General features: G+C 45.6%; 42 protein-coding genes, 1 tRNA gene and 1 pseudogene. 27 read left to right on the top strand and 17 right to left on the bottom strand.

What is annotated here, in order from left to right; translation table 11 throughout:
• On the top strand, positions 1-1,090 hold a 1,090-nt coding region (locus tag AC06MN_RS02480), incomplete at its 5' end, for a PD-(D/E)XK nuclease domain-containing protein (protein WP_475670767.1).
• A gap of 53 nt (positions 1,091-1,143) precedes the next feature.
• Entirely contained in the window at positions 1,144-2,295 is a 1,152-nt protein-coding gene (locus AC06MN_RS02475) for a hypothetical protein (RefSeq protein ID WP_475670766.1), read from the top strand.
• Positions 2,296-2,347: 52 nt separating this feature from the next.
• Here AC06MN_RS02475 and AC06MN_RS02470 read toward each other — a convergent pair.
• The 4 genes from AC06MN_RS02470 to AC06MN_RS02455 all read right to left on the bottom strand — a co-directional run bounded on the left by AC06MN_RS02470 (position 2,348) and on the right by AC06MN_RS02455 (position 5,175).
• Positions 2,348-2,418: transfer RNA gene (locus AC06MN_RS02470), tRNA-Gln, on the bottom strand.
• Between the two features lie 129 nt (positions 2,419-2,547).
• Positions 2,548-4,281, bottom strand: a complete 1,734-nt coding sequence (locus AC06MN_RS02465) for a glutamine--tRNA ligase/YqeY domain fusion protein (protein WP_475670765.1) — start codon at positions 4,279-4,281, stop codon at positions 2,548-2,550.
• A gap of 221 nt (positions 4,282-4,502) precedes the next feature.
• Positions 4,503-4,934: a type II toxin-antitoxin system VapC family toxin gene (locus AC06MN_RS02460; protein WP_475670764.1), complete on the bottom strand. Its 432-nt coding sequence runs from the start codon at positions 4,932-4,934 to the stop codon at positions 4,503-4,505.
• Entirely contained in the window at positions 4,927-5,175 is a 249-nt protein-coding gene (locus AC06MN_RS02455) for a hypothetical protein (RefSeq protein WP_475670763.1), read from the bottom strand. The genes AC06MN_RS02460 and AC06MN_RS02455 overlap by 8 nt, the downstream gene beginning before the upstream one ends.
• A gap of 191 nt (positions 5,176-5,366) precedes the next feature.
• Between AC06MN_RS02455 and AC06MN_RS02450 the strand changes: the two genes are divergently transcribed.
• From AC06MN_RS02450 to AC06MN_RS02435, 4 genes are all read left to right on the top strand, one after another.
• Positions 5,367-6,005, top strand: a complete 639-nt coding sequence (locus tag AC06MN_RS02450; protein WP_475670762.1) for a nitroreductase — start codon at positions 5,367-5,369, stop codon at positions 6,003-6,005.
• Between the two features lie 311 nt (positions 6,006-6,316).
• Positions 6,317-6,808 (top strand): RNA polymerase sigma factor, encoded by a 492-nt coding sequence (locus AC06MN_RS02445; RefSeq protein ID WP_475670761.1) that lies wholly within the window; start codon positions 6,317-6,319, stop codon positions 6,806-6,808.
• Positions 6,809-6,819: 11 nt separating this feature from the next.
• Positions 6,820-7,392: a hypothetical protein gene (locus tag AC06MN_RS02440; protein WP_475670760.1), complete on the top strand. Its 573-nt coding sequence runs from the start codon at positions 6,820-6,822 to the stop codon at positions 7,390-7,392.
• Between the two features lie 165 nt (positions 7,393-7,557).
• A complete protein-coding gene (locus tag AC06MN_RS02435; RefSeq protein ID WP_475670759.1) occupies positions 7,558-8,823 on the top strand; it encodes an ATP-binding protein in 1,266 nt (421 codons plus the stop codon).
• On the opposite strand, the gene AC06MN_RS02430 is transcribed toward AC06MN_RS02435, so the two are convergent.
• Positions 8,824-9,279, bottom strand: a complete 456-nt coding sequence (locus AC06MN_RS02430; protein ID WP_475670758.1) for a low molecular weight protein-tyrosine-phosphatase — start codon at positions 9,277-9,279, stop codon at positions 8,824-8,826.
• 66 nt (positions 9,280-9,345) lie between these two features.
• On the opposite strand from AC06MN_RS02430, the gene AC06MN_RS02425 reads away from it, so the two are divergent.
• Complete coding sequence (locus AC06MN_RS02425) at positions 9,346-9,921, top strand: hypothetical protein (RefSeq protein WP_475670757.1); 576 nt, start codon at positions 9,346-9,348, stop codon at positions 9,919-9,921.
• 39 nt (positions 9,922-9,960) lie between these two features.
• Positions 9,961-10,533, top strand: a complete 573-nt coding sequence (locus AC06MN_RS02420; protein ID WP_475670756.1) for a hypothetical protein — start codon at positions 9,961-9,963, stop codon at positions 10,531-10,533.
• A 52-nt stretch (positions 10,534-10,585) separates the two neighbouring features.
• On the opposite strand, the gene AC06MN_RS02415 is transcribed toward AC06MN_RS02420, so the two are convergent.
• Positions 10,586-11,749: a n-acyl-d-glucosamine 2-epimerase gene (locus AC06MN_RS02415; protein ID WP_475670755.1), complete on the bottom strand. Its 1,164-nt coding sequence runs from the start codon at positions 11,747-11,749 to the stop codon at positions 10,586-10,588.
• A 294-nt stretch (positions 11,750-12,043) separates the two neighbouring features.
• Here AC06MN_RS02415 and AC06MN_RS02410 point away from each other — a divergent pair, with 294 nt between their 5' ends.
• The 13 genes from AC06MN_RS02410 (at position 12,044) to rfaE2 (ending at position 26,118) form a co-directional block, all read left to right on the top strand.
• Entirely contained in the window at positions 12,044-13,528 is a 1,485-nt protein-coding gene (locus AC06MN_RS02410) for a T9SS type A sorting domain-containing protein (protein WP_475670754.1), read from the top strand.
• A 357-nt stretch (positions 13,529-13,885) separates the two neighbouring features.
• Positions 13,886-16,354 (top strand): phenylalanine--tRNA ligase subunit beta, encoded by a 2,469-nt coding sequence (pheT, locus tag AC06MN_RS02405; protein ID WP_475670753.1) that lies wholly within the window; start codon positions 13,886-13,888, stop codon positions 16,352-16,354.
• A gap of 22 nt (positions 16,355-16,376) precedes the next feature.
• Positions 16,377-17,603, top strand: a complete 1,227-nt coding sequence (locus AC06MN_RS02400; protein ID WP_475670752.1) for a sigma-54 interaction domain-containing protein — start codon at positions 16,377-16,379, stop codon at positions 17,601-17,603.
• A gap of 224 nt (positions 17,604-17,827) precedes the next feature.
• On the top strand, positions 17,828-18,307 hold the full coding sequence (locus AC06MN_RS02395) for a T9SS type A sorting domain-containing protein (protein WP_475670751.1): 480 nt from the start codon (positions 17,828-17,830) through the stop codon (positions 18,305-18,307).
• A 6-nt stretch (positions 18,308-18,313) separates the two neighbouring features.
• On the top strand, positions 18,314-19,432 hold the full coding sequence (locus AC06MN_RS02390; protein WP_475670750.1) for a fibrobacter succinogenes major paralogous domain-containing protein: 1,119 nt from the start codon (positions 18,314-18,316) through the stop codon (positions 19,430-19,432).
• Positions 19,433-19,636: 204 nt separating this feature from the next.
• Positions 19,637-21,034, top strand: a complete 1,398-nt coding sequence (locus tag AC06MN_RS02385) for a thioredoxin-like domain-containing protein (RefSeq protein WP_475670749.1) — start codon at positions 19,637-19,639, stop codon at positions 21,032-21,034.
• 77 nt (positions 21,035-21,111) lie between these two features.
• A complete protein-coding gene (locus AC06MN_RS02380; RefSeq protein ID WP_475670748.1) occupies positions 21,112-21,621 on the top strand; it encodes an LptE family protein in 510 nt (169 codons plus the stop codon).
• 122 nt (positions 21,622-21,743) lie between these two features.
• A complete protein-coding gene (locus tag AC06MN_RS02375; protein WP_475670747.1) occupies positions 21,744-22,559 on the top strand; it encodes a hypothetical protein in 816 nt (271 codons plus the stop codon).
• Between the two features lie 10 nt (positions 22,560-22,569).
• Complete coding sequence (secG, locus tag AC06MN_RS02370; RefSeq protein ID WP_475670746.1) at positions 22,570-22,929, top strand: preprotein translocase subunit SecG; 360 nt, start codon at positions 22,570-22,572, stop codon at positions 22,927-22,929.
• 67 nt (positions 22,930-22,996) lie between these two features.
• Positions 22,997-24,049, top strand: coding sequence for a diphosphomevalonate decarboxylase (gene mvaD, locus AC06MN_RS02365; protein WP_475670745.1), 1,053 nt, complete (start codon positions 22,997-22,999; stop codon positions 24,047-24,049).
• A gap of 150 nt (positions 24,050-24,199) precedes the next feature.
• Entirely contained in the window at positions 24,200-25,081 is an 882-nt protein-coding gene (locus AC06MN_RS02360) for a mevalonate kinase family protein (RefSeq protein WP_475670744.1), read from the top strand.
• A 19-nt stretch (positions 25,082-25,100) separates the two neighbouring features.
• On the top strand, positions 25,101-25,664 hold the full coding sequence (locus AC06MN_RS02355) for a GtrA family protein (protein ID WP_475670743.1): 564 nt from the start codon (positions 25,101-25,103) through the stop codon (positions 25,662-25,664).
• Complete coding sequence (gene rfaE2, locus AC06MN_RS02350) at positions 25,636-26,118, top strand: D-glycero-beta-D-manno-heptose 1-phosphate adenylyltransferase (RefSeq protein WP_475670742.1); 483 nt, start codon at positions 25,636-25,638, stop codon at positions 26,116-26,118. Before AC06MN_RS02355 ends, rfaE2 begins: the two co-directional genes overlap by 29 nt.
• A gap of 72 nt (positions 26,119-26,190) precedes the next feature.
• On the opposite strand, the gene AC06MN_RS02345 is transcribed toward rfaE2, so the two are convergent.
• Positions 26,191-26,916 (bottom strand): tRNA threonylcarbamoyladenosine dehydratase, encoded by a 726-nt coding sequence (locus AC06MN_RS02345; RefSeq protein ID WP_475670741.1) that lies wholly within the window; start codon positions 26,914-26,916, stop codon positions 26,191-26,193.
• A complete protein-coding gene (locus tag AC06MN_RS02340) occupies positions 26,891-27,571 on the bottom strand; it encodes a TatD family hydrolase (RefSeq protein ID WP_475670740.1) in 681 nt (226 codons plus the stop codon). The genes AC06MN_RS02345 and AC06MN_RS02340 overlap by 26 nt, the downstream gene beginning before the upstream one ends.
• A 50-nt stretch (positions 27,572-27,621) precedes the next feature.
• On the opposite strand from AC06MN_RS02340, the gene AC06MN_RS02335 reads away from it, so the two are divergent.
• Positions 27,622-28,044 carry a hypothetical protein gene (locus tag AC06MN_RS02335; protein ID WP_475670739.1) on the top strand — a complete coding sequence of 141 codons (423 nt, stop codon included), beginning with the start codon at positions 27,622-27,624 and terminating at the stop codon, positions 28,042-28,044.
• On the opposite strand, the gene AC06MN_RS02330 is transcribed toward AC06MN_RS02335, so the two are convergent.
• Entirely contained in the window at positions 28,039-28,428 is a 390-nt protein-coding gene (locus tag AC06MN_RS02330) for a NifB/NifX family molybdenum-iron cluster-binding protein (RefSeq protein ID WP_475670738.1), read from the bottom strand. The two genes, AC06MN_RS02335 and AC06MN_RS02330, sit on opposite strands and share 6 nt — an antisense overlap.
• A gap of 96 nt (positions 28,429-28,524) precedes the next feature.
• Between AC06MN_RS02330 and AC06MN_RS02325 the strand changes: the two genes are divergently transcribed.
• The gene (locus AC06MN_RS02325; RefSeq protein ID WP_475670737.1) at positions 28,525-30,555 is read left to right on the top strand and encodes a T9SS type A sorting domain-containing protein; all 2,031 of its coding nucleotides are present in this window, start codon (positions 28,525-28,527) and stop codon (positions 30,553-30,555) included.
• Between the two features lie 72 nt (positions 30,556-30,627).
• Here the strand turns inward: AC06MN_RS02325 and pheS are convergent, their stop codons facing one another.
• From pheS to AC06MN_RS02305, 4 genes are all read right to left on the bottom strand, one after another.
• Complete coding sequence (gene pheS, locus AC06MN_RS02320; protein ID WP_475670736.1) at positions 30,628-31,641, bottom strand: phenylalanine--tRNA ligase subunit alpha; 1,014 nt, start codon at positions 31,639-31,641, stop codon at positions 30,628-30,630.
• A 167-nt stretch (positions 31,642-31,808) separates the two neighbouring features.
• Complete coding sequence (locus AC06MN_RS02315; RefSeq protein WP_475670735.1) at positions 31,809-32,441, bottom strand: peptidylprolyl isomerase; 633 nt, start codon at positions 32,439-32,441, stop codon at positions 31,809-31,811.
• 38 nt (positions 32,442-32,479) lie between these two features.
• A complete protein-coding gene (locus AC06MN_RS02310; protein WP_475670734.1) occupies positions 32,480-33,826 on the bottom strand; it encodes a DUF4270 domain-containing protein in 1,347 nt (448 codons plus the stop codon).
• A 58-nt stretch (positions 33,827-33,884) separates the two neighbouring features.
• Complete coding sequence (locus AC06MN_RS02305) at positions 33,885-34,709, bottom strand: glycogen/starch synthase (RefSeq protein WP_475670733.1); 825 nt, start codon at positions 34,707-34,709, stop codon at positions 33,885-33,887.
• Between the two features lie 154 nt (positions 34,710-34,863).
• On the opposite strand from AC06MN_RS02305, the gene meaB reads away from it, so the two are divergent.
• The gene (gene meaB, locus AC06MN_RS02300; protein WP_475670768.1) at positions 34,864-35,973 is read left to right on the top strand and encodes a methylmalonyl Co-A mutase-associated GTPase MeaB; all 1,110 of its coding nucleotides are present in this window, start codon (positions 34,864-34,866) and stop codon (positions 35,971-35,973) included.
• A 218-nt stretch (positions 35,974-36,191) separates the two neighbouring features.
• Here meaB and AC06MN_RS02295 read toward each other — a convergent pair whose 3' ends face one another.
• Complete coding sequence (locus AC06MN_RS02295; protein WP_475670732.1) at positions 36,192-36,458, bottom strand: hypothetical protein; 267 nt, start codon at positions 36,456-36,458, stop codon at positions 36,192-36,194.
• 6 nt (positions 36,459-36,464) lie between these two features.
• Positions 36,465-37,223 (bottom strand): hypothetical protein, encoded by a 759-nt coding sequence (locus tag AC06MN_RS02290; protein WP_475670731.1) that lies wholly within the window; start codon positions 37,221-37,223, stop codon positions 36,465-36,467.
• A 529-nt stretch (positions 37,224-37,752) separates the two neighbouring features.
• Between AC06MN_RS02290 and AC06MN_RS02285 the strand changes: the two genes are divergently transcribed.
• Together AC06MN_RS02285 and AC06MN_RS02280 are read left to right on the top strand one after the other, a co-directional pair.
• Positions 37,753-39,264, top strand: a complete 1,512-nt coding sequence (locus AC06MN_RS02285) for a glutamine synthetase family protein (protein ID WP_475670730.1) — start codon at positions 37,753-37,755, stop codon at positions 39,262-39,264.
• A 93-nt stretch (positions 39,265-39,357) separates the two neighbouring features.
• The gene (locus tag AC06MN_RS02280) at positions 39,358-41,046 is read left to right on the top strand and encodes an ArnT family glycosyltransferase (RefSeq protein WP_475670729.1); all 1,689 of its coding nucleotides are present in this window, start codon (positions 39,358-39,360) and stop codon (positions 41,044-41,046) included.
• Positions 41,047-41,109: 63 nt separating this feature from the next.
• On the opposite strand, the gene hcp is transcribed toward AC06MN_RS02280, so the two are convergent.
• Both hcp and AC06MN_RS02270 read right to left on the bottom strand, forming a co-directional pair.
• The gene (hcp, locus tag AC06MN_RS02275; protein ID WP_475670728.1) at positions 41,110-42,735 is read right to left on the bottom strand and encodes a hydroxylamine reductase; all 1,626 of its coding nucleotides are present in this window, start codon (positions 42,733-42,735) and stop codon (positions 41,110-41,112) included.
• 182 nt (positions 42,736-42,917) lie between these two features.
• A complete protein-coding gene (locus AC06MN_RS02270) occupies positions 42,918-43,541 on the bottom strand; it encodes a superoxide dismutase (protein ID WP_475670727.1) in 624 nt (207 codons plus the stop codon).
• 241 nt (positions 43,542-43,782) lie between these two features.
• On the opposite strand from AC06MN_RS02270, the pseudogene AC06MN_RS02265 reads away from it, so the two are divergent.
• Positions 43,783-44,085, top strand: a pseudogene (locus tag AC06MN_RS02265) (IS1380 family transposase); the annotation flags it as partial.

The following is a 44,085-nucleotide window of genomic DNA, read 5'->3' as shown; positions in this document are numbered from 1 at the left end:
GCTGCAGGCCATCGGCAACACGGAATTGCAGGAGGCTTACCGCGCCACGCTGAAAGGTTTCTACGGTGCCTTGAAGTCGATGGACGGATGCATCCGCTTCGCGTTTCTCACGGGTGTGACCAAATTCGGCAAGGTGAGCGTCTTCAGCGACCTGAATAATCTGAACGACATTTCCATGGATGCCGCATTCCATGACATTTGCGGCATTTCGGAGCAGGAACTTCGCGCGAATTTCGGAGTGGAAGTGGCCGAACTCGCCGAGAAATTAGGAAAGTCGGTAGATGAGACATACGCTGCACTCCGCGAAAATTACGACGGCTATCACTTCTGTGAGGAGCAACTTCCAGGAGTATATAATCCTTTCAGCCTGATCAACGCCTTTTACAAGGGAAACATAGGTGCCTACTGGTTCGAGACCGGCACACCGACCTACCTTGTGGAACTGCTGAAACAGCACCAATACAACCTATCAGGCATTGAGAAGGAAGAAGTCGTGAGTGACGTGCTGAACAGCGTTGACATTGCCTCAACCAATCCCTTGCCGGTGATTTACCAGAGCGGCTACCTTACGATAAAAGGCTATGACGAGGAATTCGGCTTGTACAAACTGGGCTTCCCGAACAAGGAGGTGCGCCAGGGGTTCGTGCGTTTCCTCATCCCGAGCTACACCAACGTGGATGCTGTTGGATCAGGCTTCGAAATCAGCCGCTTTGTGCGCTCGCTACGCGAGGGCGACATCGAGGGCTTTATGGAACGTTTGCAGTCGTTTTTGAGTGCTTGCCCTTACGAGCTGGAGCCTCAGCAGGAGCGGCATTTCCAGAGCGTGATGTTCATCCTCACGGCACTTTGCGGCTATCACGTTGAGATAGAGAACCACACCAACAAGGGCCGCATGGATATGACCGTGAAAACGAAGGATTACATCTACATCTTCGAATTCAAGTTCAACAAGTCGGCGGAAGAGGCTTTGGCGCAGATTGATGAGAAAGGCTATGCCGAACCATTCAAGAGCGATGGACGCCAGATTGTGAAGGTTGGCGTGAACTTCAGCACGGCCAGCCGCAATATCGACCGGTGGGTGGTGGAATGAGGTGTTCTATATAAAGGACAAATTGCATTTGTTGCCAGATGAAACCTCGAAAAATGAAAGTCTTGCTAATTGTTCTTTTGGTCATTCTTGCCTTTATTGTGGTAAAAGCCGTTTGGGTTGGCATTGCCACAAGGCATCACGGTGGTTTTGCCAGCGAGAAAGAAGACATCCTTTCATGGCGTGATTTCCTGCTCGAAAAGGTGATGACAAGTCCGCAGCAACTCATCGACGAGATGCCGCGTCTCGTCGGGCCGCAGTTTCAAGGCGAATGGGCCTTGTACAGTTGCTCCATGTTGTCGGCGGCATTGGTAAACACCACATTGATTTACGGCGAAGAACGCGAAGAAAACATTGCCCGTATCGATAGCTTGATCAAAATTGTGATGTCGCCCGAACTGCGGGCATACGACCGCGAGCGCTGGGACGAAGACCCATTGGAGACGCTTGACGGCGACAAAAGCCATGTCTCTTATCTGAGTCACCTGGCTTGGATGATAGGAGGCTACAAGCAAATCGGTGGCGATGGCAAATACGACGATCTTTACCGCAGGCTTTGCGAGACCATGCACCGCAGGCTCCTTGACACGCCTAACATGAACCTGCCGACTTATCCCGACGAGGGCGTCTATGTGCCCGATATGCTCGTAGCCATAGTCGCTTTGTCGCTGTATTCCCAGCAGAACGACGGCGAGTACAGAGCGACCGTACAAAACTGGATAGAGCAAGCGAAGCAGCAGTGGCTCGACCCTGAAACCCAATTGATCTCGTCGTTTTTGCCTGACGAAACAATGGGCATGTACAAAAATGCGCCCATAAAAGGCTCCTATACGGCTTTGAGTTGCTATTACCTGACTTTTGTTGACAAGGATTTTGCTCGTGACCAATACGAAAAATTGAAAGTCCATTTCCTGCAAAGGAAACTGATGACGGGTTTCAAGGAATACTACGACAGGCGTTGCTGGCTCGGGATGGACATTGATGCTGGTCCTATCATCTGCAACCTTAATCCTACGGGGACGGCCTTTGGAGTTGGAAGCGTCACCTTTTTCGAAGACTGGGACTTGCGGAAAAGCATGTTGAAAACGGGCGAGATAGCCGGTACGACATGGCACAGCCAAGGCAAAAGCCATTATCTGTTAGCCGACATGGCTTTGGTAGGCGAAGCCATCATGCTGGCTATGAGGACTGCAACGGAGTGGAAGTGATGAAAATCCAAACAAAAAAACCGCTGCAACTCAAGTTACAGCGGTCGTTTTGTTGCCCAACCAGGATTCGAACCTAGACTGACTGATCCAGAGTCAGGAGTGCTGCCATTACACCATTGGGCACTGAAATCGGCTGCAAAAATACTATTTTTTCTAATAGCGCAAGGAAAAAAACGAATTTTTTTTCCTCATACAAAAACGATGACTCCCCTAATGACAGGGAAGTCATCGCTGAAATTGGTAATTAGCTGATTATTGTGCCTTTGCCCAAGTGTCTTTCAGACCAACGGTCTTGTTGAACACAAGATGATCGGCTGTGCTGTCCTTGTCGACGGTGAAGTAGCCGATTCTCTGGAACTGGAAATGGTCGAGTGGCTTGACATCGGCGAGATATTTCTCCACATAGCACACTGGACGGATTTCCAAAGAATTTGGATTCATCATTTCCTTCATCGCTTCGAGTGGTGTGAGGCCGCTGTCCTGCAAGCGTGCGAGTTCGTCGCGCGGATTTTCAACCTTCCAAAGACGGTCGTACATGCGCACTTCGGCTTCCAGACAATGGTTGCAGCTGACCCAGTGGATGGTGCCTTTCACCTTGCGGTTGGCGCCTGGCAGACCGCTTCTCGATTCGGGATCACATTCAGCATAGACTTCGACGACTTCGCCGTTTTCGTCTTTCTTGCAACCTGTGCATTTCACGATGTAGGCGTTCTTCAGACGGACTTCGTTGCCAGGGGTCATGCGGAAATATTTCTTCGGAGCATCTTCCATGAAGTCTTCCTTTTCAATCCAAAGCTCGCGGCTGAACTCAATCTTGTGGCTGCCGGCGGTTTCGTCCTCAGGATTGTTGATGGCTTCCATTTCCTCGACCTGACCTTCAGGATAGTTAGTGATAATCAGTTTCACCGGATTGACGACTGCAGCCACGCGGGTTGCCGTTGCGTTGAGGTCTTCGCGGATGGCGCTTTCCATCAAGGCGAAATCGTTCAAAGCATCGTAAGTGGTGTAGCCAATCTTGTCGATGAACTTGTGAATGGCCGATGGCGTGTAGCCACGGCGGCGGAAACCGCAAATCGTGGGCATGCGCGGGTCATCCCAACCGCTGACCAAACCCTCGTTGACCAAGACGAGCAAATTGCGTTTGCTCAACAGAATATAATTGAGATTCAGTTTGTTAAACTCGGTCTGGCGTGGACGGTTGTCATCCAAATCCTTGCCTTCTTTCAGTTCATCAACGAAATAATCGTACAACGGGCGGTGAACCACAAATTCCAAAGTGCAGAGCGAGTGGGTGACGCCTTCGAAGAAGTCGCTTTGTCCGTGGGCGAAGTCGTACATCGGGTAAGCGTTCCACTTGGTGCCTGTGCGGTGATGTGGCGTTTTCACAACACGGTAGATGATAGGATCGCGGAAGTGCATGTTCGGGTTGGCCATGTCGATTTTGGCACGCAACACCATCTTGCCTTCTTCAATCTCACCGTTATTCATTTTGTTGAACAGGTCCAGAGACTCTTCAACAGGGCGGTTGCGGTAAGGGCTTTCGGTGCCAGGCTGTGTAGGCGTGCCTTTTTGTGCCGCAATCTCTTCCGAACTCTGTTCGTCGATATAGGCCTTTCCTTCCTTAATCAATCTGATGGCGAAATCCCAGAGTTGCTGAAAATAATCGGAAGCATAGTATTCGTTACCCCACTGGTAGCCAAGCCATTGAATATCCTCTTTGATGGCATCGACATACTCCATGTTTTCCTTGGTAGGGTTGGTGTCGTCGAAGCGCAAATTGCACACGCCGCCGTGTTTGGCAGCAATGCCGAAGTCGAGGCAGATAGCCTTGGCATGACCGATGTGAAGATAACCGTTAGGCTCTGGGGGAAAGCGGGTCTGTACGCGTCCGCCGTTCTTGCCGTTTCTGAGGTCTTCTTCAACCATCGCTTCAATGAAATTCAGCGATTTCTTTTCTGTTCCGTTTTCTTCAACTGGATTTGTCATAAGTCTAAAAAGTTAATACGAGGTGCAAAAGTAAGACAAAATCATTTATTTGGATTCGGCTGCACCGAGAAATCTTTCAAAATTTCTTATAGTTTCCTATTAATGTTGGCTTCCTTAATCCGTAAGAAATGATTTTGATTGGTTCTCATTTCAGGACGCAACGAATTTGAGACGCGATTCATCGCGTCTCTTATGGGTTTCCGACAAGACGCATGTCTGTGCTATACGGATTTACGGTCAAAAATCGCCAAATATTCCATTGGTTCGTAAACCGGAATATGTGAATTCTTGAAATCCTTCTTGTTCCGTGTGATAATCATGTCTGCGCCCCATTCCTTTGCAGAAAAATATTGCATGGCATCTTCAAAATCCAAAAATTCGGAAGACAAAGCCTGAGTAACGACATTCCTGTCGACATTTGCCAACTCGCAAATGCTGATCATATCGGATATTTTTCTGAGCACTTCAGTATGGTCTATTTTGCTCCTTTCCATAAGGTAACTTGCGGTTGCAAGTGTTAGCGTTGAGCAACATAGATTGACTTCCTTATTGTAGCCCTTGACCATTAGCCAGGCTGCGGGTTTATAGAAATTGTCGCTACGCTCACAAAGGAAATCTATAACGACATTTGCATCAAGGAACAGCTTATCCATGCTTTTCCTCCCAATGTTTGTACATGAGTTCCTTCACATCTTCATCACCAGTCATGCCTGTACTGACACTCATGTTGCGAATGAACTCCGGAATTCCATCTTTGTCCACTTCCTGAACGGTTTCTTTCTTGGAATCCATCAGCAGGCTTTTGATGAAAGCTGTCAATTGGGCTAACATCGACTCGTCATCGATGGCATCAATTTCCTTAAATAAGGAATACTTCATTTCTATTGCTGTCATGATTATCTTCTTTATTACGCTGCAAACTTACATAAAAAATTCCACATTCACTATACAAGTTGAAGATTGCTTATATTGATTCAAGATGTAAGGAGTTCTTCTCGCCTTTCTTTTCATAAATTTCTGACGGGAGTTCCGCTCAATCGAAAAGAATAATTCATATTTTTGCCCCGTTAATAATCACATTTACTATGAAAACACATTCACTTATCATCGCTTTGGCACTCGCCATCATCGCTTTGCCGTCGTGCTGTAACAAGACGGAAGAATCGGAAGCAACCGAAACAAACACAACACCAATCACAATGAATACTACAATGGACGACTTGCTGACGCGCCGCAGCGTGCGCAGCTACACCGAAGAAATGCCTCCACGCGAGGTGATTGAAGAAATTTGCCAGGCCGGCACTTACGCCCCTACGGGCATGAACCGCCAAAGCCCAATCATCATTGCCGTCACCAACCGCGAAATGCGCGACCAGCTGAGCCGCCTCAACGCCGCCGTCATGGGTAGCGACAGCGACCCGTTCTATGGCGCTCCTGTCGTGTTGGTCGTTTTGGCCGACAGCACCGCTGCCATGACTTGGAAGGAAGACGGCAGTCTGGTCATGGGCAACCTGCTCAACGCAGCCCACGCCAAAGGCTTAGGCTCCTGCTGGATTCACCGCGCCAAGGAAGTCTTCGAGACAGAAGAAGGCAAGGCCATCCTCGCCAATTTGGGCATTGAAGGCAATTTTGTCGGCATCGGCAACTGCATTCTCGGCTACACCAACGGCGACGAACCCGAAGCCCGCCCGCGCAAGGAAAATTATGTTTATTGGATTGAGTAAATGGAGCTGTTAGCTATTAACCTTTAGCCATTAGCTAACAGATACATTAATTCAAAATATTGGCTTTTGATAACGCTTGCATCTTTGATTTAGGTGCGAGCGTTATTTGTTTGCATTTCAATGCTTTAAAAAATCCATTTGGCGAATCGGCGGTTTTTCATTTGGCGAGTTGGCGATATTCCTTATAGCTTTTAGCTGCGTTTGTGCAAAGTTAATGGCTAATGGCTAAAAGCTAATGGCAAAAAATCTCACTTTTTTTGTAGTTTTACGGCGGATTTTGCGTCTAAGGGTTGTTCTTTAATTCACCAATCATGGAAAACAAAAAGCAAAAAGAAAAGGATTTCGCGCAAATGGTCAAAGGGAACAAGAACACGATTTACACCGTGTGCTATATGTTCTCGAAAGACCAGGACGAAGTCAGCGACCTGTTTCAGGAAACGCTCATCAACTTGTGGAATGGCTTCGACTCGTTCCGTGGCGAATGTGACGTGCGGAGCTGGGTGTGGCGCGTGACGCTCAACACCTGCATCTCGGCCGAGCGGAAGAAAAAGAAATCGGAAACCATACCGCTCTCGATGGAAATCAACCTTTTCACCGACACCGACAGCGACACGAAACAAATCCAGCAGCTTTACAGCCGGATCAACCGCCTCGGCATGGTCGACCGCGCCATTGTGCTGCTGTGGCTTGAAAACATGAGTTACGAAGAAATCGGGCAGATTATCGGCATCTCAACGAAAAACGTTTCCGTGAAATTGGTCAGGATTAAGGAACAGCTCAAAAACATGTCAGACGAACAATAAAAAACAAAGCTATGGAACACAACGAATTAGAAGAAATGCGCGAACAGATGGCGCTCCTCAACCAGAAACTCGACAAGGAAGAAATCGTCAGCGATGAAGCCATCAGCGAAATGACACAAAAGAGAATTGTAAAAATTCAAAGACGGCTTATAGCCAAAATGATTATCACGCCAATTATTTTTTTCATTTTACTTGGTATTATCGGATTAGTATTAGGAATCTTTTGCGACACCTTATACTATTGTATTTATCAGACCACAAATGAACTGAAATCAGCCAATCGCAATCTTATGCGGAACACCATCCGCATTAAAAGAGCACTGAAATACAATAAGATTACAAGAATCAGCGCGGCAATTGTGTTTTTATGTATTCCAATTACTGCCATAGTTTCTTTTATTTATATTGGCTCAAAATCGCTACCAGACGAACAGATGATTTTTACTGTCTTTTATGTTTTAATGGTAATCATTCCAATTACGATAACTATCTATCTTCTCATTGATGTCATTCGCAAGACTATAATGACCGATAAAGTTGAAAACGTCCTTTCGCAAGTATTGGAAGAACTAGAAAAAGAATGAACCTTACACAGCTGTAGATGTATCAACGGCAAAACGAGCTGAAAATTCAACTGTAATTTTCCCAAAAATTGAAAATCTTGGGAATTAAAAGTTGAAAATTATGGGAATTTTGTATTGAAAATCTTGGGAATTTTGTATTTTTGCAGCGTAAAAACCTCAAGATAGATGTATTACGAAAGACTTGTTGAGAAAGAAATTGCACTGAAATTGCGCACTTCGGGGGCGGTTTTGGTGGCTGGACCGAAATTTTGCGGAAAGACGACGACTTGCCTACGCTATCAGAAAAGTTTTGTGAAGCTGAACACGAAACAGGCTATCGAACTGGCAAGGCTGAATCCGAAGGCGGTTTTGGAAGGCGAAACTCCCCGACTGATAGACGAATGGCAAACTGTCCCCGATTTGTGGAATCAGGTGAAAGACAATTTGGATTTTAATTATGAGTTTGGAAAATTCATTCTGACAGGCAGCTCCACACCTGCCGACAAAACCGAAGTCCATCATTCAGGAGCAGGACGCATTACGCCCATGAAAATGAAGACAATGTCGCTTTTTGAGTCAAACGAATCGGAAGGCATTGTGTCGCTGGCAGAACTATTCGACGGAGCAAGCGACATCAAAATCAATGGAAACGAGTCGTTTACCATCGATGACGTGGCTTTTTTGATGTGCCGTGGCGGCTGGCCTATTTCCGTTTTAGCCGACAAGGAAATCGCTTTGGAAATCACGAAAAACTATTATAACGGTCTGTTCCTTTTTGAGGACAGCGACAACGAGCGTTTCCGCAACAAAAATCCTGAAGTGATGCGGATGATTTTGCGCAGTTATGCCCGCCACATTTCTACAGAAGCCGCCGCCTCAACCATCATAGAGGATGTCAAGCAAAGCAACGAAAGGTCGATGGACCCCAAGACTTTCGATGATTATATGGAAGCCTTGCGCGACATTTTCATCATCGATGACCTTCAAGCCTGGAATCCAAATATCAGATCGAAGACTTCGATAAGGACAACTCCAACACGACATTTCGTTGACACTTCGATTGCCTGCCGAGCCATGTCGATAGGCCCCGATGACCTGAAACGCGACCTCAACAGTTTCGGACTTTTCTTTGAAGATTTTGCCGTGAGAGACTTATCTGTTTATGCCGCCACACTACACGGTGAAGTGCGCCATTACCGCGACAATGCAGGTTTAGAATGTGATGCTGTAGTCCATTTGGAAGATGGACGTTGGGGAGCTGTAGAAATCAAGATTGGCGGTGAAAAACTGATTGAAGAAGGTGCCGCCTCACTGAAAACGCTCCGAAAGAAAATCGTTGAAAAAAGCGATGAAAACGCACCTTCATTTTTAATGGTGCTTACCGCCGTCGGGCCTTCCTACCGAAGAAAAGACGGCGTGTTTGTCGTGCCTATCAATCTGCTGAAGCCTTGATTAAGATTTCATAACATTTTTCAGCAGCCCTTCGCAGCCATCCCAAACATTGCGCCATGTGGTCTCAAAATCGCCCGTGTACCAAGGGTCGGCCACATCGCCCGGGCGGTGCGTATAATCCATCAAAAGGCTGATTTTGTGCTGGGTATCTTCGCCAAACATGCGTTTCAAGTTGCGAAGGTTATTGCGGTCCATGGCAATGATTTGGTCGAAATAATCATAATCCTGCCGCGTCATCTGGCGAGCCGTTTTGCCTGCGCAACCTATGCCGTGTTCGGCAAGTATGCGGCGTGCCGGAGGATAGACGGGATTGCCGATTTCCTCGGTTGAAGTGGCGGCTGAAGCAATCTCGAACTGCGCTTCACGGCCAGCGTCTTTCACCATTTTTTTCATCACAAATTCCGCCATCGGACTGCGGCAAATGTTACCGTGACAAACGAAAAGTATCTTGTACATTTTTATCTGTTTATGAGGCAAAAATAAACAAAAAAGTTTTCTTAACTTTGCAAAAAATTCATCGCTATGGAAATGGAAATATTACAGAATCTTGAATCACCGAAATGGAAAAAGATTCTTACTGTTGAAATCATTGTTTTTTTGATTCTCGTTGCAGGTTCGATTCTATTAGAAAAATACAGCAATGAGATGGAGTTTGGACTGCTTTTTAACATGGAAATCTTTACGATTCTTGGAGTCTCTTCTCTTATTTTCAGCAGCAAAACCACAGCAAGATATCTTGCCATTGACGACAACAACTTGATATTCAAACGTATGCTTGGAACCACATTGTTGCCTTTGGCGGAAATTGCCAGCATAGGAAAAGCTGATGACCAACTTTACGGACGCAACAAGGACAAGTTGGCGGATCCCAACGGAGAAGCAAGAAAAATCTATGGTCAGGCGAAAGACGAAAGCAAAAGCCGTTTCGACAAAAAACTCGCCTACGCCGGCTGGTGCAAGCGCGGAACGGAACACAAGTATTACTTATTCAGCGCACAACGCGACAATCACGCGCTTATCACTACAAAAGACGGAAAACTCTATGTAGTTGATTACGAGAATGCTGAAGCGATAAAACGGAAAGCAGGACTTATTTGATTTTCAATAAATTTACTTTTACTTCAAAAATTACTACCTATGGAAATATTACAGGATTTTGAATCGGTAAAATGGAGAAGGCTGTTTGTTATGTACATTTGTATGCTCGTCATTTGCCTTGCGGCAATAATCTTCGTTATTGTTTACGACAAGGCATCGTTGTGGGGTGGTTCAGCAGCTATCGCTTTGATGATTACTATCCCGCTTTCCTTCGTCAGCAGCAGCAAATGTATAGCCAGAAACCTTGCCATTGATGATGACAACTTGTATTTCAATTATATGATTGGATCAATTTTGTTGCCTTTGTCCGAAATCGTCAGCATCGAAAAAGCCGACGACCAGCTTTATGGCCGTGGCAGAGGTAAACTAATGAACTCTGGCACAAATGCTGAAAGGGTCTATGGCCTGAATGATAAGAAAAGCGAAAGAAAAAAACTTTCCAACCGACAAATGACTTACGGCGGTTGGTGCAAGCGCGGAACGGAACACATATACTATTTATTCAGCGCACAACGCGACAATCACGCGCTCATCACCACGAAAAGCGGTAAGCTCTATGTGATTGATTACGAGAATATTGAAGCGATAAAAAGAAGAACAGGACTTGAATAAAAAACATTTGTAGAGACGTTTTGCAAAACGTCTCTACAAATTATAGTTGGGTTTATGACAATTTTTCCAGTATCTGCCAGCATTGGAACAGGCCTCTCGGCACATGGAAACAGCCTTTCCATTTGCCGCCTTTCAAAGGCAGCAGCACCTCGCCCTGGCGGTTCAGATAGCCGTACCATTCGGGATATTCAGGGTCGGTGAAATGCGTCCAGACATAATCGTTGACCTTTTCAAACCAATCCAAACATTCTTGATTTCCAGTCAGTTGATAGCCTTTCAGCATCGTGATGAGGGTTTCGATATGCACCCACCACAGTTTCTGATCCCATTCTAATTTCTCGGGCGGATAGCCTTTTCTGTCGAGGAAATAAAAGATGCCGCCGTTTTCCTTGTCCCAGCCGTAATTCACTTCGCTGAGGGCGATTTTCACAGCCTTTTCAATCAAATCCTTACGGTTCAGGCGCACGCCTAAATCCATGATGAACCACATCGCTTCGATGGCGTGGCCCGGATTGAGCAGACGGCCATTGAAGTTGTCCATCAGTTCGCCATCAACGCCGACATGCTCGACGATGAGTCCCAATTCGGGGCGATAGAAGACATCCAAAACCTCGTGCAGACAGGTGTCGATGGTCTTTTGAAGGAACTCAGGTTCAAGCAGCGACTCAATTTCCAAGGCCACGTTGCAGAGAATCATCGGCAGGTCGAAACTCTTCATCGGACGGGTGCCCGGCACGGTCTTGTTCCATTTTCCTTTCGGGTTATCGACTTTTGAAAGCACGATGTCGAAAGTCTTTTTGGCGATGTCGGCATATTCCTTGTTGCCCGTGGCGATACTCAGTTGGCCAAAAGCCAAAACCGCAAAGGTGTAGGAGAAAATGTTGTAAGGCTCAACCAACGGGTTGCCTTGGCGGTCGAGGGCAAAATACCAGTTGTAATGGCCATCGTGACCATATTTCTTCAGAAACTCAGCCCCCTGAATGGCGCAATCCAGCCACTCCTGACGTTTTTCCACTTTATTGTAAAGGACGGAAAACATCCAGACTTCGCGGCCTTGCAGCCAAACGAATTTATCAGTATCAAAAACAGAACCATCGCGGTTGAGGCAGGTGAAATAGCCGCCAAACTCCTTGTCCTGCGATTTTTCAAGCCAAAATGGAACCACTTTATCGAGCAGTTCGTGCTTGTAACGTTGTGCTAATTGTTTGAAATCCATAGTGTTATTTTATCATTACCGTTAAATAACCAGCCTTCTTGTGAAGACACTGTATTTATGCAAAATTACGAGGTTTTTTCAATTGAAAAACAAAATTCCGAACTTTTTGACGATTTCACTCCGAACTTTGTAACGATTTCACTCCGAACTTTTAGTCAAGCAAATCACATTTTTCTTCATAAAAAGTGAAAGCCTGTTTCATTGAAATGCTGGCTGAACGAAAAAAAACTCCGCCTAAATTCTTGCTTTTTCCAAAATTCACTATATTTGCCCCAAAATAAAAACATTTGAGCCATGAAACGATTTGTTGCAATTGCATTATTACTTTTAGGAAGTTTTTCTCTTTTTGCCCAGCAGTGGGATGTGAGCCTTGAATGTCCAGGAGCCAATCTTCTTCAAGGCTGCAAGGATGGCGAGGAGAACTGCTTGTTTGTTGGCAAGGACAATTCGGATGCTTGGGTCATGCGTTTCCATGAAGACGGAACTTACGAAAGCCGTACATACGGCAGTGCGGGCCGCTCGTATTGCCTGCTTAATGTCTTGGCTTTGCCTAATGGAAAATACTTTGCGACCGGCTCGTCAACAGACATTGCATCTTCAACTGACTCTGTCTTAGTCATGGTATTCGACAACAATTTGGATGTACTGACTGAGCGTCTTTATCCTTTGGATTCCGGCTATTGGGCTGTTCCTTACAGTCAGATGATACTTGATGACGACGGTTCGGTCTTGGCTTTCATCACCCAAAAAAAAGAATTGGACTCTAAGATATGGGATTTCAGAGGCTCTTTCTGGCGGTTCGACGAAGATGGCGAATGTCTTGCATACAGGCTCTGTTATTCTGATTATCCTGATCCGGAAAACTGGCTGCATACCATGATGACCCAGCAACTTTTGAAATCTCCAAAAGGTGATAGATACATTGTCCTTGCGGGAGGTGGAAAACATGGAAATGTTTCAAGTCTGGACCATTTCGACAACAATTTTCATTTCGTATATGATTACAACATCATAGTGAACAATTGGGGCGTAATGCAGTATTATTCTGATCACTGGCTTAACGACAGCGTGTTGCTGTTGACAGGCAGCTGTTGTTGTGATAATCCGCATAGCAATCAAATGAATCTTTTTGTTGCTAAAGTCGACTTGGAAGGCAACATACTTCAGAAGGTTGAGATTAACAAGAAAGACACGATTATGTATTCAGGCTACTGTAGTAACAACATGGCCTATTGTAACGATAGCACAATCTATTTCTTAGGGAATTGCGGTCCGGGAATGTATTATGACCCATTTTATCCGGAAATATATATGACAAATGTGGATTTGGAGATTTTGGGCAAAATTACTTTTCCAGATGAAATGAAAAAAATTTCAGTGGCGGTTCTTCCCATGTCTGACCAAGGTTGTATTGTTCTTACGCAGAGACATGTCCTTCATGGTGGTCCGGAACACATTCGCGTCAGGAGGTTTTCCAGAGAGGATTTCAACCCGATACCTTGTGGCGTGAGCAAAATACCCAAGGAGCAATTAGAAGCCTTGGCTTTTCCTAATCCAGCCAGCGATGAAATTCATTTCGACATTTCAGGTCTGCCGACAGGCAAGGAACACCGCATCAGCATCAGCGATGCCATGGGGCGCACGGTCATGAGCCGCATCATCCGTGGCGAGGGCAATGTGCTCAGTGTGGGCGTGTCATCTTTGCCATCCGGCATTTATGCCTATCGAATCTATAACGCTGAAAATGAGATTGTGAGTGGAAAATTCGTGAAGGAATAACTTGGGGTAAATGTGAAATTCCACGAATGAATCATTAATCAAGACAGTGTGGTAGTATCGTAATGGAATTGTGAATCAATAATTTGTTTTCGAGAGGGCATTCCCATGTGGGCGTTCCAATAAGCTCAGGGGATGCCTGCCTGCGCAGGCATGACGCTTCGCCGTATGAGCATGGTTTTATGATAAAGCGAGATAGACTTAACACTTCGCTGCGTGTCATGCGAAGCAAAACATTAATGGCTGATTAATGGTGATTTGTGTTCCCGTAGACATTATTTTTCCAAAAAAGGTGACATTTTGGCAGAATTTCGTATTTTTGCCATTTTGTAGAAAAGCAAATAATTAAAACATAATACAATGAAAATTTCTTATAACTGGCTGAAACAGTACATCAATTGCGAATATTCGGCAGAAAAGGTCAGCGAAGTGCTGACATCAACAGGCTTGGAAGTTGAAGACCTCACCCCGTTCGAATCCGTCAAGGGTTCGCTGAAAGGCGTCGTGGTGGGCAAGGTGCTCACTTGCGTTGAGCATCCCAATTCCGACCATTTGCACATCACCACAGTCGATTGTGGCGGCGACGAACCGCTGCACATCGTGTGCGGTGCGCCTAATGTGGCTGCCGGACAGAAAGTTTTAGTGGCAACCATCGGCTGTGAACTTTGGAAAGGTGACGAGAGCTTCACCATCAAGAAAGGCAAAATCCGTGGCGAAGTCTCCGAAGGCATGATTTGCGCCGAAGACGAATTGCAGCTTGGCAGTTCGCACGATGGCATCATGGTGCTGCCTGATGATTATGAAGTTGGCAAGCCAGCCGCTTTCTATTTCCCTGTCGAACAGGATTATACCATCGAAATCGGCCTCACCGCCAACCGTTCCGATGCCACCTCACACATTGGTTCGGCCCGCGACCTCGTGGCTGCCCTCAACCAACGCGAAAAGACTACGCAATATCACCTTGTCATCCCTTCAGTTGATGATTTCAAGGTTGAAAACAACAATAACAATATTGAAGTCGAGGTTGAAAACACGGCTGCTTGCCCGCGTTATTCAGGCTTGACCATCAGCGGCGTGAAGGTTGCCGAATCGCCGGCTTGGCTGAAAAACCGCCTTGCTGCCGTTGGCATCCGCAGCATCAACAACATTGTCGATATCACCAACTACGTTTTGATGGAAGTCGGACAGCCGATGCACGCTTTCGATGCCGACAAAGTCGCTGGCAAGAAAATCGTCGTGAAATGTATGCCGAAAGATACGCCTTTCGTCACTTTGGACGGCATTGAGCGCAAACTCACCGATACGAACCTGATGATTTGCAATGCCGAGGAACCCATGTGCATCGCTGGTGTGTTCGGCGGCGAAAAATCGGGTGTCACGATGGAAACCACCAACGTCTTCTTGGAAAGTGCTTACTTCAACCCGACATCCATCCGTAAAACGGCTAAATACCATGGCCTTCAGACCGATGCATCTTTCCGTTATGAACGCGGTGCCGACCCGAACATCACCATTTTCGCCCTGAAACGCGCTGCTATGCTGATTAAGGAATTGGCTGGCGGAACCATTTCATCCGAAATCAAGGATGTGAAAAACGGTGATTTCAAGCCTGCACAAGTCGATTTGAAATTTGCTTATCTGAACAAGGTTGCCGGTCAGGAAATCGACAAGACGCAAGCCGTCAACATCTTGAAGAGCCTTGAATGTGAGGTTGTTGAACAGAATGATGAGCACGTTGTCATCAATGTTCCCACCTGCAAGGTAGATGTGACCCGCCCGGCCGATGTGGTCGAGGAAATCCTGCGCATCTACGGCTACGACAACATCGCCATTCCGACCCGCATCAATGCCTCCATCAGCCGCACCAACAAGCCTGATGCCAACAAGTTGCAGCAGAAGATTTCTGATATGCTGGTGGCCAATGGTTTCTACGAAATCATGAACAACTCGCTGACCAAAGCCGCTTACAGCACCGCTTTCGAGGCTTTCGACGAAGACAAGAACGTGAAGATTCTGAACCCATTGAGCAGCGACCTCAATGTGTTGCGCCAAACCCTGATGTGGGGCGGCCTCGAATCCATCGCTTTCAACCAGAATCGCAAGATGAACGACATGAAATTCTTCGAGTTCGGTAATGTCTATTTCTTTGATTCCAAGGCTGTTCAGGATATGCAGCACACGCTCACGCCTTACAGCGAGCATTATTGCCTCGACCTTTTCCTCACGGGCAACAAACAGGAGGAACTGTGGAGCAATCAGGCCAAGGCTGTCGATTTCTTCGATTTGAAACAATATGTGATGAGCGTTCTCCAGCACATGAAATTCGACCTCAACGCCATCGAAGCCAAGGAAGGCACGTTGCCTCATTTCGATTATTCAACCGTTTACATGATTGATGGTCAAGAAATTGTCACCTTCGGAAAACTTAGCAAGAAGACCTTGAAACAATTCGATGTGAAGAAAGATGTCTTCTATGCCACCTTCAATTGGACGCTGATGCTGCAAAGTATTGCCAAGGCTGCTGAAATTCAGTTTGTCGCACTGCCAAAATTCCCATCAGTCCGCCGCGACCTCGCCATGATTTTCGACAAGAATGTCAATTTCGATGAAGTGAAGAAAGTCGCCATGAAGGCCGAAAACAAGATACTGCAATCGATGAGCCTCTTCGATGTTTACGAAGGCGAAAAGATTCCGGAAGGCAAGAAACAATATGCCATGAGCTTTGTCCTGATGTCGACTTCCACCACCTTGACTGATAAGGTGATAGAAAAGACCATGAGCAAGATTCAAAGCGCACTTGAACAACAATTGAATGCTGTCTTGAGATAAGAACCAATAACCAAAAACTGATATGGACGTACAATCGATTAAAAGAAACTTCGGCATCATCGGCAACGATCCGCAACTGAATCATGCCATTGAGATTGCCACACAGGTTGCCATGACCGACCTCACCGTACTCATTACGGGCGAGAGCGGTACGGGCAAGGATGTATTCCCGAAAATCATTCACCAGAACAGCGCCCGCAAGCACGGACAATATTTTGCCGTCAACTGCGGCGCTATTCCGGAAGGCACCATCGATTCGGAACTTTTCGGTCACGAAAAAGGCTCCTTCACCGGTGCCGTCGCCGACCGCAAAGGTTACTTTGAAATTGCCGACAAAGGCACTTTGTTTTTGGATGAAGTCGGCGAATTGCCGCTTTCGACCCAGGCGCGTCTGCTCCGTGTGCTTGAAAACGGCGAATACATCAAAGTCGGCGGCTCAAAGGTGATGAAAACCGATGTTCGCGTGGTGGCCGCCACTAATGTCAACTTGCCCGAAGCCATCGAAAAGGGCAAGTTCCGCGAGGATTTGTATTACCGTCTGAACACGATTCCGATTCACATTCCTGCATTGCGCGAGCGCAAGAGCGACATTTACCTGCTGTTCCGCAAGTTCGCTTCCGATTTTGCCGAAAAGAGCCACAGCACAGCCGTTTCCCTGTCGCCAGAGGCAGTAAAGATGTTGGAATCATACCGTTGGGATGGAAACATCCGTCAGTTGAAAAACATCACCGACCAGATTTCCATCATCGAAAAGGAACGTGTCATCACGCCTGAGATTTTGGAAAAATACCTGCCTAACAGGATTTCCACATCTTTGGTTTTGCTTCCAAGAGACGAATCGACGGAAGGCCTGTCGGAGCGCGACATTCTTTACCGTGTGCTTTTCGACATGAAAAAGGACATCACCGAATTGCGCAACACCGTCAACAATTTGATGAATGGCCATCAGCCGGAACAGAGTTATGTTCCTGCTTCGCCGGTGGCTTACGTTAGCGAGACGGGAACCGTCGTGACACAGGTTGAGAAAAGGAAACCGGAAGATGTCGAACAGGAATTTACGGAAATTCTTTCCACCGAGGAACCTGCACCGTCCAAACCCGATAACCTTTCCTTGATTCAGAATGAAAAAGATATGATTATCAAGGCTTTGGATAAATACAAAGGTCATCGCAAGGAAGCTGCCAAAGAATTGGGCATCAGCGAACGCACGCTTTACAGAAAGATTAAGGAATATCAAATTGAATCTTAATTAGGAGTTGGGAGTAAGGAATTAGGAGTTGGTTAGCTCGTTGAACATATCGAAACGGCGAATCAAAGTGGAAAGTTTTAAAGTGGAAAGTTTTAAAGTGAAAAGTGGAAAAGGTTTGAAGTGGGAAAGTAGAAAGATTTTGGACTTTTGAACTTTTTTGAACAATTTTGCAAATCATTACTGAAAACTATTCAAGTGTAAACAAACATAAAAAAGGAGGATAAATGCTATTTAAACATTTGAAAATTAGCGTTTTGCTTGCTATGTTGCTTGTGTCGTTCGGATTGCGTGCACAAGTCAGCGTGAACGCCGCAGGTGGCAATGCCGCAGGCGATGGAGGCTCCGTGAGTTTTTCCGTCGGCCAAACGGTTTTTTCCGCCAATGCAGGATCGAATGGCTCCGTGACGCAAGGCGTGCAGCAACCTTACGAAATTTCGGTGCTGTCGGTATCGGAAAACGCTGAAAACATCAATCTGTCGGTCTACCCAAATCCTTCAACGGATTATCTCTACCTGACATCATCGGATGAAAATTCTGATTTGTCATATCAGTTGTTCGACATGAACGGAAGACTTCTGAAATCAGGAAAAATCACTGAAAATCAAACGAATATCGATATGCAAGGTTTGGTTTCAGCGACTTATTTCGTGAAAGTCAACCAAGGAAACAAAACAGTGAAAACATTTAAAATCATTAAAAGATAAGTCAATATGAAAAGAATACTATCAGTTTTGGCACTTGTCCTCGTGGCAATGCAGGTTTTTGCTCAGGCACCTCAGAAAATGAGCTATCAGGCCGTCGTTCGCAATAGTGCAAATGAATTGGTCGTCAATACGCAAATCGGAATGCAAATCAGCATCCTGCAAGGTTCGGCAAACGGCACTGCCGTATATGTCGAGACCCAAACCCCAACCACAAACGACAATGGTTTGGCAAGCCTTGAAATCGGTGCAGGTACTGTCGTTTCTGGCAATTTCGCAAACATCAATTGGGCCAATGGCCCTTATTTTGTGAAGACGGAAACTGCCGTTGAAGCACCTTTGAACAAATACACCATTTCGGGCACAAGCCAATTGCTGAGTGTTCCTTACGCTTTGTATGCTGGCAATGTCCCATCAGGCAACCATACTGGTGATATGCAGTATTGGAATGGTTCACAGTGGGTTATCTTTCCTGCCGGTAGCGATGGCGCAACCTTGACAATGGTCAATGGCGTTCCTTCATGGGTTGGTGGTTCAGGTGATGTTACCACGGTCATCAATCCAATCACAGGTGCCGAATGGATGGATCGCAATCTCGGTGCTTCGCAAGTGGCAACCAGCATTGATGATTTGAGTTCTTACGGCTACTTGTACCAATGGGGCCGCGGCAACGATGGCCATCAGGACAGAGGTTCATTCTGCACCACCACATTGAGCGATGGCGACAACCCTGGTCACAGCTTTTTCATTCTGACAACCTCCAGCCCTCACGATTGGCGCAGCACGCAGAACGATGACCTTTGGCAAGGTGTCAACGGCATCAACAACCCATGCCCGGCAGGTTTCCGCGTTCCTACCGAAGCCGAATGGACTGCCGAGCGTGACACTTGGAGCAGCATGGATTTGAACGGTGCTTTTACATCGGTGCTCAAACTGCCTTGCGCCGGTGGCCGCCACTATTCCGAGGCTAACAATGGCGCTTTCGTTCTTCCTGGCAGCAATGGTTTCTATTGGACCAGCACCGTCGACGGCACCAAGGCTTCGCGCCTGAATTTCGATGCCGCTCATGCTGAGTTCTATTCACCATACCGCGCTTACGGTTATTCCGTGCGCTGCATTAAGGATTGATATGTTTTTCTTGTCAAGAATTTGAGAATTAGAGAATGTTTTTTCCGTCCTACTTGAAGTTGGCACTTCGTGCAGGAAAAAGAGAATCGAGATATCACAAGGCTTTGCCCCTCAAATTCGAGAGTGCGCTTGCGCACAGAACTTCAGTAGCACATTGTCCGTTTCTCTAATTCACTAATTCTTGATAAATAAAAAGAAACTCCTTTGAAAAAAGCATTGCTCATCAATATAATCGTGTTCATCACGTCGACGATGTTTGCACAAAACACCGTCACGGGCGTGTTTTCGGATTATGCCGGCCAGAAAATCAGTTTGGTCGGTTTTTCCGGTTTCGACACCTATGTTGTTAATAGCACGACCGCCAACGCTGAAGGCGTTTTCAGCCTTTCTTTTGGCGGAAATGATTGTGGCATGGCAATGCTTGCATCGGAAAGTTGCCAAACGTTTTTAGTCGTCTTGGCCGAAAATGAAGATTTGCAACTAAAAGGCAGAAACTTTGCTGATACGGAAAATATCGAAATCGTCAATGGCCATCAAAATCAGGTCTTTGCGCAATATGCCACCGAGCATCCGATTCGTGAAGAGGCATTGAATGCATGGAATTTTCTGGAACAGCTCTATGAAGAAAATGCTATTCTTGCAAAGCATAAGGATGTGAAGCAAGCCATTTTGTGGGAGCAGGCGCAGCTAAAAGGAGAAGAAGAGAAATTCTGGATACTTAACACATCTTCAGACGATTACATTGGCTGGTATTTGCCCATGCGGAAACTGGTCAGTTCGGTTCCCGCCATTGCGCAATATCGCACCGATGAAATTCCTGAAACCGTGACAGCTTTCCGCAACATCGATTATTGCGATGAGCGTTTGCAAAAAAGCGGCTTGCTGAAAGAAACCATCGATAATCATTTCTGGCTCATCGAGAACAGCGGAAAAACTTTGGAATCACTATCTGAGGAAATGAATATTTCCATCGATTGCATGGTGGAAAATCTGTTGAAAGACGAAACGAAACTGAATGTCGTCAGCGAATATCTGTTCAAGTTATTGGAAAAACGTAGTCTTTTCGCTGCTTCCGAACACTTGGCCTTGAAACTGCTGAACGAACATGGTTGCACGCTCGACAATGATTTTGCCTCACAATTAGAGAGTTATCGCGCAATGAAGATTGGCAACAAGGCACCAGATTTCGATTTCAGGTCGGTTGTGGTGGCTCCAAACTACGCGAAAGTGCCGAAGAAACTTTCGGAACTCTCAAGCCAATATGTGCTTTTGGTTTTCGGCGCCAGTTGGTGTCCGCAATGCCCGCAGGAACTGCTGAAACTGACAAATCTTTACGCAAAATGGAAATCGCAAGGCGTTGAAACCGTTTTCGTTTCGCTCGACGAAGATGAAAACGCTTTCAACAATTTCACGGAAATTTTCCCATTCATTAGCGTTTGCAACTTTCAGAAATGGGACAGTCCGATAGTGGAAAAATATCACGTCTTTGCCACACCTACATTTTATCTGCTTGATAATGAACGGAAAATAATATTGCGCCCCAATTCTGTCAGCCAAATGGATTCGTGGGTGGACTATTTTTTAATTAAAGGTGATAGATGAATGGTGACGGGTTATGGGTGATAACTAAAAACTGACAACTGACAACGATAAAATAAAAACACAAGAAAATAGACACAATGAAATCATCAAGTCTTATAACTGCCGTTTGCATCATTTTGGCATTTGTTTGCCAAGGCTGCGGCATTTATTCCTTTTCGGGCGCATCGATTCCGGCTGAGGCCAAAACCGTATCAGTGCAATATTTTCCCAACCATGCGCAATTGGTCAGCCCGACTTTGAGCAATGAATTTACGACGGCTTTGCGCGATGCCATCATGAACCAGACTCCATTAGACATGGTGGAAGATGGCGGTGACCTCGCTTTTGAAGGTGAAATTTCTGATTATCAGACATCTCCAATTGCCATTACTACAGAACAAACGGCAGCCTTGAACCGACTTACGATTACCGTAAAAGTCAGGTTCTCAAACCGTTTCGATGACACGAAAGACTTTGAAAGCACATTTTCGAGATATGAGGATTATCCTAGCGATCAGGATTTGAATTCCGTTCAGGAAACCCTTTCGGCAACGATTATCGAGGCACTCGTGGAGGATATTTTCAATAAGGCATTGGTGAATTGGTAATGTGGATTTTTGGACGATTTGGACGATTTGACTTTTAGACGGCCTTTTTTTGAGGCCGTCATTCCCGCGAAGGCGGGAATCTCATTTTGACTCTTGAACAATTTTGAACAACATATAACCCATTGGAAGCAAGAACATTAATAGGATACATAAATCAACCCGAGACACTGAAAGGATCCGCCGTTGACGATGTGAAGTCGCTGACGGAGAAATATCCTTATTTTGCCATCGGACAGGCATTGTTGGCCATTGCCTATCAGAACGAAAGCAGTGGCGAATATGAGCAACAACTGCGTCTGGCGGCCAGCATCGTTCCAAACCGCGACAAGTTGAGACTGTTTTCGCTCATCGCAAAACGCCGTTTGGAAACGCCGGTTGAAGTGCCGCAATTGCCCGACGAATACAAGCCAAAGGAGAGGTTTTTCACTGCGGTTGAAACCATCAATCCTGCCGAAGAAGCCAACGATAGTGACATCATCCGCGAAAAGGTGTTCATTATTCCCGAAATCGACCTCAGCGGCACACAGGAGGAACTTTCCGCCGAAATGGCTTTGCTGGAAGAAAAGCGCAAGTCGCTCGACGAACTGAAAGCCATCATCGCGGCACGCCTCAAGGCCATGGAAGAGGAAAAGAAACAGAAAGAAGAGGGAAAGGCGGCACCGAAAAAACTCTCCAGAAAAGAACTCATCGACAAGTTCATTGTCGAAAACCCGAGCATTTCACGCCCGAAAGCCGAATTCTATAATCCAATCTCTGTGGCACAGAACAGTATCACCGATCAGGAGAACATTGTGAGCGAGACTTTGGCCCAGATTTATGCCAAACAAGGCTATATGGAAAAAGCAATTTCAATCTATGAAAAATTATGCTTGAAATATCCAGAAAAAAGTGTTTACTTTGCAGCCCAAATTGAAGAACTAAGGAAGTTAAACAATTAATTCATAAACGATGTATACATTAATAGTAGTTTTAATCCTGATTGTCAGTGTTTTATTAGGATTAATCGTTCTGGTTCAGAACTCAAAAGGTGGCGGTTTGGTCTCCAATTTTGGTGGCGCAAACCAAGTGATGGGCGTTCGTCAGACAACCGATTTCCTTGAAAAGGCTACATGGACTATGGCTGCCATTCTGGTGGTGCTCTGCTTGATTTCAAGCATTACCATTCCAAAGAATGTGAAATCAGGTGATGCTTTCCAAAGCGAAATCGCAAAGCCTGTGGCTGCTCCGTTAGCTCCTGCTGCTGAAAATGTTCTTCCAATGGAAGAAGCCGTTGAAGCTCCAGCAGAAACACCAGCCGAAGCTCAATAATTTAGCAAATCCAAAACAACTGTAAATGCCGGAATTCACGTTTCGGCATTTTTTATATTTGTGCAGCATGAATGGTCAAGCAAACGTTCCTTCGGGTTTTCACGGCACCGTGAAATGGCAAAGTCCGTCAAACATTGCCTTGGTGAAATATTGGGGTAAAAAAGGCGTGCAGTTGCCGCAAAATCCATCCATCAGTTTCACGCTTTCGCAATGCCGGACGGAAACTTCAGTCACATTCGAGGCAGCCGAAAACTTTTCGTTACGGTTTTATTTTGAAGGCAATGAAAACCAGGCTTTTGCTGCCAAGATTGAGAAATTTCTCCTCGATCATGTCGCTGATTTTCCATGGCTTAACCGAATGAGCCTGAACATGGAAAGCAGCAACACTTTTCCACATTCATCGGGCATTGCATCGTCAGCTTCTTCAATGAGTGCTTTGGTTTTGTGCCTGTTGGACATTGACAGGATGCTGAAAGGCGAAGCGGAAATCGATTTGCAGAAAGCGTCATGTCTCGCCCGCATTGCGTCGGGCAGTGCCTCACGTTCCGTGTTCCCGATGATGGCCTTGTGGGGAAAAACCGATGCTTTGGCAACAAGTTTCGATGAATATGCCGTATCGCTTGAAAATCAGATAAATCCGATATTCAAAACGTATTGTGACAGTATTCTCATTGTCAGTGATGCCGCAAAATCGGTGTCGAGTCGCGCTGGACATTCGCTGATGGAAAACAATCCGTATGCGGCAGCACGTTATGCCCAGGCCAACCGCAACATTGAAAATCTGCTTGCCGCCTTGCACGATGGCGATTTGGAGACTTTCATAGAAATCACCGAATCGGAAGCCATGCAGTTGCACGCCTTGATGATGTGCTCGACTCCATCGTTTATTTTGATGAAGCCGAACACCTTGAACATCATTAGTGAAATCCGCCGTTTCCGTGAAACGACGCAAATTCCATTGTGTTTCACTTTGGATGCCGGCCCTAATGTGCATCTGCTTTATCCGAAGCAATACGCCGATGTCGCCGAAACCTTCATTAATGAAAATCTTGTTCGGTATTGCACTGATTCAAAATGGATTAAGGATTGCGTTGGCAACGGACCAAAGAAAATAATCTGATGAAGACAGGTGATTTTAACTTTTAGACTCTTTGACGGTTATTTTTGAGGCCGTCATTCCCGCCGTCCTCCTCGCGAAGGCGGGGACGGGAATCTCATTTTTAACTTTTGAACGATTTTGAACTTTTTCATTCCATAACCTGTAACTCAAATGAGAACGCTCTATTATAGCAAAGTCATCCTTTTTGGCGAATATTCCATGATATTCGATGCCACAGCCCTGATGGTTCCTTTGCAGCAGTTTTCGGCCCGCTGGAAATTGGGCAAGCTCACCATGCCGAGGGCAAAAAAATCGAATGAAAGCATCTGTCTGTTCAGGGATTATCTGGCCGAACAAGGCGATTTGAAGAAATACATTGACATTGAGTCATTGTCAAAGGACTTGAGATTTGGTCTGAATCTTGCTTCAAACGTGCCTTCGGGCTATGGTTTGGGCAGTTCGGGGACTCTGGTGGCTGCCGTATACGACCGTTATGCCAGACAGCACATTGATGACTTGATGCAGCTGAAAACCATTTTCGGCGAAATGGAGAGTTATTTCCACGGCAGCAGTTCGGGCATCGATCCTTTGCAATGCTATTTGGGACAGCCTTTCCGCATTTCGCCGCAAGGCGTCGAACTCATAGATGCTGGTTTTCTGAAAAAGGACATTCATGTTTGCCTGATTGATACGAAAATCAAGAGCAACACGCGGCCATTGGTGCAGCATTTCAAGGAAAATAGGCAGGACGAAGCGTTTTTAAGCACATTTCAACGGGATTACGTGCCTCATGTGACCGATTGCATCAATCATCTTATTGATGGCGCAAATGAGGCATTTTTCAATTCTTTGGCACAACTCACGAAGGCACAACTGCAATTCCTGCGCCCAATGATTACGGAAAACACCTTGCAGCTTTTTGAGCAAAACCATGATTTCAATTTCGGCGTGAAAATCTCAGGTTCGGGTGGCGGTGGCTATGTGCTAGGCTTCACCGACGACATCGAAAAAGCCAACCGTTTGCTTGCCAATTTTGATGTGATTTGGATTTAATCGGCAATATTTCCTAAATTTGCAACCTTATTACAAGACCATGACGACAGGATTGAAAAAGAATTTGCAGGAAAAAATCTGGAAGTTTGTCGACTTCTTCTATCCGCCTTTCCAGCGCTATTTCAGTCTCCTGTTCTTCCGTTACGGATTCATGGGCGGACTCAACCTCGTCATCGACTGGATTTTGTATTACCTCATTTATCATTTCATTTTCAGAGGCAACGTCTGGGATTTGGGATTTGTGGCCTTTACGCCTCACATCGCGACCTTGGTGCTGAAATGGCCCATTACTTTTGTCACGGGCTTTTGGCTGCAACGCAACATCACTTTTTCACAATCGAACCTGACCCAAGGAAAACAGTTTTTCCGTTATTTTGCCGTCACTATGTGCAACACATTCCTGGTTTATGGTGGCTTGAAATGTTTCGTCGATTTCTTCCACATCATGCCGGTGTTGTCCTACATCATGATTTCCGTCATTTCGGTTTTCTTCAGTTATTTCTTCAACCGTTATTTCTCTTTCCAACCGATTGAAGACCAAAAGAATAAGTCAAATGAAAACGCTGACAACAATCAAGAATAAACTGCTTTCACGCGAAGCATTGGAGACAAAACTTGCCGAATGGCGTTCGGCGGGTGAAACCATAGTCTTCACCAATGGCTGTTTCGATATTCTGCATCGCGGCCATGTGGAATATCTTGCGCAAGCCGCTGATTTGGGCGACAAACTCATTATCGGCCTGAACACCGATGCGTCGGTAAAACGTTTGAAAGGCGAAAGCCGTCCTATAAACGACGAAAAATCAAGGGCTTTGCTACTTTCGGCGTTACAATTTGTTGATGTTGTCGTTTTCTTTGACGAAGATACGCCTTACGAATTAATCAAGCAGGTACAGCCCGACATTTTGGTGAAAGGCAACGATTACAAGCCGGAGGAAATCGTCGGTTACGACATCGTCACCGCCAAAGGCGGCAAGGTTCTGACCATTGATTTGGTGGAAGGATTTTCAACCACGAATATCATCAAGCGTTTGTAGGGACGCAACGTGTGCGTCTGTTTGTAGAGATGCGATTCATTGCGTCTTGGTCATAAGAAATCGTAGTCAAATCTATTTTCCCAGCAGGCCATTAATAACTACAGATGCGCAGAAAATGCCAAAGGCCGCAGGCATAAACGAAATTGTGCCGACGTTGGAGACTTTGTTCTGTTCGCCTTCCACATTTTTCAGAATAGCCGAATCATCGACAGGTTCGGGAGAGAATACCACGGTGATACCATCCTGAATGCCAAGACGATGCAACCGTTTGCGAATATAAAATGCCAGACGGCAATGGTTCGATTGCGAAATATCAGCAATTTGGATTTTTTCGGGATGATATTTTCCACCCGCACCCATGCAACTCACAATGCGCTGGTTGTTTTGCTTGGCATAGTAAAGCAGAAAGACCTTGGGCGCCACGGTGTCGATGGCATCGACGATGAAATCGTAAGGTTTGGAAACCAGTTCAATGATGGCCTCGTCCTTCATATATTGGTTGATGACCTCCAGTTCCACTTCCGGATTGATGTCGCGGATGCGCTCGGCCATCACCTCGGCTTTCGGGCGGCCAAAAGTGCTTTGGAGAGCTAAAAGTTGCCTGTTTCGGTTGGTGACACTCACCGTATCGCCGTCAACAATGGTCATTTTGCCGATGCCGGCACGCGCCAACTGTTCGGCAGCGTATGCGCCAACGCCACCTAATCCGACCACCAAAACATGGCTGTTTTTCAGCCTTTCGATGCCCTGCTCCCCAATGAGCAATTGCGTCCTATCTTGCCAGTTTTCCATCTTCATAATTGAAATAATGCGCAAAATTAGCAAAGATTTTTTCGCGCAACGCATTTATCGGCATTTCTAAAAGCGAAGCCGCAGCCTGATAGATTTCCGCCACATCAATATCGGCCGTATCCGTCTCAAAAAACAATCTGTCTATTGGAATTTTCATTATCGATTTCCTGATTTTTCTGTCTTCATGCAATAAAGCCTCTCCTACCGAAAAACAAAAACCATTTTCGGCTAACTGGCTGACATCCTGCTCGGTGCCGTTAAACCCATGCAAAATCCAGGCTTGTTTGGGCTTGTATTTTTTACGCAAGGCAATCATCTCGTTGTTGCATTTCACATTGTGAATGATAAGCGGTTTGGAAAACTTTTCCGACAAATCGATTTGTTTTTCAAAAACTTCCATCTGCCTGTCGAAACTTGCTTTGTGATGTCTGTCTAAACCTGCTTCGCCCAAGGCAACGGCATTTGAATGGTGTAGTTTTTCTTCCAAAATCCGCATGGCATTTTCCGTATCAAGCTTTTCGTCATCCAAATCCCAAGGATGAATGCCGTAACTGAACAAGCCTTCGTTTGGGCAAGCCGATTCCAGAACAAGATTAAAAACGGATATTTCGCTGACTGTTCGGAAATTGTGCGTGTGAATATTTAAAAAAACATTCTCCATAACGCCCCAAAATTAGGAAATTTTCTATTTTCGCCGAAAATATCAAACCAATGAAACGTATTCTTGTTCTATTTCTATTATTCATTATGGCAGCAAGTGAAATTTCAGCACAGACCATACGTCAGAAAGACCGTTGGGGGAAAGAATTGTTTTATGTCGACGGACAGACCATACAGCAAAAAGACCGCTGGGGCGCCAAACTCTTTTACCTTGACGGACAGACCGTGCGTCAGAAGGACCGTTGGGGCGCACAACTTTACTATTTCGACGGCAACACCGTGCGCCAAAAGGATTGCTGGGGCTCGCCGTTAATTTATTTCGATGGCAACACCATACGTCAGAAAGACCGTTGGGGCGAACCGCTTTATTATTTGGACGGCAATGTGCTGAAAATCAAAGACCGCTGGGGCGCACCTGTCTATTATTTCGAAGGCATTCCCGAAAAGTGGGTCATTGCAAGCATCATTTTATAGCTTGATCTCTATATTCTCCGGCAAAGTGATGCCGCCACATTCGTGTTCGTGGCAAGTGATGCCTGAGTCGTCGAGGGTGCCGTCAAGATAAGCCTTGACAACTTCTTCCACTTTTCCCGAACAACCACGAATGACTTTTATCTGATTGCGGCTCAACACGTTCACGGCACCTTCGCCCATATTGCCTGCCAGCATGACCTCGACACCTATATTATGCAAAGTTGGTGCAATATTGCTCTTGCAGCCACAGCCGACGGGCGAATCCATGGTTTCAAATTTTTCGGGCTGACCATCAGCACCAACCGTGCAAATCGTATAAAACTGGCAATGGCCGAAATGGCTGTCAATCGTGCCATCATTTTTCGTTGGTAAAGCGATTTTCATTTTTTCTCCAATTTTTCCGCAAAGATAGGTCTTCTTTTGAAATAAGTCTTACATTTGCACCCATAAAACTTATCAAACAACTTAAATTTCATCACTATGAGAAAATCTTTACTTTTCGTCTTTGCCATGCTGTTGCAAACAGCCACAATGGCACAAACTCGCAACTCCTTGTTGCATGAATCTTTTGATGGCAGCTCCATTCCTGCCGGTTGGTCAATTGCAGGCTTAGGTGCCAGCAACTGGTTGATTTCCACCTCCAACAATGCAGGTGGCAGCGCCAACGAGCTGAATCTCTATTGGGATCCCCAGTTCAATGGAACTTCACGTTTCGTCTCTCCCGCCATCGACCTCACTGGCATTTCAAGCGTGATCGTTTCCTTCAAGCACTGCCTTGATAATTACTCAGGCTCCAACACCATTGGCGTTGCAACATCGTCAGATGGCGGCACCACTTGGAACGAAGCCTGGAGCCAAGGATTCTCAAACAGCACGCAGTATTCTTTCTCTCAGGAACTCAGCACTCCTGACATGGGCAAAGCCGACGTGCGGTTCTGCATCTTTTTCAATGGCAACAGCTACAACATCAACAACTGGTATTTCGATGACATTGAAGTCTACACCCTCGAAAACCTTGACCTTGGCGCAATAGCTATCAATGTGCCTGATTTCGTTGGCGCTGGCAATCTGCCTGTCAGCATGCAGGTTTTCAACTATGGTGTCACCCCTGTAACATCTGTTGAAGCCAGCTACCAGATTGATGAAAACGAACCTGTTACCGAGACTTTCTCCGTCAATATTCCTTCGTTAGGCACAGCAGCCTTGGATTTCACAACCTTGGCCGCTTTGATTCCTGGCTCATACAGCCTTACCATCGACATTCTGAATGTCAATGGCACTTCTGATGACATCGAAGACAACAACACGCTGGCAAAGACCGTTGGCGTGGCTTTGGGTTCAGTCCAGAAGATTCCTATGATTGAGCACTTCTCATCATCGACCTGCGGACCATGCGTCAGCGTCAATACCGCCATGCTCAACCTCTGCAACAACAATCCTGGCAAATTCACTTATACCAAGTATCAGATGAATTGGCCTGGCAGCGGAGACCCTTACTACACTGAAGAAGGCGGCGTCAGAAGAAATCACTATGGTGTGAGTGCTGTCCCTCAAGTGTTCATGGACGGTGAAGACCAAGGTTATGGTGCCGCCACACAAGCCACCCTTGATGCTCACTACAACACACCTGCTTTCGCTGAAATCCGCGGCGCTTTCACCGTTGAAGGCAACACCATCCATATTGTAGCCGACATCATGTCATACATCGACATGAATAATGTGAGGGCTTACGTTACCGTCAACGAAAAAGAAACCCACAACAATGTCGGTGGCAACGGTGAAACAAGCTTCCACCACATCATGATGAAGATGTTGCCTAATGGTAACGGTTCAACCATTTCAATCGAAGCCGGCGAATACCAGCATCTTGAATTCACTCAGGACATGTCATCAACACATGTTGAAGAAATGAGCGACCTTGAAGTTTCAGTTTGGGTTGAAGACTACAACGCCAAGAGCGTGTTCAACAGCCACTTCCTGTATGAAAATGCTGAACATCCTTACGCGCCTATGAATGTCGAACTGACCGAAGATGAAACCGGCGAAGAAAACATCATGGTTCTTACTTGGGAAGCTCCTGAACAAGGCAATCCTACTGGTTACAATGTTTTCGTCAATGGCGAATTGGTCGCTGAAAACATTACCGATATGGAATACACCTTTGCTGGTGAATTCGGCACATTCTATGTCACCGAAGTTCAGGCTGTTTATGGCGACATGACCTCCGTAAAGGCTGCTACTTCCAAGACAAACACTTGGGCTGTCGCTGAAAATACAGAAAACAGCTGCCATGTCTATCCAAATCCTGCCAGCAACATGGTTCGCATTGATGCAACCAGCGAACTGCAGCAAATCGACATCTACAACGTGCTTGGCGCATTAGTCGAAACCATCAATGTCAGCGGCAAGTCAGTCCAGCTGAACCTCGCCAACTACAGCAACGGCGTCTATTTCCTCAACATCAACCATGCTGAAGGCAACAGCACACAACGCTTGGTGATTACACATTGATTTTGTCAATCACATAAAAAATAGGAGAAGGTCCATGACTTTCTCCTATTTTTATTTGGATAGAAATGTAGTTTAAGCCAAATCAAACTGCTCCAAGAAACGCAGGTCGTTTTCAAAGAACAGACGCAAGTCGTTGATTTGGTATTTCAGCATGGCGATACGTTCAACGCCCATACCGAAGGCAAAACCTGTGTATTTTTCAGGGTCAATGCCGCTGGAAATCAGAATGTTCGGGTCGCACATACCGCAGCCCAAGATTTCAACCCAACCCGTGTGTTTGCAGATATTGCAGCCTTTGCCGCCGCAAATGTTGCACGAAATATCCATTTCAGCCGAAGTTTCGGTGAATGGGAAATAAGATGGACGGAAACGCACCTTGGTGCCTTCGCCGAAAAATTCCTGCACGAAATGGTAAAGGGTCTGCTTTAAATCGGCAAATGAAACGTTTTCATCAATGTAAAGACCTTCAATCTGGTGGAAAATGCAGTGGGCGCGTGCCGAGATGGCTTCGTTGCGGAACACTCGGCCAGGGGCGATGATGCGGATAGGCAGTTTGCCTTGTTCCATTACGCGGACCTGAATGCTTGAAGTGTGGGTGCGGAGCAATACATCGGGTGCCTTATTAATAAAGAAGGTGTCCTGCATGTCGCGTGCCGGATGGTCGGGCGGGAAATTCAGGGCCGAGAAAACATGGAAATCGTCTTCCACTTCGGGACCATCGGCGATGGTGAAGCCGAGGTGTTCGAAGATTTCGTTGATGTCGCGGCGCACGATTGACAGCGGGTGACGGGCACCTTTCATTTCGTTGGCAGGCATACTCATATCGAAGCCAGCTTCCGAACTGTGCTGTGATTCAAACTTTTGGAGTTGTTCTTCAACCTTTTCCTGAACGGTGTTTTTCAATTCGTTAAGGCGCATTCCCATTTCCTTGCGGAGTTCGGGAGACACGTTCTTGAAATCGGCAAACAAGGCTGGAATGACACCTTTTTTGCTCAAATAAGTGATGCGGAAGTTTTCCAATTCATCCTTGTTTTCGGCATTGAAATTCCGCACTTCGTTTAATATCTGTTCTATCTTTTCTTTCATGATCGACTATTTGACTTGTGGACAAATGGATTTAAAGATTCAAGGATTTAAGATTTAAAGATTGACAAGTGGATTTTTAGACAATTTGACAATTAGACTGTTTTTGACTTTTGAAAAACTGTAAACTGATAACTGATAACCGATAACTGATAACCGATAACCAACAATTACTTTTCAATTTCAATGGTCATAGTGACGGCTTCGATTGGAGCATCCATTCGGCCAGTCTTTACGGTGGCAATCTTATCAACGACGTCCATGCCTTCAATCACTTCGCCGAAAACGGTGTAGTCGCCGTCCAAATGTGGGGTGCCGCCTACGGTTTTGTATGCCTGACGTTGCTTGGCACCAATCACTTTGCCCATGCGGTCTTCGTACATGTCGAGGGTCTGGTCATCGTATTTCTGACCTTGTACAATGTAGAACTGCGAACCGCTGGAAGCCTTTTTCGGGTTGACTTGGTCGGGCTGGCGGGCTGCACATAAAGCGCCTTTCTTGTGGAAGTGGTTGCTCTTGATTTCGGCTGGAACCTTATAGCCCGGGTCCAAACGGCCATCGGCATTCTGTCCGCCTTGAATCATGAAATTCTTGATGATGCGGTGAAATGGCGAATTGTTGTACCAGCCTTCGTTGACCAATTTGATGAAGTTGTCGCGATGCAGGGGCGTATCGTTGTAAAGTTTTGCCTTTATGGTTCCATAGTTCGTCTTGATGACGATGATGGTTTCCTTTTCCGTTGCATTTTGTGCCTGGCAAGTCAGTCCGATGAGAACCAATGCCGCTAAAATAATTTTCTTCATTGTTTTGTGTTATTTGTAAAGATTAAATTCAATATGAATCATTCTCCAACAAGAGAATAAGTGACTTCCAAGTGCAGTTTGTTTTTCTGTGAGGATTCTGGGCCGGCTACAATTAGGCGTGCTGCACCGTAGGATGCTTCGTTAACGCCCAAATAGAGACCCGTGTTCGGTTTCGTGCCCTTGACGATGTCGGCCAAATACTCCGAAATACGGAATGTATAGGTTTTTGTCTTGTTAGAATAGGTGCCTCCCCAATAGTTACTGCCTTCGAAATTGTCGGGAAGCACGTATGTGGAGCCATCTTGATTCAGCCCGACGAGGAAAAGGCTACTTGGTGCCAAAAAGATATTCGTGTCGGCATAAAGTGAATCGACGGGAACGATAAGTTTTGCATCGTTGATGACAATATGGCTGTTTTCTAAAGTGTCGGCCCAATGTTCGATGTCGGGAAACTTGACAAAGGTTTTCACGCCACCCATAGCTTGCGTGTATACAGTCTGTTGCCCTAATGCAGTATTGCCGTTCAGCACTTGGGCAATGAAGTTTGCGTCGCCTTGCGTGTAGTCATGGATGTAACGGTTGAAAAAGACATCGTTTGTGGTGACATAGAAATCGTAACGCATGGCCTTGTCCGGATTATCGGCCTCATGATAATAAAGCTGCAATTGCGAATAAGTGTTGTTGGTCAAGCTGATATAGCAGATGGAGCCGATTTCGTTGACACTTTCCGTGATGACATATAAGCCAGGGAAATGCGTTTTGAAATCATCGGGAGAAAAATAAGCGGAACTGTCGAGATTCATGATGTAGTTGCCCAAATTCTCGCTCAATGGAATTCGGATGATTGGGCGTCCGATGGTGTCGCTGCCAATCACGCTTGCCGCCGTGTTGGGATGTGGACGGTATTGATAGCCGTCGGCGTGGTCGACGGCATCAGTCGGCATTTCGGAGTAGCAATAATATGAAGAATAAGGTGATAAGGTGTCAGTCATTTCGTAAACATGCACGGTTTGCAGCGTCGTTGTATCACCATAGTATTTTCCGATGTAGAGCTGGAGCACCAAAGAATCAAGAACCGGGTTGGTGCCGAATTTGTGGTGCGTCGATGATAAATGCAGCTGGGTGTAAAAACCAGCCTGTGTGTTGCCGAAAACAGGGTCTTTCATGCTGCCGAGCAAGGCATAGTTCACGTTTTTCGTTCCGATGGAATCGAGAAGCGAATGGCAGGTGATGGAAGTGGCGTTGGTATGGTAAACACCGATGTAGTTGTCGCCGTCAATCAGGTTATTGCCAATGGTGTTGGGTGTTTTCCTGCACGAAAAGGCAGTCGCGGCCAAAACAAAAACCATTATTAGAAGGCGGACGGTTTGATGATGTGTTTTCATTATCGTTTCTAATTGAATTTGAGGTTACTCAATTCCAATAAACTCATTAAGTTCGGATTTATTGTTTTCCCAGAATGGAGTCGTAGAAATCGTTGTAGGCTTGCAGGTAATGCTCCTGGTCCTGATAAGGCAGAACAGGTTTGCCGCAGGTCTTGAGATATTCTTCGATTTCAGGGTTGATTTTCTCGCTGCTGATGATAATGCCGTCGGAATAATCGATGGCGGACTTGGTCAAGTTGACGTAGTTGGCTTCCTTGAAATATTTCAAATCCTTGGCATTCAGGCCGGAAAGTTTCATTTTCTTGTCGAAACCGGCTTTCAGCGTCTCGGTAAAGTCATCGTCATAAATGGAATAGACGATTTTCGATTCGTTGAATAACGGGTTGTCCCTGATGGAAAGGGCGCGCTTGATATAAACAGGCATAAGGGCCGAGAGCCAACCGTTGCAGTGAATCACGTCGGGCGACCAGTTGAGTTTCTTCACCGTTTCGATGACACCGCGCGAGAAGAAAATGCAGCGGTCGTCGTTCTGTTCGCAGAAAACTCCGTCAAGGTCGTTGATGAGATATTTTTTCTTTGAGAAGAAATCCTCATTATCAATGAAATAGATTTGCATTCTGGCTTTCTGTATGGAAGCCACTTTGATAATCAGAGGGTGGTCGGTGTCGTTGATGATGAGGTTCATGCCCGACAGGCGGATGACTTCGTGAAGCTGGTTGCGACGCTCGTTGATGACGCCGTAACGAGGCATGAAAATACGGATTTCCTTACCGCTTTCTTGAATCGCCTGGGGAAGGTAGCGCCCGATGAGACTCATCGGAGTTTCAGGCAAATATGGGGTGATCTCTTGGTGTACGAAAAGTACTCTTGTCTTATTTACCATGTTTTTTATAGTGCACTTTGATTTCAGAAAGCAAAGTTACGGAAAAAATCCGAATTATCGCCAAAAAAAGTTTTTTGCGGCACAAAAAGCCATGTTTGTGGCGTGTCGTTTTATTTTCTAATTTTGCACGTGAAACGAGAAGTCAGTCATGGAAATCGAACATTTTGAAAATCAGCAACACGATTGGGACTCGAACCTGAAAGTGAACGAAGGAGTCGGTCAACCGATACAAGTCAACCCGAAAGCCTTGGAAAGAATGAAAGCTGTCCGTCAGCAACTCATGCCTTTGGAATGGTATGTCGAAGGCATTCTTAAAGGCGACCGCGTGGTGTTGAGCAAGGCTATTACATTGGTTGAGAGCGCATTGCCTCAGCATCAGGAACTAGCGCAACAAATCATTGCAGCTTGCTTGCCACATTCTGGAAAGGCTTTGCGTTTGGGCATTTCGGGTGTTCCTGGCGCTGGAAAGAGTACCTTCATCGAGGCCTTGGGCATGTATCTTTGCAAGCAAAACCACAAGTTGGCAGTCTTGGCCATCGACCCGAGCAGTCAGCGTTCAAAAGGCAGCATTTTGGGCGACAAAACGCGCATGGAGGAACTTTCGGTTGAACCTAATGCCTACATTCGTCCTTCGGCTTCGGCCGGCACTTTGGGCGGCGTGGCACGCAAGACAAGGGAATCGATAATACTTTGTGAAGCAGCAGGATACGATACCATTTTCGTGGAAACTGTCGGTGTGGGTCAGTCGGAAACGGCAGTTCATTCTATGGTCGATTTCTTCCTTTTGATCCTCATCAGCGGTGCTGGCGACGAATTGCAGGGCATCAAGCGCGGCATTATGGAAATGGCCGATGGCATTGCCGTCAACAAGGCCGATGGCGATAACGTCATGCGTGCCAACCGCGCAGCTGCAGAATGTAAGAATGCCTTGCATCTGTTTCCGTTGGCCGAATCGGGTCAGGAGACTAAGGTGCTGACGTGTTCCGCCTTGACGGGTTTCAATATCGATGAGGTCTGGAAAATGGTCTCAGAACATGTGCAAGCCATCCGCGAAAACGGTTACTTGAACCGTAAACGCTCGCAGCAGGATGTACAGATGATGATTGACACGATGGAAACGGCTTTGAAAAACGATTTCTATCAGAATCAGCTGATTACCGACCTTTTGCCTTTGGTGGAAACCGACGTGAAGAACAAGAAGATGAGTGCCTACATCGGCGCCCAGAAACTATTGGATGCCTACTTTAATCTACTGAAAAAGTAAGAAGATTTGATGTCATAAAGACTGATTGCAGGATTCGGCTACGCCGAAGAAATCATTTTAAAATCTTTATTTAAAATCATTCAAAAATCCATGTTTGCTTTTTTCATAGGAAATTCTAAATTGGTAAACAAAGATTTTTGATGGATTTTCAGATATGATTTTTGATATATTTCTTGCCGTTAGGCAATTCCATTCACCAACAAAATTCAAAACATTTTCTATATTTCTTCCTCCTCAATCTTGATGTCGTCGACAGCCATTTTCTGGTTTTCGTAATAGGCGGCCTTCTCTGTGTCGTTTTCCAACGCATAGAGTTCGTAAAGGTTGCGGCAAGCCTCGTTCCAGATTCTCGTTTCGGCCTCGGTCATGTTGTCTGATTTCAGGAACTTAATCACTCTTTCGTATTCCTCGATGATGGCAGCCGAAGCCTCGCCGTTGGTCTCTAAAGTCTTTGCATTGTTGAATGCTATGATCCATTCTTTCATATTTGCCTAATCTTCTTTTTTAATTACATTTGTTATCCAATCCCAATGATTTTCAACGACTTCCTCTAATGGGTATATTTTTTCGTTTTCGCTATCAATACCAATAATATAGAATTGATTTCCTTTTTTGGCAAAATAGTAACCAAAACCCCAACTGATGTCGTATGAGGGAATTTCAAAATCCGATGCACTTACGAAAGTTGGATAACAGAAAACAAAATCTACTTGTTTTGTTTTGAATAACGTTCCAATATAGTCAAAATCTCTTATTTCACGGTGAATACTATAACCGTACACCGAATAAGTCGTATCACAATCCTCTCCAACATGATGGATATTATGAAGACGGGGCTTTTTGGGGGGACAAGAATATGACTTCATATTCAATGTATCATATATAGCAATCTCAGAAATATCAATTCTTGCTTTTCCTTTTTCTTTTAGAATAATCCAATCTTCCAGAAACTTACCGCTTATAAAATATTTCTTGGAAAACAGGGATGTGTCAATAAGACCTTCGCTTAAATCAGAACTGTTTTTACAATTACTATTATCATGACAATTGTAGATTTCGAATATAATACAATCTTTTGGATTAAAAGGAATTGTTGTGTCTGGGAAAATAAAAGCCGAATCGAGTTTTGAAATAATCAAATCATGTTGTTTGGCAATAGCTGCTGAGTCGGTAACTCTATCGAGAATTGATTGTGCATTAGCAAAGACTGAATACAACACTAAAGCAAATAATACAAGTTTCTTTTTCATACTTATTCAAATTAGAAATTTCTGCAAAAGTAATAAATCAGTTAATATTCTGAACTTTATTTATCAAAATGGCCTTTTTTATTGAAAAGTGTAGTTTTTAGCATGTAAATTTCATTGAAAAGTGTAGTTTCGGACAGGCAAATTTCATTGAAAAGTGTATCTTGCTGTTAGATTATGCAATAACATATTGATTATGAGGAAAAAGAAATTGACATCAATTTGTCAAACAAAAAAATCCTATCCAAAGGCTTCAAAAAGGTGCGAATCGTTGAAAGAGCGTGGCTACAAAATGGAAGAAGCTTTCCTGAAGAAGCAGAAATCCGCTTTTATTTTCGCCTTTTAGTTTTTATGACGGAATAATTCCTATTTTTGCGCAAAGATACGGTTTCGGTCGTTTCGCAACGCCGCAATCTTCAAATCTTAGGTCTTTAAATCACTAAATTGTCTAAATGTCTAATAGTCTATAAGTCTAAATGTCAAATCTTTAAATCTTTGAATTTTTAAATCATTAAATCTTAAATCATAAATAATGGACGCAAAAATTGCCATGAACCCTAATCGTCTGGTGCAATACCTTCAAAAGCCTGCATCAGAATTCACTCGCGCCGACATCGTTCGCTACTGCGAGGAAAATGAAATCGAATTCATCAACTTCCACTATTGTGGCTGGGATGGTAAACTGAAAACCTTGAACTTCGTGATTCACAGTGCAGAACACTTGGAGAACATCCTTTCTGCCGGTGAGCGCGTCGACGGCTCAAGCCTGTTCCCATTTATCGAGGCTGGAAAGAGCGACCTTTATGTCATTCCTAAGTACAAGACCGCTTTCCGCAATCCTTTCACCGAAGTTCCGACGCTTGATATTCTCTGCTCGTTCTTCAACCGCGACGGCGAACCTTTCGAAAGTTCACCGGAATACATCCTCCGCAAGGCTCACAAAGTCTTCAAGGAAACCACCGGAATGCAGATGGAAACCATGGGCGAACTTGAATATTACATCATCGCCGACGACGAAGGAATTTATCCTGTGCCTGACCAGAAAGGCTATCACGAAAGCGCACCTTATAATAAGTTCACCGATTTCCGTGTCGAAGCCATGCGCCTCATCGCTCAGGCTGGCGGCTTGATTAAATATGGTCACTCCGAAGTGGGTAACTTCACCCAGGACGGCAAGATTTACGAGCAGAACGAAATCGAATTCCTGCCAACCAACATCGAAGATGCTGCCGACCAACTCGTTGTCGCTAAATGGATTATGCGTCAGTTGGCTTATCAGTATGGTGTTACCTTGACCTTTGCTCCAAAGATTACCGTGGGCAAAGCTGGTTCAGGTATGCACGTTCACTGCAAGTTCACGAAGGATGGCAAGAGCATGATGCTCAACGGCGGCGAACTCACCGACGAATGTAAGAAAGCCATTGCCGGTTACATGGTGGCTGGTACCTCACTGCCTGCTTTCGGCAATCCTAACCCGCTGGCATTCTTCCGTTTGGTTCCTCATCAGGAGGCTCCTACATCATTGTGCTGGTCGTTCTCGAACCGCAGCGCATTGGTGCGCGTTCCGCTGGGTTGGGTCAACAACGGCAAGGACATGGCTGCCGTCTGCAATCCGCTTGAAAAGAATTCAGGCCGCGACTTCAGCGACAAGCAGACCTTCGAATGGCGTGCCTCCGACGGTTGCGCTGACATGTATCTGCTGATGGCTGCCCTTTGCGCTGCCGCCCGTCACGGATTTGAAATTCCGAATGCTCTGGAAATCGCCGAAAAGACCTACGTTGGTCTCGGTGTCAACATCCACGACGACAAGAACAAGCAGATTCAGGAAGCTCTCGAACAGTTGCCTGATTCATGCGTTGCCGCTGCCAAGGAACTCGACAAAGATCGCGAGATTTACACTGCCAAGGGCGTGTTCTCCGATGCCATCGTCGATTACATGATTAAGTTCCTCAACGACTTCGACGACACCAATCTACGTCAGGAACTGAGCAAAGATCCTGAAAAGCTGATGAAATTCGTCAACGATAACATTCATGTTGGCTAATTTATAAGTAATGATTTCTATGATAAAAGGTACACCATGGCACTTTGGGTGTGCCTTTTATCTGTTTTTATCCCATCAAGAAAAGCAAATGCCATGGTAAAGGAAAGTACGGATAAATGGAGATTATGCCTTTGTTTTGGCATACTTGTTTGGTTTGTCATCAACCTTTTGCAAGGGGTCTTCACTGAAATCAATGAGGACGAGGCCTATTATGCCATTTATGGCGAACATCTTGCATGGGGCTATTACGATCATCCGCCAATGGTGGGGCTGATGGCTTTTTTGAGCAGCATTCTTTTTTCGGGCACTTTGGGGGTCAGATTTTGTACGGTGATTATTTCCACCTTGACGCTTTTCGTCATTTGGAAAACCATCCGCGAAAAATCACCCGACACAAAGAAGGTTTCGCTTTTTCTTATCTTGGCGTTTTCCATCGTGATGCTGAATGTCTACGGCTTCATCACCACGCCTGATGCTTCGCTGATTTTCTTTTCCGCGCTGTTCCTTTTGGTTTACCAGAGTTATCTGTCAGAGGCGACTTGGCCGAAAGCCTTGCTGATGGGTCTTTTGATGGCCTTGATGATGTACAGTAAATATCATGCCGGACTTTTGCTTGCCTTGATTATCTTGTCGAATCTTTCCTTATTGAAAGACAGTAAGTTTTGGGTAGCAGTCCTGATAGCCATAATGCTGTATTTTCCTCACATCTTGTGGCAGTTTGAAGCTGATTTTCCGAGCTTCAGATACCATTTGTACCAACGGAGTTCAAGTTTCGAATGGGACTATCTTTTTGAATACATTCCCAATCAGTTAGTGGTTTTCAATCCATTCACTTTCGGTGCGATGGTCTATTTAGTGCTGAAGCATCGTCCGAGCGATGTCTTTGAGCGCGGACTGTTTTTCATTGTCATTGGATTTTTCTTTTTCTTTTTCCTGACGGCGTTCCGTGGCCATGTCGAGCCGCATTGGACGATAGTCTGCGCCATTCCCTACATCGTTCTGCTTTACCGCAAATGCTTGATTGACGATAAATTACAGCATTATGTCAGAAAGTTTGTCATGCCGTCCATTTTGCTGATTGTGGTGGCAAGGATTGTGTTGCTTTTACCAGTCAGCGGACGTTTTGGCTTTTACGGAAAGGAAAAATATTACCGAGCTATCGAAGAAGTGGCGGGCGAAAATCCCGTGATTTTCCATTCTTCGTTCCAAAAACCTTCCTTGTATCATTACTTTACGGGAAAGGAAGCGTCAACGGTAAGGAATTTCGACCAACGCAAAACGCAGTTCGATTTGCTGAAATCCGATTTGCAATGGACAAACAAGCCCGTGTTCGTGTGTGCTGAGGTTGAAGGATTAAGTACTGATTTTCAGAAAGATGAAATTAGTTTTACTGGTTATCTGACCAATCATTTCCAGACAGCCAACCGCCTGAAGGCCGATTTTTCCATCTTGAATGCTAATGATGAACTTCCAGTTTTCCATCACGGCGACACGATTTTCTTGGCTTTTACCATCGAAAATCCGAATGATGCCGCCATTGATTTCCAGCATTCCGAATTTCCGATGACGCTAAAGGCGCAATATCTTGATACAGACAATTCCATCATTTGTCATTACGATGCAATTCCGTTAATTGCGCCTCATTCTGTTTACCAAGGCAAGGCTTATACCATTGTGAATGAAACTTTGGATTTGGGAGAAAACCGCCTGACTTTGAGTATTTACGACAAAATGATTTCGGCCATGCCTTCCGATGGTTTCGTTTCCATTCGAATTGAATGAAAAAAACGACAGCAAATGCCATCGTTTTCTTGAAATTTGTAAACTTGCCAGACTCTTTCAGCATCACATCAGCATCGTTTCCAAATCATTTTCCACCGTTGTGATGGTGCCGATATTGAATTTCCGTTTCAGGACATAACGCATATCAGGCGTCATGAAGGTCGGAATGCTCGGGCCGATGTGAAGGTTCTGAATACCTAAACTGAGCAGGGCCAACAGCACGGCAACGGCTTTCTGTTCGTACCAAGCAATGTTGTAAACGATTGGTAACTCGTTGACATCCTTAATGTTAAATGCTTCTTTCAAGGACAAGGCAATCTTTACCAAGGAATAGCAATCGTTGCATTGACCGGCATCGAGTACGCGCGGAATGCCGTTGATTTCGCCCAAATTCAGCTTGATGTAGCGGTATTTGGCACAGCCAGCCGTCAGAATAACGGTATCTTTCGGCAAACCTTTGGCAAATTCGGTGTAGTAGTCGCGTTCTGGCATTCGTCCGTCGCAACCCGCCATGACGATAAACTTACGAATGTCGCCCGATTTGACAGCTTCCACAATCTTATCGGTCAATGCAATCACCTGATTGTGAGCAAATCCGCCCGTGATTTGTCCCTTTTCAATCGGGATGGGCGGCTCACATTCTTTCGCTTTATTAATAATAGGTGAGAAATCCTTGGGTTTGCCATCCACACGATCGGCGATGTGAAGCGTGTTCGGATAGGCCGTCGAATTAGTCGTGAAGATGCGGCCTTTGTAGCTTGCGTTTTCCAAAGGCGGCACGATGCAATTGGAAGTGAACAGAATAGGCCCATTAAAAGTCTCAAATTCAAGGCGTTGCTTCCACCAGGCGTTACCGTAGTTTCCTTTGAAATTCGGATATTTCTTGAAGAACGGGTAGTAATGCGCAGGCAGCATTTCGCTGTGCGTGTAGACATCGACGCCTGTGCCTTGGGTCTGTTCCAGCAATTCTTCCAAATCCTTCAAGTCGTGGCCTGAGACCAGAATGCCAGGGTTTTTACCTACGCCCAAATCCACTTTCGTGATTTCAGGTTGGCCGTAGGTCTTGGTGTTGGCCTTGTCCAAAAGTTCCATGGCTTTGAAAGCTATTTCGCCCATGGTCTGGATGGCTCGCATCAGCACCCCGACATCTTCGTTGTGGCAGCAGGTGAGGGCGATGGCCGCAATCAGTTCATCGTTGAGTTCCTCATCGGTAAAGCCGAGGTTGGCAGCATGTTCGATATAGGCTGCCGTGCCTTTGGCACCGTAGGTGAGGAGCTGTTTCAAGCCACGGATTTCTTCGTCGGGTTCGAACATCACGCTGAACTTGCGGTCTTCGTGGTCGAAATCAACGCAATACACTTCGTCGCAGTTCGGAATGTTGATGCCATTGTCTTTGCAGAATTGCAACAGCCGTTTTTTCTCCTTGACCACGGCTTTGAGTTTTTCGCCCGTCGAGACCATGCAGAAATTGGCATTGGTGATGGTGGCAAACAGTCCGTCGAAAATGAGATGCGTATTGCAGTCACAGTCTTTGCCCGACTTTTTGATGTGCGTATGCAGCACGCAGAGGCCACGGATGGCGTAGATGAGTTTGTCCATTTGGTCGGCCAAGTAAGGTTCTTTTCCGCAGACGCCCCGCACGGTGCAGCCTGTCCCCTTGGCCGTTTCCTGACATTGATAGCAGAACATAGTATTGATATTTATATGGTTATGAGTTATGGATTATTGGTGATGGGTTGTTTGGTTTTCAGTTTTCAGTAAAGATTGTTCAAAAAGTTCAAAATCACTTTCCACTCAAAAACTTTCCACTTTTCACTTTAACACTTTCCTCTCCCAACAATTCAACAAAAAACTTCAAACGATTAAACATATCACGTTCGTTTGCAACTGCATCCGCATTTGCTGGCGCAGCATTTCTTGTAGTTTTCTTCGACAAACTCCCAATTCACTAAATCCCAGAATTCGTCGAGATAGGCGGCGCGCTGGTTGCGTTTGTCAATGTAATAGGCATGTTCCCACACATCGCAGACGAGAAGCGGCGTAATGCCTTGCTTGGTAATCGGGCTGTCGGCGTTTTGCGTCTGCACAATCGACAGTTCGTTTTTAGCATCGGCAACAAGCCATACCCAGCCTGAGCCGAAAAGCGAAACTGCCTGATTCTTAAATTCTTCCTTGAATTTGTCGAAACTTCCGAAAGCCTTGTCGATGGCTTTGGCCAGTTCGCCTTGAGGCTTGCCTTTGCCGTCGGGAATGAGCGACTTCCAAAAGAAATTGTGGTTCCACACTTGGGCGGCATTGTTGAAAATCGGCCCCGTGGCCTTGCGCACGATTTCTTCCAACTCGACACCTTTCTCAAATTCGGTGCCTTTGATGAGTTCGTTGAGCTTGCGGACGTAGGTGGCATGATGCTGTCCGTAATGATAGTCTAAGGTTTCACGCGACATGAAAGGTTCCAGACCGTCGCGTTCGTAAGGTAATTTTGGTAATTCGTACATGGCTTTATGATTTTAAAGTTCTTTCATTAAACACACTATATCTTGAAAATGTTCAATCTCAGGCGAGACATTTTTGGCGTTTTTGAAATGCTTTTTTCTATTTTTCCTTAATTCCGCACACCTGTAATAGATTAAAAGGAATAAAATCCTGAGCAACAAAAAGTTGCCCAGGACATTGCCATGTCAGGATTTTCACCTATCTTAGTGGTGGAAAAACAAAACAAGCAAAAGACTGACAGACATGGCAAAGATAGAGATTAAATCCGACAGGATCACGCCTTTCGGCGGAATTTTTCCCGTGATGGAGCAGTTTGACTCCATGCTTTCCCGGACGATAGACACCACGCTCGGCCTCAGGTGCAGGTCCTACGGCTACCGTTACAGCGAGATCATCCGCTCGCTGATGTGCGTCTACTTCTGCGGCGGCACCTGCGTCGAGGACGTCACGAGCCACCTCATGCCTCACCTCTCGCTCCACCCAACGCTTCGCACCTGCAGCTCCGACACCATCCTCAGGGCAATTGGGGAGCTGACGGAGGAGGAC

The organism is Candidatus Limimorpha sp. (assembly GCF_056203535.1).
This window is presented reverse-complemented; position numbering and strand designations above follow the sequence as displayed.

Bases quoted from the DNA above. Each gene is read 5' to 3' on its own strand.
- AC06MN_RS02460 (WP_475670764.1), bottom strand. From the start codon at position 4,934: ATGGATAAGCTGTTCCTTGATGCAAATGTCGTTATAGATTTCCTTTGT.
- AC06MN_RS02340 (WP_475670740.1), bottom strand. From the start codon at position 27,571: ATGGAGAATGTTTTTTTAAATATTCACACGCACAATTTCCGAACAGTC.
- AC06MN_RS02330 (WP_475670738.1), bottom strand. From the start codon at position 28,428: ATGAAAATCGCTTTACCAACGAAAAATGATGGCACGATTGACAGCCAT.
- AC06MN_RS02410 (WP_475670754.1), top strand. From the start codon at position 12,044: ATGAAACGATTTGTTGCAATTGCATTATTACTTTTAGGAAGTTTTTCT.
- AC06MN_RS02335 (WP_475670739.1), top strand. From the start codon at position 27,622: ATGAAACGTATTCTTGTTCTATTTCTATTATTCATTATGGCAGCAAGT.
- AC06MN_RS02390 (WP_475670750.1), top strand. From the start codon at position 18,314: ATGAAAAGAATACTATCAGTTTTGGCACTTGTCCTCGTGGCAATGCAG.
- AC06MN_RS02440 (WP_475670760.1), top strand. From the start codon at position 6,820: ATGGAACACAACGAATTAGAAGAAATGCGCGAACAGATGGCGCTCCTC.
- hcp (WP_475670728.1), bottom strand. From the start codon at position 42,735: ATGTTCTGCTATCAATGTCAGGAAACGGCCAAGGGGACAGGCTGCACC.
- AC06MN_RS02430 (WP_475670758.1), bottom strand. From the start codon at position 9,279: ATGTACAAGATACTTTTCGTTTGTCACGGTAACATTTGCCGCAGTCCG.
- AC06MN_RS02285 (WP_475670730.1), top strand. From the start codon at position 37,753: ATGGACGCAAAAATTGCCATGAACCCTAATCGTCTGGTGCAATACCTT.
- AC06MN_RS02475 (WP_475670766.1), top strand. From the start codon at position 1,144: ATGAAAGTCTTGCTAATTGTTCTTTTGGTCATTCTTGCCTTTATTGTG.
- AC06MN_RS02400 (WP_475670752.1), top strand. From the start codon at position 16,377: ATGGACGTACAATCGATTAAAAGAAACTTCGGCATCATCGGCAACGAT.
- AC06MN_RS02345 (WP_475670741.1), bottom strand. From the start codon at position 26,916: ATGAAGATGGAAAACTGGCAAGATAGGACGCAATTGCTCATTGGGGAG.
- AC06MN_RS02295 (WP_475670732.1), bottom strand. From the start codon at position 36,458: ATGAAAGAATGGATCATAGCATTCAACAATGCAAAGACTTTAGAGACC.
- AC06MN_RS02455 (WP_475670763.1), bottom strand. From the start codon at position 5,175: ATGACAGCAATAGAAATGAAGTATTCCTTATTTAAGGAAATTGATGCC.
- AC06MN_RS02420 (WP_475670756.1), top strand. From the start codon at position 9,961: ATGGAAATATTACAGGATTTTGAATCGGTAAAATGGAGAAGGCTGTTT.
- AC06MN_RS02465 (WP_475670765.1), bottom strand. From the start codon at position 4,281: ATGACAAATCCAGTTGAAGAAAACGGAACAGAAAAGAAATCGCTGAAT.
- rfaE2 (WP_475670742.1), top strand. From the start codon at position 25,636: ATGAAAACGCTGACAACAATCAAGAATAAACTGCTTTCACGCGAAGCA.
- AC06MN_RS02305 (WP_475670733.1), bottom strand. From the start codon at position 34,709: ATGGTAAATAAGACAAGAGTACTTTTCGTACACCAAGAGATCACCCCA.
- AC06MN_RS02280 (WP_475670729.1), top strand. From the start codon at position 39,358: ATGGTAAAGGAAAGTACGGATAAATGGAGATTATGCCTTTGTTTTGGC.
- AC06MN_RS02445 (WP_475670761.1), top strand. From the start codon at position 6,317: ATGGAAAACAAAAAGCAAAAAGAAAAGGATTTCGCGCAAATGGTCAAA.
- AC06MN_RS02395 (WP_475670751.1), top strand. From the start codon at position 17,828: ATGCTATTTAAACATTTGAAAATTAGCGTTTTGCTTGCTATGTTGCTT.
- pheS (WP_475670736.1), bottom strand. From the start codon at position 31,641: ATGAAAGAAAAGATAGAACAGATATTAAACGAAGTGCGGAATTTCAAT.
- AC06MN_RS02270 (WP_475670727.1), bottom strand. From the start codon at position 43,541: ATGTACGAATTACCAAAATTACCTTACGAACGCGACGGTCTGGAACCT.
- AC06MN_RS02325 (WP_475670737.1), top strand. From the start codon at position 28,525: ATGAGAAAATCTTTACTTTTCGTCTTTGCCATGCTGTTGCAAACAGCC.
- AC06MN_RS02310 (WP_475670734.1), bottom strand. From the start codon at position 33,826: ATGAAAACACATCATCAAACCGTCCGCCTTCTAATAATGGTTTTTGTT.
- AC06MN_RS02450 (WP_475670762.1), top strand. From the start codon at position 5,367: ATGAAAACACATTCACTTATCATCGCTTTGGCACTCGCCATCATCGCT.
- AC06MN_RS02415 (WP_475670755.1), bottom strand. From the start codon at position 11,749: ATGGATTTCAAACAATTAGCACAACGTTACAAGCACGAACTGCTCGAT.
- AC06MN_RS02360 (WP_475670744.1), top strand. From the start codon at position 24,200: ATGAGAACGCTCTATTATAGCAAAGTCATCCTTTTTGGCGAATATTCC.
- AC06MN_RS02435 (WP_475670759.1), top strand. From the start codon at position 7,558: ATGTATTACGAAAGACTTGTTGAGAAAGAAATTGCACTGAAATTGCGC.
- mvaD (WP_475670745.1), top strand. From the start codon at position 22,997: ATGAATGGTCAAGCAAACGTTCCTTCGGGTTTTCACGGCACCGTGAAA.
- AC06MN_RS02290 (WP_475670731.1), bottom strand. From the start codon at position 37,223: ATGAAAAAGAAACTTGTATTATTTGCTTTAGTGTTGTATTCAGTCTTT.
- AC06MN_RS02380 (WP_475670748.1), top strand. From the start codon at position 21,112: ATGAAATCATCAAGTCTTATAACTGCCGTTTGCATCATTTTGGCATTT.
- AC06MN_RS02315 (WP_475670735.1), bottom strand. From the start codon at position 32,441: ATGAAGAAAATTATTTTAGCGGCATTGGTTCTCATCGGACTGACTTGC.
- AC06MN_RS02425 (WP_475670757.1), top strand. From the start codon at position 9,346: ATGGAAATGGAAATATTACAGAATCTTGAATCACCGAAATGGAAAAAG.
- secG (WP_475670746.1), top strand. From the start codon at position 22,570: ATGTATACATTAATAGTAGTTTTAATCCTGATTGTCAGTGTTTTATTA.
- pheT (WP_475670753.1), top strand. From the start codon at position 13,886: ATGAAAATTTCTTATAACTGGCTGAAACAGTACATCAATTGCGAATAT.